This window comes from Simiduia sp. (assembly GCF_058345725.1).
In genome coordinates, this window is sequence record NZ_JBTUOC010000084.1 from 1 (window position 1) to 51,703 (window position 51,703).

Consider the following 51,703-nt stretch of genomic DNA (forward strand, 5'->3'; position numbering starts at 1 on the left):
CATGACGATCCCTTTGCATTTTTGTTTTTGTACTTGCGGTACTCATCCCACAATTTTTCGCGCAGTTTAGGGTCTGTTTCGCGCAGTGCGGCCTCGCGAATCTGACGCGCTACCACATCGTCGTCGTCGCCCGATGGTATGTCAGGTGGTGGCGCGGCTGCGGCTACGGTGGTGTATTCGCCCTGGCGGGCCTGACCGCCAACAGGTTGGCTGCCGTTGCCGTTACCCTGGCCTTCGACGCCCTGTGGGCCCTGACCCGCGCCAGCACCCTGAGGGTCGTTGCCGTCGGCTAGGTCGCCCTCGTCAAAGATGGGCCCCTGGACTTGCGCCACTTTGTCTTCGCTGCCCTGCTGATTGCGGCGGTTGGCAATGTAGTCGCGTTCGCGCAGAATCATGCCATCGTAGCTGGCAATGGTGGATTCAAACTTGTCGTTGAGTTCTCCCGCGTTGGCACCGCCCGCCGGCTGCGCACCTTGGCCGGCTACCTGGCCCGCCGGTGGCAGACCCGGGCCCGAGGCTTGACCCCGGGCGCCGGCGGAGCCCTGGCTAGCCGCAGAGCCGGCGGTACCCGCACTCTGCGCTGCCGAACCACTCGGCGCTTGGCTGCCTCCGGTCTGCCCGCCGCTGGCTGATTGCGATCCACTGGCACTACTGCTCGATTGAGCGGCGTATTGTGCGCTGGCAGCGCTGCTTGCGGTGCTGGCAGAGGCACTGCTGGCGGCCGCTTCCTCCTCTGAAAAGTCTATGTCTTTCGCTTGACCTTGATCGCCAGTGGCGCTGTCCGCACTGGCTTGGGCAGCGTCTTGGGCACCAGCGGCGGCGTTTTCAGCCTGCGCCTCTGCGCTGGCGTCACCGCTGGCCTGTGCGCCTGAATTGGGCTGGGGTTGGCTGAAGACATCACTGCTTGCCTGGCCCTGTTGACCGCTGCTGGCCGACGGCGAGCCCTGGCTTTGGCTGTTTTTGCTTTGCTGTTGGCTGGGCGACGACTGACCTTTGCTGCTGGCCGTCGACTCGCTTTGCGATTGCTGTCGACCCGAAGACTGGCTGGCGGAGCTGGAGGCCGGCTTCTGGCTGCTGGAAGGGCTGGCCGGTGAAGGTGGCTGTTGTTGCTGCTGGCTTTGCTGTTGTTCTTGTTTGCAGCCGGCAAGCGCAAGTGCCGCGATCAGGGCTGCGGCGCTCATTAAGCATCTTTTCAGTGGGCGCTGGGTCATGATTGATTGTCCGAAAAGAGGTATCTGTGAGTGACATTTTTCGTGGTGACAGCTTCGCCATTTTCAAGGCGTGGACGAAATTTTGCCTGTTTTAATGTCCGGCGTACACGCGAGCGCATGCGGTTGTCCTCGACGGGAAAGGCGTCCACTATTTCTATGCGGGTGGCGCGTCCGTAAGCGTTGACATCAAACTGCGCGAGCACAAAGTTTTCCGTATTGATATCCGACTTGTGGCCGATGTCGATCAACGGCAGATCCGGCAGTGGTACAGGTTTGTTAAACAGCTCTTCAATTAACTTGGGGTCGGCCTCGCTGGCCACCAGCTTTTGATAGCTGTTTTGATATATTTCCATGGCTGAATGCCATTTGCCAAACAGTAAATGCCAATCTCCCAGGGCAACTTGTGCGCGCACCTCAGAGGTGGGCGGAGCATCTGGGTTGTTGCTGTACACGTCCACCATCCTGTTAATCGCCGAGCGACCGCTGTTATAACTGTTGATGATGTATTGCTGCAGCTTGGCCCGATCTTCTTCACTGGCGGGCATTGAACCATTAGACACCGACATTTTGTTTTGGTTCGCCGCTTGATAGGTGGCCAGAAAGTAATTGGAAGCGGCCAGGCCTTTAAGCGGGCCAATCATACGCAGATCATTCTTGCCGTAGGCATTGCTGACGATATCTGCGGCTATTTTATAGAGGTTGTGGGCGTTAATAAGGTGGTAAAACAGGCCGCCGCTAACGTTCAGCGCATAGGCGTTTAGGTGCCAATTGCTGAGTTTATTGATTATAGGCAGCATGCGCGGGTCGTCGGTGCCGTAATTGCGGCGGTGCAGCCAATAGAGGTATTGGTAGCGGTCGTTGGCATCTTCCCACTGCCCTAGGGCAATCTGGCTTTCGATAAGGTTTTCCAGCAGCGGCGCCTGGCCCATATCGTACAGGCCCAGATTGATGCGTTGCACGTGCATGGCGCGTTTAAACAGCTCTATGGCCTCTGCGTGATCGCCGGCCTCTTGAAAATGCTTGCCCAGACTGGCCAGGTGTTGTGAAAGTTGCAGGTCGTAGGCCCCGTACTCGGCTTCAATATCTTCGATAGCCGACAGATAGGCGCGTGCAGATGACTGTGGCGGTTTATCTGCGCGTTGAATCGGCGTGAGGTTGTCTTCGCCACTTTCGTCGGGAGAGATTAAATAGTCGGTGGCGGGCTCCTGCGCTGAAAGCGCCGGGCTCCACTGGCTGAACAGGCAGACGCAGAAACAGAGGAAATACTTTTTCACAGTTACGTCACTCATGTCAGTAAACGAGTCCTAGACCCTTTGTACAACACCGAGCGCAACCGGTTATGCCCGAGCCTGTTGAGCCCGAAGAGGGCCCGACAACCAACAGCTCAATCGGGGCGGTGCGCCTCGCTTGCTGTATACGGCATTGTGCCCAGTTGGGATGCAATCACATCCGATTCTCGCCTGATAGCGGCCAGATTTGCACAGAGCGGGCGTTTGCCGCAAGTGCCTCCCGTCGACCTTCCCTGTTGCAGATGCGGCACCTGACTTCAGTATAGTCAATCTGGGGCGCCCTCTGTGCGGGCCAATTGGCAAAATGGTGATAGCGCAACGGCGCCTTGAGGGGCCTTGCACCCTTAGGTCAGGCCCGCTGGGGCTTGGCGGCTGTCGGCCCATAACGCCATGGGGCTGGTTAGAGATACTGTTTATAAGCCGCTACCGCTCTATTCAAATTCAATTGTAGAGGCTGTTAGCGGCGGTTATTTTTTTGGATCTGTCGCGGCCGCTAAAGCGCTGTCATCGGCGATCAAGCCGGCGCCAATGTTACCGCCCGGTACCAGACTCATTTCGTGTACATCGTCGCGGGCGGCATAGGGGAATCGCGCCATGCGGTACAGGCCGTACAGTGTGATCAACAGTAAACTGGCAGCACAGCCCCAGAAAAAGCCTTTCGGTCCGAGGACGTCGAGCATTGGGGCGATCAACAGGGGGCCGAGTGAGGCGCCAACGCCACCTACCAATAGAATGGTGCTGCTGGCGGCCACAATTTTTTCCGGGCGCATGAAGTCGTTAACCAGCGCGGAGAATACTGCGTACAACGGCAGTGTAAAACCGCCAAATAATCCGATTAAGCAGAGCAGCATCAGCAGTGAGTGGTCGCCGTAAAGGCCGGTAAGTATGGCAAACAGCGCCGCTGTTGCCGTTAGTGTGGTGGCCACTGTGCGGCGGTTAAACGTGTCGGCCAGCAAGCCCAGCGGCCACTGCAGAATCAGCGCGCCGGCGACAATGGCGCCCATAATCCAGGCGACGCTTTCCGTGTCAAAGCCCACCAAAGTGGCGTATACCGGTGCCATACCAAATATCATGGCGCTGCACATCTGAATAAGGAATACGCCGGTCAAGCCAAAGGGCGCCCACTGAAACAGTTTCAATGGGCTAATGGTGGGGGCGGGCGTGATGGCGGGCGTCGGGGTTGCAGTCACCAAAATGGGAATGGCTGCGGCGCTCATTAGAATAGAGATCAGGCTAAACAGTTCAAAGCTGAGTGGGTCTGCCAGGTTCAGCAGAAACTGACCACCCAGTATGCCGCCCAACAGTGTCATCATATATAGGGATAAAATTTTGCCGCGGTTGGAGTCGTCAGCTGCCTGGTTAAGCCAGGACTCCGCCACCAGGTAGATGCCGCACATGGCGAAGCCTGTGATAAAACGCGTGGCTGCCCAGGCCCACGGATTGACGTACACAGAGTGCAGCAAGACACATAAAGACGACAGGGCGGTGAGTGCGCCAAAGGCCCGTACGTGTCCCACGCGGCGTATAACTTTTTGGCCGCGATGCGCCCCCAATAAAAAACCCAGGTAATAGGCCGACATGATCAGGCCGGTAAGTGCGGTGGGAAAGCCTTCTAGCGCGGCGCGCAGGCCGATTAATGTGCCCTGCGCACCCACGCACAAGCCGATTAATAACATCCCGAAAAATAGGGGCCAAATACTGGTTAATTTTTTGCGCACACGCGACTCCTGTTTACTGAGACGGCCAGTCTAACGACATCGGCACTGCATTGACAGTCAATGGCCTTGTTGGGCAGTGTAGGGTTGTTGGCGCCTTTGCGCGAAGTTTGTCGTTGACCTAGCGATTAACAGGATTGCCATGCGCGGGCGGTTTGGCGACGTTGATTGCCAAGTGCCGCTCAGTGCTGGCTGCAGGGCTGCAGTTTTTCGCGCGCTGGCACCAAGTATTTCGGACACCGTGCAGTGCGCTCGGTGTTTTTCATCCGTATCAGGGGCTATATATGGAAACGGCTGCGCAGGTATTAACTTTTTGGTTTGACGAGATTGAACCCAAACAGTGGTGGAAAAAAGATCCCGCTTTTGATCAGCTTATCGCAGCGCGGTTTGGCACTTTGCACGCACACGCAGTGGCCGGAGGCTGTCAAGCCTGGTTATCGGCGGCGGATACGAGTCTGGCTTTGGTATTGGTGTTAGATCAGTTTTCCCGCAACATATTTCGCGATCAGCCACGCGCCTTTGCCGCCGATGCCCAGGCGCTGGCTGTGGCCAGCGCGGCTATTGACAGCGGTTTTGATAAACAGTTGAGCAACACGCACAAGCAATTTTTATACATGCCGTTTATGCACAGTGAGAGTGCAGCCGTGCACGCGCGGGCCCTGGTGCTTTTTGAATCCTTGGATGGCGACGACAGTGCCGAGTTTGAGCGTCGACACAAGGCAATTATCGACCGCTTTGGCCGCTACCCGCACCGCAACAAAATTTTGGGGCGCGCTTCAACGCCCGAAGAAATTGCCTTTTTGCAGCAACCCGGCAGTAGTTTCTGATACTGAGTTTCGCTATTGATGGCGGCTCGCGTAGTCAGTGGCAGCCTTGGCAAAGGCGTGCCACATGGCCTGGTACATCGTGTTCTGCGTGGGCTTCCACTCTGGATGCCACTGCACGGCCAGTGCAAAGGCCGGTGCGGCTTGAACACTGAAGGCTTCGATCAATCCGTCGGGGCTGGTGCCTTCAATCTGCAAGCCCGCGCCCAGGGTTTTAATGCCCTGCCCATGAATCGAATTGACGCGCTGTACCGGGCCGTCGGTAATGCTTGCCAACAGGCCGTCCGGCGCTATGTGTAAGTCGTGGACGTCGGCGTAGAGCGCATCGGCCGGGGCGTCAAAATCGACGACCTGATTGTGTAGTGCCAGATCCGCTTCCAGGTGCAATTGTTGGTACAGGCTGCCACCGTAGGCGACGTTCATTTCCTGAAACCCCCGACAAATACCAAATAGCGGTATCCCCCGTGCAATGATGTGTTTGATCAAGGGTAGCACTGTGGCGTCGCGATTGGGGTCGTGGGGGCAGCCTGGGTAACTTTGTCCGCCCTGGTAGTGATGGGGTTCGATATTGGAGACGCCGCCGGTTAGCAGTACGCCATCTACCCGGTTTAGCAGGGTCTCGGTATCCAACTTGTCGCCCAGTGGCGGCAGTATCAGGGGCAGCGCGCCCATGAGATCCACGACCGGCGCAATATACTTTGCCATCACCTGGTAGTAGGTGGTGGTGTCTGCACCTTTGTGCTTGTCGAGCGTTTCAGCGGTAATAGCGATGACCGGGCGACCCATAGGAACCTCTAATAGACAGATGGGATGGCAATGGCTGCCAGTGTAAACCGAATTGGCAAAATTGCGCATAACCCAAGCTGGTGAGGGGCGCCCTCTGCCAATTGCTCGTGTAGAATGCGGTCAGCGCGCTATTAACCGCCTGACTAACAGGTTTTGGCGCGACCTTATTGCCAAAGCAGCCATTGCTCACCTGAGTCAGAGAGGACCCCGTGACCGCCGTTAGAGAGATTATTTTAAAGTTAAGTTGTGAAGACCAGCCCGGCATAGTGGCGAATGTAGCAGCATTGTTCGCGGCGCAGGGCTTTAACATTCGGGAATCGCACCAGTTTGAAGATGTAGAGAACCGGCGCTTTTTTATGCGCACGGTGTTGGACGCCACCGAGCAGTCCTTGACGCTTGATGAAGTCAAAGCAGCCTTTGTGCCCGTGGCCAAGCGCTACGGCATGGATTGGCAGCTAGTGGATGCCGATCGCAAGCTCAAGGTGCTGGTGGCGGTAAGCCAGTGGGGTCACTGCCTGCACAATTTACTCAGCGCCTGGAAGCAGGGCACCTTGCCTGTGGAAATCGTGGGGGTGGTGTCTAACCACGAAGTGATGCGCGAGCTGGTGGAGTGGTATCAGCTGCCGTTTCATCACCTGCCCATTAGCCGCGAAACGAAAGCGGAGCAAGAGTCGCGGTTGCTGGCATTGATGGAGCAGGGGGCCGCTGATTGCCTGGTGCTTGCACGCTACATGCAAATTCTGTCCGACAACCTGTGTCAGCAACTGGCCGGCCGGGCCATTAATATTCACCACTCTTTTCTGCCCGGCTTTAAAGGTGCTAGGCCCTACTACCAAGCCTTTGATCGCGGCGTAAAGTTGATTGGCGCCACGGCCCATTACGTGACTGCAGATTTGGATGAAGGCCCTATAATTGAGCAGGCTGTCGAGCGGGTTACACACGTCAATACGCCAGAAGAGCTGACGGAGATAGGCCGGGACATCGAGGCGGTAGTGCTAAACCGCGCCCTGCGCTGGCATGCTGAGCACCGGGTGCTGTTGAATGGCAATAAGACCGTCGTGTTTTCCCGCTAGCGCAGAATCTTCGCCCTGAGCCACCTGTGGCCGCAGGGTGGCTTGCGGGGGCGGGCGAGAAACATAACCTCTGCGCAGTCTGAGCGCTAAGCTGTTGTCATCTTTATATGACTCAGCGCAGGTGTTCTCAATGTCTTCTGTTCCCTCTTTGCCTATTAGCCAGGTGGCCCGTCGCTTAGACGGCGAAGCCAGCGAAGTCTGGGCCGTCCACGATCGGGCGCTGGCAATGCAAGCGCGCGGTGAAGATGTCATCTTGCTGTGTGTGGGTGATCCCGATTTCCCCACGCCAGAGCCCATTTTTTACCAGGCGCTGGCTGCCATGAAGCGCGATCGCACGCATTACTCCCCGGCCCAGGGTGAATTGGCGCTGCGCGAGGCGGTGGCCGAACTCGAAAGTAAAACCTCTCCACACCCCTGTAAACCGGAAGATATTGTCATTTTCCCCGGTGGAACCAATGCGTTGTACAGCGTGTTTAGTTGTATCTGTAACCCGGGCGATGAGGTGGTGGTGCCCGACCCCATGTACGTGGGTTACTGCGGCGTATTTGACGCTGTCGGTGTTAAAACCGTGCCGGTTGCTTTGAAGTCCGAGGCCAATTTTGCCCTGGATATGGCGGCCATGAAGGCCGCAATTACCGATAAAACCACGGCGGTGATTGTCAATACGCCGGGTAACCCCTGCGGCAATATGATCTCTCAGGAGGAGTTGGCGGAGCTGGCCGAGTACACGCGCGCACGCGGTGTGTGGCTGATCTCGGACGAGGTGTATTCCATGATCACCTTTAAACAACGCCACGTTAGCCTGCGCGCCGCCGCCGCCGAGCTGGACAATGTGATCATGGTAGATGGACTGTCCAAATCCCACGCCATGAGCGGGTGGCGAATTGGTTGGGTGGTGGCGCCGCAATCGCTGGTGCCGCATTTGACCAACCTGGCAGGTGCCAGTGTCTTTGGTTGCCCGCAATTTATTCAGGACGCGGCAGCCTTTGCTTTGCGTCACGACGATTATTATGTGGCGCAAATGCGCGACGAGTATAAAAAGCGCAGAGATTATCTGGTTGAGCGCATCAATGCCATGCCCGGCGTCAGTGCAGAGACACCAGATGCCGGCATGTTTGTCATGATGCGCACCTCCCAGGTGGCGTCTTCTGGCCAGGTCTTTGCCGAGCGGTTACTGGACGAGGCGGGTGTTTCCGTGGTGCCGGGTGCGGGTTTTGGCGAGGTCACCACAGACTATGTGCGCATTACCCTGGCACAACCCATATCCGTACTCAGCAAAGCCATGGATAATATGGCGCAGATGCTTGCCCTGGACGCCGGGCGCCGTGCCGGCTGAACACCTGTGAAGAGCCAGTGCCGCTGGCACTTACCTCGCGCTATGTTTACCATGTGGCGCTCGAACGCCCTCTGCCCTGCCACAAGTGGGGCAGCAGAATAATAACCGGAAAAGTGATCCTTTTATGTCAAGACCATTGGCGGCCTGGGAAATTGCCCTGCCTACGCTCACCCTTTTTGCACTGTTAAGCCTCTCTGTTTATTTGTTTGGCGATAGTTCCTCTCAGGGGGCTAATCAGATTGCGCTGTGCTTAAGCGCAGCCGTAGCGGGACTCATGGGCTGGCGAGCAGGTATCCCATGGCCCGCTTTGCAGGCGGCAATATTTAAGGGCATTTCAGTGGCACTGGGCGCCATATTGATCCTGCTGTTGGTGGGCATGCTGATCGGCAGTTGGATATTGGCGGGCACCGTGCCCACCATGATTTACTACGGCCTGCAATTGATGGACCCGAGTTGGTTCTACGCCGCTTCCTGTTTGGTGTGTGCCTTGGTCAGCGTGAGCATTGGCAGCTCGTGGACGACGGCGGGCACCATCGGTATTGGTCTGATCGGCACGGCCGCGGGCTTGGGCTTATCTGTGGAGATTACTGCGGGCGCGATTATTTCCGGTGCGTATTTTGGCGATAAAATGTCGCCCTTAAGCGATACCACAAATTTGGCGCCCGCCGTGGTGGGCTCAGATCTGTTCTCGCACATTCGCCACATGGTGTGGACCACCACGCCTTCAATTATCATCGCGCTTACACTGTTTTTGGTCATCGGGTTGCGCGCCGAAACCGCGGCCGCCGACGATCAAATGCAGGCGATGTTAACCCTGCTTGAAGCCAACTTTGCAATCAATCTCTGGCTACTGATTCCCCTGTTAGCTGTATTTGTGCTGGCCTATAAAAAAGTGCCGGCCATGATCAGTATATTTTTGGGTGCATTGCTGGGCGCGGTGTTTGCCGTTATCTTTCAGGCAGAGGCGGTTCTGAAGTTTGCCGACTCTGCCGATTTGCCGGTGGCATTGGGCTTATTTAAGGGCGTGTGGATGGCCTTCGCCGACGGTTATGTGGCCACCACTGGCAATGCGCAAATTGATAGCCTGCTGTCGCGCGGCGGTATGAGCTCCATGCTTACCACCATCTGGTTAATTATCAGCGCAATGGTGATGGGAGCCATCATCGAGCGGGTGGGTATTCTGGAGGCGTTAATTGCTGCAATATTACGCTTTGCCAAGTCCGTAGGCGGTCTCGTCGTGTCGACTATATTAACGTGTATTGGCACCAATATTGTGACTGCAGATCAATACATTGCAATTGTACTGCCCGGCCGAATGTTCCGTTTGGAATTTGCCAAGCGCGGCTTAAGCCCGCTCAACTTGTCGCGCACGCTAGAAGATTCCGCCACGATTACCTCGCCGCTGATTCCCTGGAACACCTGCGGGGCTTATATGGCTGGTACCTTAGGGGTGGCCACCTTGGCTTATTTGCCCTATTGCTTCTTCAATTTGGTGAACCCGCTAATATCTGCCATTTACGGTTACTCACAGTTTAAAATTATCCCTATTACCGATGCGGAACGCGCTGCGCTGGAGGAAGAAATGGCTCAGCAGGCGGGTGTCGAGGACGGTGAGCAACCACGGGAAAGTGCACGAGCTTAGCCATGAAGTTTGACAAAATAGATTTGAAAATTTTGAACGCGTTACAGCTGGATGCGCGTATTAGCAATGCGCGTCTGGCCGAAAAAGTATCGCTATCGGAATCCGCGTGCCTTTCGCGGGTGAAAAAGCTGCAGGCTCAGAAGTGGATCGCCGGCTACAGTGCCAGTTTGAATTTAACGAAATTGCGGCATGTGCACTTTTTAGTGAATGTGTCTTTGGTGTCTCAAGACCCCAAAGTGAATCGCGAATTCAAGCAAGCCATTGGCGCCATGCCACAGGTGATTCGCTGCTATAAAATTTCGGGCGAGTACGACTATATTTTGGAATTTCTATGCGTCGATGCCGCCCAGTTCAATAGGTTGAGCGAAGGCCTGTTGGAGCAGGAGTTGGGTATAGAAAAAATGCATTCGCAACTGGTTATCGAAGACAGTAAGCCCTTCGATGGTCTGCCCCTGGACGAATTGTTCGAGCTGGACGACGACTAGCGGCTGCTGTCACACCTGGCCCTACACCAACTGTGCGGCCTCCTCACAAATGGCGAGCCAACGCTGCAAGCCAGCACCTTGGTATTTTTGTTGGTGCAATACAATATAAAGATCCCGCGAAAAGTCCCGGTGGGGCGTTGCCAATGGCACCAGCGAGCCGCGTTTAAAGGCGTCCACCAGGGATATTTTTGACAGGCAGGAAATCCCCAGTCCAGCCTCAACGGAGCGCTTGATGGCCTCTGTGTGCTGTAGCTCCAATAGGATATCCAGTTGGGGCAGCAGGCCGTGCATACCCCGATCAAAGGTTTGTCGGGTGCCCGACCCGGGTTCTCGCAAGATCCAGCGCGCCGCCAACAGGTCTGCATCATTCAGCGCTTCGGCCTTTGCCAGTGGATGATCCGGTGCGCAGAAGCACACTAACTCATCGGTTTGCCAGCGCCGAGCCTGCAGGGCAGGGTGGTGCACTTCACCCTCGATCAGACCCACGTCGATGTCAAAATTCAGAAGTGCCTCGGTGATTTGCGCTGTATTGGCCACGTCCAGTTTAACCCGGTTGCCCGGCGCATCTTGCAGGTAGCGATTAATGAGCGAGACGGCCAGGTAGTTTCCAATGGTTAAGGTGGCGCCAATGCGCAGCTGGCCGGCGCCCGGTTGCTGGCTGAGCGAAAGCTCAAAGGCCTGTGCCTGCGCCAACAGTGCTTCGGCCTGGGGCCTAAGATGCTCGCCCAGTTCGTTGGGCCGCAAACGTTTACCCACGCGATCAAAGAGCTGCAGGTTGTACTGTGCCTCCAAGTCTTTGAGGGCGCTGGAGCAGGCGGATTGGGACATGGCCAGTGATTCAGCCGCCCGGCTCACATTGTGGTGGTGTGCCACGGCCAGAAACACTTGTAACTGGCGCAGCGTAAAGTGAAGACTCATGGTCTTTATATCCATAAAACCGATAACATATATCAATATATCCTGATTTACCAATTATTGGGCGGCCGCTAGGCTGTGCCCAATGACGATTGGAGGCCCTATGAGCAACTTGATTAAAGAGACCGTGTTGGAAGTGCACCACTGGAACGACACGTTGTTCAGCTTTAAAACCACCCGCGACGCCGGCTTTCGGTTTCGCAATGGGCATTTCACCATGATGGGCTTAGAGCAAGAGGGCGGACGCCCCCTGCTGCGCGCCTACAGCATCGCCAGTGCCAACTATGAAGAGCAGTTGGAATTCTTTTCTATCAAGGTGCCGGATGGCCCGTTGACCTCTCAGTTGCAGCAGGTCAAACCGGGTGATGAGATCATTATAAATCGCAAAACAACGGGTACCTTGGTGACAGATAACCTGTTGCCCGGCAAGCATTTGTGGCTGATTTCTACCGGCACTGGTTTGGCGCCCTTTATGAGCATTATTAAAGATCCCGAAGTCTATGCGCAGTACGACAAAGTCATTCTGACCCATGGCGTGCGCTACGTTTCGGAGCTTGCGTATCGCGATTTGATCGAGCGAGAGTTGCCAAACAACGAGTTTTTTGGCGAAGAGGTGCGCGAGAAACTGTTGTACTACCCTACCGTCACGCGGGAAGAGTTCCGCAACCAAGGCCGTTTGACGGACCTATTGGCCTCGGGAAAGCTCACAGCCGATTTAGACCTTCCGCGCATTAACCCAGACGACGACCGCTTCATGATTTGCGGCAGCCCAAGTATGCTAAAAGATACCTGCAAGATTCTGGATGAATTGGGTTTCGACGAGGTGCGCGGTGGCAACAGTGGGCACTATGTGATTGAGCGCGCCTTTGTTGAGCAGTAGTTCAACCCCCGTAACGTAACACACCCTACCGCCGGCGCTGCCGGCGGTGTTGGTTTGGGCGCCGCAAATAGGGGAGGGGCGCTCGCTTTTTTGATAGACTCGCGGTTTTGCAGCACCGAGAGTCATCATGTCTGTTAAACCCGGAATCTATCGTCACTACAAAGGCCAGGAATACCAGGTGTATGGCTTGGCCAATCACAGCGAAACCCGCGAATCCCTGGTGGTCTATCGTTGTTTGTACGGAGATTACAGTTGGTGGACGCGCCCGCTCGAGATGTTTAATGAGCAGGTGGAAGTAGCCGGCGAGTGGGTGCCCCGATTCGAGTTTGTACGACCTGCCGCGGGTTTAAATGAGCTGGCGGACCTGGCCCAGTGATTTCTTGGCAATGCCCTGTCTGCCTGCAGCCCTTAATCAGCACTGACACACCTTGGCGCTGTAGTGCCAATCACAGTTTTGACTGCGCCAAAGAGGGCTATACCCACTTGCTGTTGGCCAATCAAAAACGGCGCGCCGATCCAGGCGACAATCGCGCCATGATGCTCGCGCGGCAAGCGTTTTTGAACGCGGGTTTTTACGCGCCCTTGGCCGGTGCGCTAGCTTCGGGTGTGGCTCGACAAGCGCCCGCGGGCAGGTTGTTGGATATTGGCTGTGGCGAGGGCTATTACACCGCCGAGCTGGCCGCGGCGCTCCCGCAATGGCAACTGGCGGGCGTCGATATTTCGCGCGAGGCGGTTCGGCTAGCGGCAAAGCGGCGCTTAGGTCGCTGTGAATTTGCGGTGGCCTCCAGCCGTCGTTTACCGCTGGCCGGCAGCCAGTTTCAGGCCGTTACCTGTGTCTTTGCGCCCCTCGATCCCGACGAAGTGCGCCGGGTGCTGGCGCCGGGTGGGCTGTTGTGGCGGGTGACACCTGGCCCCAGACACTTAATGGCGCTAAAACAGCACATTTACGATACGCCCCTTGAACACACGGCACCAATTGCGCCGGCGGGCTTTACCCGTTTTTCACAACAGCGTGTCCAGACGACTTTAACCTTTGATTCCGTCGAGCAGTTGGAGCAATTGCTGGCTATGACGCCCTTTAGCTACCGTCTGGCGCCGGCCCAGCGCGCGCTACTGCGGTCCGAAATGCCTGCTGTAGAGGCAGACTTTTATTTGTCCGCTTATCTGGCAGGCGCGGCAGAGTCTCAGGGGCAGGGAGAAAACCATGGGTAGCGAGACGTCGCCGGCAGACCTGCAAGCGCGGGATAGATATTGGATGCAGCAAGCGCTTGCGTTAGCTGAGCGCGCTGCTGCTCTGGGCGAGGTACCTGTGGGTGCGGTGGTCGTGAAAGACAATCAATTGATCGGCGCTGGTTTTAATCAGCCCATCAGCAGTCACGACCCCTGTGCACACGCCGAGATTATCGCGCTGCGTGCCGCTGCGCAGGCCTTGGGAAATTATCGGATGCCCGGCACAACCCTGTACGTGACGTTGGAACCGTGCAGCATGTGTGCCGGTGCCATGGTGCACGGTCGCATTGGGCGCTTGGTTTATGGTGCCACCGAGCCCAAGGCTGGGGTGGCAGCGAGCCAAGAAACGTTTTTTTCGCGGACGTTTTTGAATCATCGCGTAAGTGTGACGGGAGGGGTTGAAAGTGCCGCAGCAAGTGCCTTGCTCAGTGATTTTTTCCGGCACAGGCGCCAACTGAAAAAAGCAGAAAAATATGCGGGTGCGGAAGCCACGGCGCCGTCAGAGCAAAAATCCAATACTAACGACTGACAAGTTGAGGCGAGTACATGGAGTTTATCGTAATGTTTTTTCTGCTTCTGTTGTTGGCAGCGTTGTTGTGTCTGGCGTTGGGCGTGATTGCTTTTGTGCAGGTCCGATCATTGCGCGCCGAGGTGTCTGCGTTGCGCCGGCGCTTAGGACCGGAGGTATCCGTCGCGCCGAGCGCTTCGATTGAAGAAGCGGAACCGCCGGCCGTTAAGGGCGCTGGCGACGCGCAAGCTAGCCAAGCGTTTGAACTCGCACTGGATTTGCCACCGGAACCAGAAGCAGTGACTGCGCCAGTGCATGAGACTCCGCGAGCGGTGCAGCTAGAGCGTCAATCTGGTCCCGATTTCTGGATGCTGGCCCAACAGCAGTGGATGGTGTGGCTGGGCGGTGCCTGCGTGGCATTGGCCGGTATTTTTCTCGCCAAATATTCCATTGAGCAAGGCTTGCTCGGACCTACCGCGCGGGTTGCCGCCGGTGTATTGACGGGGCTTGGACTACACGCGGCTGCGTTTTGGCTGCGGGCACGCCTGGGCAATCACCCAGCTTTTGCGGCCTTGGCGGGGGGCGGCAGTATCACCGTGTTTGCCGCTCTGTTAGCGGCGTTGCACTTCTACCAGATGTTTACGCCGTTGACGGTGTTTGTGTGCTTGGCACTGGTTGCAATGGCGACCTTGTGGTTGGCCCTGTTGCACGGCCCGGTGTTAGCTGCAATTGGCATGATAGGGGCTTATAGCGTGCCGCTGCTGGTGTCTACTGGCAGTGGCAATGTCTTGCTGGCGATGTTGTATGCATTGATTATTTCCGCGTCGGTGTTGGGATTGCTTCGCTACGTCTATCGGCCCTGGCTGTGGTGGGGCATGGTGGCGGGTGGCTTATTGTGGTGGATGATATCCCTGACCAGTAATCAACCGGATGGCTGGCGTTGTGCTTATCTGCTGGTGTTTGCTTATGGTCTGCTGGCCATGCCAGGCCGTGACTGGCTTCTGCTCGCGCCCCACACAGCGCCCTGGTGGCCATTGCAGGAACTGTGGCGCGATGACAAGGCGCCGCCAGTGTTTGCCAGCCTTGCGCTATTGGTTGCTGCCACTGGGGTTACCGTGTGGCAGTCAGGCTGGCAGGGCGGCGGTTTCGCATGGTTGTTGATGCCCCTGATGCTCTTTCATTTGGCCCGCGCACAACCGCGCTTTACATCGCTTGCCTGGCTTGCATACTTGCTACCCAACCTTGCGCTTCTGTTGGCGCAACTTCAGCGCCAGCACGGTTCTGACCAGTGGTTTATCGCAGCGTTAGCGCCAGTGGAACAAGGCGGTTACTTACTGTATCTGGGTGTAGTGGCCTCGGTCGCCGTGGCGATGGCGATTCGCAATTTAGCCGCCGGTACAGCGAGTAGCGCTTGGGCGGCAATGGCCGCCACAGTGCCCGTGTTACAGCTGGTACAAGGCTATTTACTGGCCGGGGGTTATACGCAGTTGTGGCAATGGTCGATCGTCGCTTTTGTGCTGGGGGCCTTTGCACTCTGGCTGGCATTTGTCAGCCGGCAAAAGGCCTGGCCGAAAGAGCTGGTGGCCTGGCTGCTGTTGGCAGGGCATTTTGCCTATACCTTACTCGCTGTTTGGCTGCTTGAGGAGGCGGGCCTGACTTTGGCGATAGCCGTACAGCTGGTCTCCTTAGCTTGGGTGATGCGCGAGTTTGAGATGCCCTCCATCGGTTGGTTGTTCAAATTAGTGGCCGTGCTGGTAGTGGTGCGCTTGACGCTAAACCCCTGGCTTGCGGGTTACAGCGACATTGGTCATTGGACTCTGTGGACTTACGGAGGCGCGACCCTGTGTTGCGCATTGGCGACCCGCTGGCTGACAGCCATGCCTCAGCTCGCGCGCTGGTCGGAGGCGGCAGCATTGCATTTGTTTGTGCTAACGGTGTGGACAGAGACGCGTTACTGGTTACACGACGCCAAACCTTACAGCAGCGACTTCACCTTTGTGGAGGCCATTCTAAACCAGATGTTGTTCAGCGCGCTGGCTGTGGTCTACCACCTGAAATCTTTGCGCGCAGCGCGATTGGCTAAGGCATATCGCTACTATGGACGGCTGCTACTGGGTTTTGCAGTGTTCAATTACGTCGTGCTAGTCGCTGCTGTCTGTACCAATGCGGCCTGGGCTTGGGCCAGTGTCGGCGAGCGCCCCCTGTTTAATCTAGTGCTGCTCGCCTATGGTTTGCCTGTGGCGTTGGCCTGGGCGGTAGCGCGTTATTACGAGGCGGGTTTCAGATCTTACGCCAAGATGTTTGCGGCATTGGCGGCCTGGATATTTATCAGTCTCGAAATCCGTCACCTTTGGCAGGGCACCATTGCGCTGGCGGGCGGGGTGAAAGACGGTGAAATGTACAGCTATTCAGCAGCCTGGCTGGTGTGTGCGGTGGCGGCTTTGCTTGGTGGTAGCTGGCGCTTTGGTCGGCGTTGCTATCAAGCTGGTATGGCGTTGTTGGCGGTTGTCATAGTAAAAATATTTTTGGTGGATATGGCCGGTTTAGAGGGACTTTGGCGCGTTGCGTCTTTTATGGGGTTGGGCTTGGCGCTTTTGGGTGTTGCCTTTTTGCATCAAAAAATTCAGCAGCAGAGCGATAGCGCGGCAGGGTGATACGAGGATTCCGCTACATAGCAGGCGGAATTGGGGGCATTTGGTACTATCGTACATTGCGCGTGTAACTTTTTTAGCTCTGCCTTCTGAAAAAACGTGTCAGAGTCAGCCGGACGCAATAATCACAAGTAGAGCTGTGAGCCCATTCGGTACCTGCCCAGCTAAGCGTTGGTACCGCCTGTAGGTGCGCGCCATAGGCGCGCCAGCATCCCAATAAAAGGGTGTCAGAGTGAACCAAAAAAATCGTGCCAGAGTGAATTTAATGTCTGCTCGAAAGGGGTTATCAAGTGCGCAAGGCTTTGTTTTAATGGCCACCAATTGCTGAGAAGCAAGAGAAGCAGTTGCTTTACTCCACAAAGGACTGCTGGAATTTTAGTTACATTTATCCATTCATCGACCTACGAGAAAGAGGAATTCAATCATGGCGATTTACATGAACTTCAACGGTAACTCACCTGCTGGTAACGTAACTGCAGATGGCTACGCAAACTGGATTGAAGTGGATAACTTCCACTTTGGTGTTGGCCGCGCAATTACCATGGAAGCCGGTGCAATGGCCAACCGTGAAGCATCACGTCCAAGCATCAGCGAAGTTACCGTAACTAAGCCAATGGACTCTGCTTCAGGCGGCCTGTTCAAAGCGTCTGTTACTGGCGACGCCGGTGTTAAAGTGGAAATTCACGTTGTGCAGACTGGTGCAAACAAAGTAGAAAAATACGCTACTTACACTCTGGAAGAAGTTATCATCTCTTCTTACAGCGTTAGTGCTTCTGCTGGCGGTGCGCCACAAGAGTCTTTGTCTCTGAGCTTTGCGAAGGTAGAAGCTGACCTGACTCACGCTGACAAGACTAACAAGAACACCAAAAACATGCGTGTTGGTTACGACCTCACCACTGCTACACCTCTGTAAGCGAAACTGCTTGCACGGTCGGACGCCTCTGGTTACCAGGGGCCCCGGCCTTTTGGCGTTTATAATCAGGGAGATTATAATTCCCTGGCGTTTGATCGAAGACACTTTACAAGGATCAGTATTCCGTCATGCCTAATGTCAATCAAAACCACCGCCTGCTCCATATCCAGACACCGTTGGGGAAAGATGCCCTAATTGCCACTCGCTTGGTGGGCGATGAAAGTGTTTCTGGGTTGTATCGCTATGAGCTGGATCTGATGTCAGATAACCATGACATTAAGCAGCAAGATCTGGTGGGCAAGGCTGTTACGGTTACCATAAACCGTGAAGGCGAAGAGCAGCAGCGCTATGTGCACGGTTATGTCGTGCAGCTCGGAATGCTGGATGTTAACGCGGAAGGTATGCGCAACTATCGCGCGATAGTTATGCCTGGTTTGTGGTTTACCCAGTTGGGCAGCCAGAATCGGGTGTTTCACAGTAAAAATGCCAAACAGATTCTTGAAGAAGTACTCGGCGAATACTCTAAGGTTGTAAAGCTGTCGCTGAAGCTGACAGCCACCTATAAAACGCGGGAGTACTGTGTCCAGTTTGAAGAGACAGATTTTGCCTTTGTCAGCCGTCTAATGGCTGAAGAGGGTATGGCCTACTATTTCGTGCATGGCGACGGTAAGTCTGAGTTGGTGATTACCGATGATGCGCAGGGATTTTTTGATTGCGCCAAAGACGCTATTGAATACGACGGCGCGGGCAGCCAACCCACTAAAAGTACAATCAGTGCGTGGGAGCGAAACTATTGCTACCACACAGGTGGCTTTGAGTTTAAAGATTACTCTGAATTTGCCGCCGATAAAGACAATAAGTACGATATTAAAACCAAATCTACGCTAAATGAAGTTAGCGGCTATAAAATCCGTAAGTTTGGCGAGTATTTATTTGAGCCGGACAAGCCGCACACACATAAAATTACCGAAGCTGGCAACAAAGATATTGCCAAGCGAGCGATGGAAGCCATCGAGTCGGGCTTTGATTTGGTGAATGCGGCAGGTGACTGTGCCTGTATCACTGCCGGTGGTCGATTCTCCTTAGAACACACGCTTGCCTCTGAAAAGGGCAAATACCTGGTAACCAGTGTTCACATCATGGCTACCGATGGCAATGGCATGACCACGCAGTTTTCTAATCAACTGACAGCGGTGCCTGCCGCCGTTATGCCTCGGCCAGACCCTGCCGGCTTTAGCCGCAAGGTGACCTCGCCACAGGTGGCAACAGTGCTTGAAGTTAAAGCGACGGGTGCCGATGGCTCTGAAGATTTGTACACACAATTGAAAGTCAAATTCCCCTGGAATTCTGCACAAAACTCCTGCTGGGTTCGCGTATTGCAGTCGTTTGCCGGCAAAAATTGGGGTGCAAATTTTGTCCCGCGTGTGGGTCAGGAAGTGGTAATTAACTACCTCAATGGTGATCCGGATCGCCCGGTGGTAACAGGCGCTGTATATAACGGCACTAACACTGGCCCCAACTACACAGCTACACAGTCGGGCTGGAAAACCGAGTTTGAGGGTAGCAAGTTTAATGAATTGCGCTTTGAGGACAAAAAGGGCAAAGAAGAGATTTACATGGAAGCCGGTAAGGATCACCGTTATGTGATCCACAATGACCAGACAGGTAAAGTAGAAAACGACCAAACTCTTGAGGTGACTAAAAATCGTACTATCACGGTGGCGGAAGGTAACGAGAAAATAACCGTTTCTAAAGGCAACCAAGAGCTTTCTATCAGTTCGGGCAATCATAAAATTAAGGTGGCCAAAGGTACCCAAACCATTGATGTGCAGGGTGCTATCAAAATTACATCTAAAGCCTCTATTGAGCTTAAAGTGGGCGGTTCGAGTATCAAGTTGACCCCTACGGGTATCGTCATTAAAGGGACAACCTTATCCTGTAAGGGCGACGCCACAGCCGAAGTAAAGGCCGGCGCAAGTTTGACATTAAAAGGCGGCATTACGCTGATTAACTAGATACCACTATGACAGACTGGATAAAAATTAAAGCGCTCACAGCGGCAGAGCTGTTAAAAGAATTTGAGTTGAGTGAGGAAGGTGCGCAAGAGTGCTGCGTGCCTGGCACAGCGCCAAGAGTTAGTATTGAAAACTTAGCCAATGCAGGTCACTACCTGGATGCGGTGAAGTTGTTGGCCCATGGGTTGCCTAAACGTGAGGCCGTATGGTGGGCGTGCTTGGCAAGCAGAAAGGTTCAAACGCCAGATACCGATCAACTGAATATTGATGCCTTAATTGCCGCTGAAGCTTGGGCAAAACAACCCACGGAAGAAAATCGCCTGCGTGCGCGGATGCTTGGCAATAAAACGGGTCACAAAACCCCCGCGAGTTGGGCCGCAACGGCAGCCGCTTGGTCTACCGGTAGTCTAGCTGAGCCGGGTGAGCCAGAAATTGCAACGCCAGAGTATATGTACGCTCATGCAGTCGCCGGTAGTGTAGCTTTGGCTGCAGTACTCGCAGACCCAGATAACCCCAATGAGAACTATCAGCTATTTTTACGCCAAGGTATTAATCTCGCCTGTGGTGGCAATGGCATTCTGACCGCTGAGGGACAGTAATATGGGTAAACCCGCTTCCCGAATAACCGATATGCATGTCTGCCCGATGGTAACGGGCACTGTTCCGCATGTGGGAGGACCGGTTTTAACTCCCGGTGGTCCTACCGTAATTATCGGCGGCTTGCCATCGGCTACCGTAGGTAGTAGTTGTGTGTGCGTAGGGCCACCCGATACCATTGCCACGGGCAGCGGTACTGTCATGATCAGTAAAAAGCCTGCTGCAAGATTGGGTGATTCAACTATGCATGGTGGCAAGATTGTCGTTGGCTGCCCCACGGTAATCATTGGCGGTTAAGCAGCTGTGGGTTCGCCCACTACTCGAATCAATGCTTTGTGATCTGGCGCACATACCGCAACATGTGCCTAGGGCAAGCTAGCTGTTTAGATTCTGTACGTTTTTAAAGGGAATGTAAAAACGGATGACTCAATCAAATAATGCTTATCAGCTCGTGTTTCTTGGGAAGCCGCGTACCCAATTAGGCGCAACCTTGGTAAAAAAGGGGTTGCTCAAAATGTGTGCTGGCAATAAGCAGCAAGCGCAATCGTTGTATCAAAAAAGCCCAACCATTATTTTCCGTTCCGATTCCAAAGCTAACATTCAGCGCATGTTAAGTCATGTGTGGCGCTGTGGCTGGCATGCCCATATTCTGCGCGATGGAAAATGCGTATATTCCACCGAAAAATCAGATGACCTAGCGCGCCTCGACAAGGCTGGCTCGCGTGCAACAGCCCTTTCAAAGCGTGTAAATAATCAGACTAGCCCTACTACTGAGCCCAAAAAGTATCGACTAACCAATGCTGAGTCTGATGTTAGTTTGGAAGTGCCACAGGATTGGGAGGCATACGAAGATCTGAACGCAGGCGCGACGTTACAGGCGGGATGTGCACAGCGGCAAATATTTCTTATTGTAATTAAGCAATATAAGCATTCCTTCGGTGCGGTTTTTCCCTTAAAGGACTACGCTAATGCCACCTGCCAGGCGGCGTTAGGCTGGGTAAGTGATGCAAAAATGACACGCAAACCCACGTGCTTGTCAGCAGGGAAGTATTATCTTGCGGAGATGGAAGGCAAGGTAGGTGATGCAGAGGTTAAGTACCAGATTACAATTCACGAAGCGGCAAAGGTGTTTTACGCGCTATACGTGTGGACGGCACTGGACAATTTTGACCGTGTGAACCGTGAGTTAAAACAGATTGCCGCTAGCGTTAAAGCGGTAACACCCGCACCAAGAACGAAAGCCTCGCCGGCATAAAGCTAGGCAAGGCAATTACTACTTAAATCTGTTTCAAATTTTTGGTGCCCGCTAAATCCTAAAATGGCATTCAGCGGGCATTGCGTTAACTGCTCAGTCTACCTGATAGCTAAACTCGCCTTCTTCAGTAACGCCTACAAACACCTTGTTTATGGCAACGCCATCAGCCATTTTATCCAGGCATTCCGCGGCTAAAGACGGCAGCAGTGTCCTGTTGAGTATGTTCTCAATATTCCGGGCGCCTGTGTCGGATTCTTGGCAGCGCGCGACAATATGAAGCAATACGTCTTCTTCGTAACTGAAGCTCGCACCATAGTGCTCTGCGATACGTTTCTCAATTTTACGCAAATTGATTGCGGCGATCTTCATCAGGTTATCGTCATCCAAGGGATAAAATGCGATGACATTGGCACGTCCCATGAAAGCCGGTTTAAAGTGTTGTAATAGATAGGGGCGGATGTTGTCGAGCAATACATCGGGCTCCGGCTTCTCTTCAACCTGTGAAAAAATCGCTCGTATCGCATCTTCACCGGCATTGGACGTCATAATGATGACGGTATTTTTAAAATCGATATCGCGGCCTTCGCCGTCTTTTATGGTGCCCTTATCAAAAAGACTGTAAAAAATGTCTTGCACCCCAGGATGAGCCTTTTCCATTTCGTCAAGCAAGATCACCGAGTAGGGTTTTCTACGGGCGGCTTCTGTTAGAACGCCACCTTCACCAAAGCCAACATAGCCGGGTGGTGACCCCAACAACATGGAAACCTTATGCTCTTCCTTAAATTCCGACATGTTTATGGTCGTGATATTCTGCTCTCCGCCAAACAGCTGATCCGCCAGGGCCAGAGCAGTTTCCGTTTTACCGACTCCGCTAGTTCCGCAAAACAGGAAAACACCTACGGGTTTGCGCGGGTCTGTGAGGCCGGCACGCGATGTGCGGATAGCTTGCGCAACTGCATCTAGGGCATGAGGCTGTCCAATAACGCGTTCGCTTAAGCGCTCAGCCAGTGTTTGTACGCTGCGAATTTCATCGCTAACCATTTTCCCAACAGGGATGCCAGTCCAATTGGCAATCACTTCGGCGATGGCTTGTTCATCAACAGCGGCCTGAATCATTGGTGATTCGCCCTGAATCTCTGCCAGTTTTTTAGAAAGTTCTACGAGGTTTGCTTGCAGCGACGCGATTTCCTCAGCTGGGAGCTTTTTGTCTGTATCCGCTTCCAAGTAGTCTTTGTCTATGGTGTCATGAATTGCGCGGATTTCATCGACAACCTCTTGTTCCTCTGCTAGTTGTTCCTCTAGAGTTGCTAATCGGCTTGTTGCGCTTTGTAACGATGCATCCCATTGGGCGATATCTTCCTGCTGGTTGTTACTGGCGGCATGTTCTTTTCTGAGTCGCTCTAATGTGGCTTCGGCACGTTGAACCTGGCGTTTGGCGTCTTCTATGGCGGAGGGCGTAGCAGATTGGCTTAGTGCGACGCGGGCGCAGGCGGTATCCAAAAGGCTGACTGACTTGTCGGGCAGCTGGCGACCTGGAATGTAGCGGTGCGATAGTGTTACAGATGCAATGATCGCTTCGTCTAGAATTCGCACTCTGTGGTGATTCTGTAAGGTTTCAGCAATGCCGCGCATCATGTCGATGGCTTTCTCTTCCGACGGCTCTTCGACTTTAACAACTTGGAATCGGCGGGTTAGGGCAGGGTCGCGTTCAAAATATTTTTTGTATTCGGCCCAGGTGGTTGCAGCTATGGTGCGCAGTTCGCCGCGAGCTAGCGCAGGTTTGAGAAGGTTGGCGGCATCACCCTGGCCTTCCTTGCCGCCTGCACCAATCATGGTATGTGCTTCATCAATGAACAAAATGATGGGAGATAAACTTGCGCGAACTTCTTCTATTACCGATTTTAGTCGGTTCTCAAACTCACCTTTGACGCTAGCACCGGCTTGCAGCAGACCTAAATCAAGCGTGCGTACAGTGACGTTTCTTAGCGGTTCGGGCACATCACCTTCGGCTATTCGAAGCGCAAAGCCCTCTACCACAGCTGTTTTTCCCACCCCCGCTTCGCCAGTAAGAATGGGGTTGTTTTGTCTTCTGCGCGTTAAAATATCAATGCATTGTCGAATTTCTTCATCGCGCCCCAGTACCGGGTCAATTGCGCCATCGAGCGCCCGCTGGGTAAGATTGACGGTGTACTTGTCAAGCGACGGCGTTTTAGAAGCAACGACATTGGGTTGGCCGTCGACACTACTGACAGGCTCTGATCTTGGCAGCTCTGTGCCTGAGGCGATCATGGCGCGAGCAGCTTCGCGGAGAGATTCAGGTGCAATAGAGCGTAGCGATTTGCAGCTTGTAAGAAGCTGATCACGCAATCGGTCATCGAGTAGGCAAGCTGTAATTAAGTGCCCAGATGTCAGAAATTTGTGCTCATACTCTACAGAAGCCAGCATCCAGGCATATTTAGCTGCATCTACCAGCGTGGTAGATAGCGCTGCAGGTCGACTATTACCATTTTTAAACTTAGCGATGGCGTCGGCCAGCTCGCGTGCAAACTGTGGTACGTTTACATCAAATTTTTCCAGCAGCAGCTGAAGGTCTGAATCGCGGGTGTCGAGCATTTTGATTAGCCAATGCTCAACTTCAACATTGTACTGATTGTGTGCCATGCATAAACCGGCGGCCCCTTCGAGTGCGTCGCGCATGGCCGGAGCCATTTTATCCACGAGTGATTTTAAATTTATATTGATCATCTGGATGTCCTTTTCGTTAGATATAGAGTGGAATGCCTTCTTCAGGCGTATGCATGTCGTGTGACAAATTAATGTTCATCGGCTCTATGCTGAGCACACTTTCAGAATGTAGATGGCTGTTCCAACCGAGCGAGGGCTGGTAATCTGGTTCGTCAACTAATCGAGTTGGCGGTACTTGACTGTGTGATGTGGTAACGGATATGTCAAACTCCAGCTCCATGCCCACGCTCATTCGAATTAAAGATTTTAGCGACTCCAGCTTTTTAGTTCCGGGTGCCAGCTCCATGAACCGTTTGTAGGGGAGGGGTGCAACAACCACGCTGAATTTGCTTTGCGCGTGATAACACTCAGTGCCGATAATCGAGTTAACTCCCAGCTGGTTATTTACACCCAGCGAATTTTCAGGTCCCGGCAATTGACAGGCGACCTCTTGATCCAAGGGCTGCCATTGACCTTTAAATTGCTGAACATCAATGTCTAGTCCAAACATTTGGTAGACCAGACTCTTTAGTTGATCTGCTGTCCGTTGCGTGCGGTTCAGCGAGCCGGCAAATCCTGCCAGCAATTCATCTGGAAAAGGTAGTCGGTATTGTAGTTCTGATGTGCCTATGCCTGCGAGGCTCAACAACGCCTGCGTGAACTTATCGTGGTTACTGTTGTTTTGATTTTTGCTGCGCTCAAAGTTCACCGGTAAGCGGTATTTATGCCATGCCTGATAATAAAGCGAAATACTTCGATGATTAAATAGATCTATAAAATCGCTCAAGCTTTCGTTTTTATTCTTAAGCTCTTGCAAGATTAGTTCAGTATACCGAATGGGCAGCACACCTTGGGCGCCACCCTGACCAAAAAAGCTGACATTCATTAGCCAGCGTAATTGGGCCTCCTTATCGGGACTCTCAAGTCCATTTACTTCAGTGTTGAGTGACAGTACGTCTGCGCCGGCGTAGGATAATTTGTTAGACGCCGTGAAGCGCACGAGTTCCTTGGCAGGGGGCGCATGTTGGGCTACTGGTGCCTTTGCGTATTGATCGCTGGCATCTTGTTGAGTGGCTATTTCCAGAAGTCTTACAGCTTGGAAAAACTCAAAGCTATATGGTTCTGTGCGTAGCTTGTCTATTAGAGCAAGGCTTTTACGCCGGCGCGCGGAGGCCATTTTTTAAATTCCTTGTCTTGTCCAGTAAAACTGACCTTCAATCGAGTAAAAGAGTTGATTGAGCAGTAAAGTCCAAAAAAGTGTTCTAGCACACTGGCAAAAATTAGGCTGCTGACGCCCCGCAGCATGAGCGGGTCAAGCTCCAGTTGGATTGCGGTTCCTCGGCAAAGTGACACCATATCTTCCACTTGGATTGGAGCTGTCATAGGCTGTGTTCTTAAGCGGCTGATCGATTCTATGATTTTGCGTGTTGAGGGGGAGTTCTTAAAATCGTACAGGCGTAGAATTTCTTTTAGTGCTTCGGGCGATCCACCATTAGTTGTTAAAGATAAATGGTTTAAGTTCAGGTGCGAGATTAATCGCCAATATGCTCCTTCTCGCTGCTGCGGGCGAATGGCAGCAGAGGGCGTTACTAAGCAGCTAATGCGCTTTAGGGGGGCGCCGCCTTCGGCTAATGTCATATAGGGCTTGCCTCCGCCCACCGGAAGCTTTTTGGGAAGATTTCTATTGCTGCATACCAGGTCAACTTCCAATACTTGGTCGTGCGTTGCATAGGGTGAAAAATTGAGATTCACCAATGAAAGCTCAATTTCACTGGCTTCTTCGTTTAGATGCTCACCTTCCACAACGGTTTTTCGCCGACTGAACCAAAATGCATTGTTAGTGTCAGATGCTGCGTGGTTTATGCCATAAAATGGCTTAAATTGTGTAACAGAGCCATTGCTATCTGTAGCGCGTACTTGTTCTATAGCGTAGGTTTCTAGCGCTTCAACGCGCCGAGCATCTGGTACTAAGTGGTAGGCGTACTCAGTGTGGTCTAGAGGGATTGGGTCTGCACTTTGTTTAAACAGGTTGATAGCGGGCGTGCAGCCAAGGGCAAACATTTCGGCGTTCAACTGGTGTTCCAGCTCTGAATCTGACTCAGACAGGTATAGGTAAAGGTTGAGCTCTGACTTATATTCAGCCAGCGCATCATCAGGTAGGCCTGCAAAGTCTATAAATTGGAACTTTTCAGGAAAGCAAAAATATTCTGTGAGTAGTCGATAGCCATTAAATCCTTGCTTCGTATTTTGCAGAAGTGCATCTTTCTCTGCAAAACCAACTGGCTGTAAATGGTGTGGGTCCAAGTAGATTGGGGTTGAGTCCATTTCACTTTTTGACACCACTATCTTAATGCACTTGGTGAGCAACATATCGTAGAGTGGATGTACGTGTTGCGGAAGACCTTTTAGAAAAAAACGCAGCTTGTCTATCTCTAGTTCCGAAAATTTAATTTCCGGATCAAAGGTGGCTAGTGATATTTTTAATACAGCGCCAGCACCGGCTATTTCATTGGAACCTGGCGCGATAAAGGGTCTGGGCATCAGGGACGAGGATGTTACCTTGATGGGGGCGATATCTACATCGTAAGCTGTGGTAAATTTGCAGGTTTCACCCTGGTAACTTTCGGTCTCTATGACAGTGCCAGATGGGAGCTTGCTCAGTTTGTCCAGTTCTGGCGCCGCTTCCATTTGAACAATACAGCAAGATGGAAAGGGTCGTAAGTAGTGTGGGTAGAGTGTGTCGAGCAGCGCGTCGGTGAGTTCTGGAAAGTCATCATTGAGCTTTTGTTGTACGCGCGCATTTAGGTAGGCAAAGCCCGAAAGCAGTTTACCTACTAGTGGATCTTCAACGGTGTCGCCAGTAAGTTGAAGGCGAGAAGCGGTGGCGGGGTGCTTTTTGGCAAACTCGCTAGCGCTCTGGTTTATAAAAGCCAGTTCTCTTTCATATTGATAGAGTAGGTCGTCGCTCATTATTGAATCTCTGATACGTCTACAGACTGAGTAATTAAGTCGAGTGCTGAGTCGAATATAATCAGTTCTGGCGCGGGATTAGTGTGGAGTACTGCCTCGACTCTAAATTTAATGCACGGGTTTTCAGCGTCAAACTTTTGATCTGAAGTGACTTTTACTGTTTTGACTCGTGGTTCAAATCGCAGTATCGCGGCTTCGATATCCCGACAAAATCGTTTGCGGTGATCCACTGAAGAGAGATTAATCGTGGAAAGATCTGCGAGGCCAAAATTGATCACTGAGGCCTCCAGATTACTACAATCCTTGGGTGGTGAAATGCAGCGATAGCGGGTGTTAAATAAAATCTCCAGGTCGCGTCTCACGCTTTCACGTAGCTGGCGTAGCATCTGGTGTGGCTGCAAATTACCTTTGCCTTGGCTGCCATCAAGTAATCTGTCTAATACGGGCGAGAGCAGCTTTTTGTCTTGATTGGATATCATCATCTAACCTATGGAGCCAAAGCTTGCAGGATTAAGTGCGGTAGTGAGTTTAAGTTCAGATACCAAGTGATCCACTGTGTAATGGGTTTTCAGGTGAATTATGCTTTGATATACGCCAGGTTTGCCTGGTTCTTCATTGACTTCAACCCGCGCCTCTCTTAACGGGTATCGGGCGAGCATCTCCCAGGACAAGTCGTCTCGACCCGTCGTATACTGATCCAGCCAGCGTTGGATCATGCGCTCGCACTCTTTGTCTCTGATATAGGAGCCCACCTTATCGCGAATCATCACTTTGACGTATTGCGCAAAGCGCGAAGCGCAGAGTACCTGTTGTAACATAGCGCTAATCCGCGCATTCGCATTGGCAGATTTAAGCGAATAGCTCTTTGCGTCTTGCAGGGATGGCGTGCTGTTAAAGCAGGCGTATGGTGTATCAAAGCTTTGACATAAACTGATAAAGCCCAGATCGCTTAGCTCCCGCTCTTGAAAATCGCTGATTAGAACCTGGGTGACCATGCGCGTGCGGCCGGGCTTGCTGTCTGTTGTATAGGGCAGCGATGGCAATCGGGTGACGAGACCGCCGCCGAGATAATCTCGTGGCGCGCCTCGAATGTGGGAAAACCAGCCCACCTCCGCAAACTCTCTGATGAGTACAGTGCCGAAGGCAAAGCAGCAATTGCCCCACAGGTGTCTTTCATTATTTTTGTAGGAGGCATGCTCCTTAAATTGCATGCCGTTAAATGCCGTTCGTCGGGTGGTATGCGGGCCGCGAAGCAGTACGCGTGGCAGGGTGATAGCTACAAAGCGGCTGTCCTCCTGTTTGCGTAACGCTCGCCAGCGAATGTATTCCTTTTGGCTGAAGACATTTTCAAGATTAACCGGGAGCCCGAGTGTGTCAAAGTTATCCAGGCCAAACAGCTCGGGTGCGGCTCCGCAAATGAAAGGTGCAAAGGCAGCTGCGGCTACACGGCTTATGCCTTGCAGCGTATGAATATCGTCGTAGGGCTTGCCCGCGGTAGGGCGGTGACAAATTTCGTAATCCCCTAGGAGAACACCGAAAGGTTCGCCGCCTGGGGTTCCGAATTCAAGGTTGTAGACCAGGTGAAACAGTGCTGTCTGGTCAATGTCGGGTGCGCGATCAATGTCGCGTACCAAGTCTTTCCAGGACATATCCAGCAGCTTTATTTTTACATTGTCCGCTAGGCTTGCGCAGTCAACCAGTTCCCATAGCCCTAGCCAGCGGGCTTCCATTGCTTGAAAGTCTGGATGGTGCAGGATTTCATTAAGTTGGTCGTTGATAAGGACATCAATTTCTGCAATTGCACGACACAAAAAGGGTTTAGCGCGAAATACAATATCGTTTTCGCCCAAGACTTCAGTGAGCCAAATTGAGAAGGCAGTTGCATCATCTCGCTCGGCGAGAAAGCGATGTAAAGCTACATTTAATTGGATGTTTTGAGGGTCATCGTTGCGCTGATTTTTTTGCTGCAGACGCTCCGTTGTCGCAATAGTATCGACAAGCACAAAAAATTCCTCAGGGTTGTAGCGGTTGCGGAGGGCAACAGGCACCACCTGGCTAGGTGGTGCCTGCTAGCATCAGCTAGGTGTTGGAATGTTTGCGACCATACGCATAGACGTGGTTAGTTCTTCCATTTGCAACCAGGGCTTCAGATAAGCAATGGCGCTATAGGAGCCTGGCTGACCAGGAATTTCTTTAACTTCTACACGGGCTTCAGCCAGTGGATACTTGGCCTTCATTTCGGCGCTGGCTTCTGGGTTGGAGTTGGTGTATTGCGCGATCCACTTGTTCAGCCAGCGCTCGCAATCTGAAGCTTCCATGAAGGAACCAACTTTATCGCGCGCCATCACCTTGAGGTAATGGGCTATACGAGAGGTAGCCATCAAATAGGGAAGGCGCGCTGAAATTGAGGCGTTTGCAGTGGCATCCGGATCGTCGTATGTCTTGGGGTTTTGCGCTGTTTGTGCGCCAAAAAACACGGAGTAGTCGGTGTTTTTGTAGTGACACAGAGGCAAAAAGCCCTGCGCTGACAATTCTGCTTCACGGCGATCTGTAATGCCAATTTCAGTTGGGCATTTGAGGTCGGTATCACCATCGTCGCTCTTAAACAGGTGGGTAGGTAAACCTTCTACCTTGCCGCCGCCTTCCGCGCCGCGAATAGCGGTACACCAAGAGTTTTCGGCGAAAGCTTTAGTCAGCGTGGCGCCCATTACATAGGCTGCGTTCATCCAGCAATACTGGTCGTGCTCTGCGGCCTTCGACATGCCAGAGCTGTCCAATTCAAACTCTTCAAAGTTAAAGGATTCGACCGGCTTGGTGCTGGCGCCATAAGGAAGGCGTGAGAGCACCCGAGGCATAACCAAAGTGACAAAGCGGGAATCTTCACTGTCGCGGAAGCTACGCCACTTGATGTACTCGGCTGATTCGAAAATGGCACCCAAGTCGCGGGGTTTAGACAGTTCTGTAAAGCTATCGAAGCCCATCATTTCTGACCCAGCGGCAGAAATGAAAGGGCAGAAACCGGCAGCGGCCACATTGGACATTTTGGTCAGAAGTTCGATGTCTTCGGGGTGATTGCTAAATTCGAAATCGCCGATCATGGCGCCGTAGGGTTCACCACCTGCTGTGCCGAATTCTTCTTCGTACATTTTTTTGAAGATTTGGCTTTGGTCGAACTCGACTGCCTTGTCCAGATCGCGGAACAGCTCTTTCTTGGACAGGTTTAGTACGCGAATTTTAAGAGTTTTACCTGTTTCGCTGTTCATAACCAGATGGTGCAGGCCGCGCCAGGAACCTTCCAGCTTCTGGAACTTTTCCTGATGCAAAATTGCGCTCAGCTGCTTAGACATCGCCTCGTCAATTGCTCTTACAGCGGCGTTAATGGTCTGAGTAAGATTTCGATCCCAGGAAACCGTGCCCTGCAGAACTTGCTTGGTGAGGTTAGTCAGCAGGTCTTGCGCTTCTTCTCGGCTCGTTTGTTTGGTGTAACCAATGGCCTGTTCCAGTAAGCTGGTGGATTGTTCCTCAGCTTCTGCAGCTTGGTTTTCTACGGCGGTTTCGTTACTCATCAATTACTCTCCCTGATCTTCTTCACCAACACCCAACTCTTTAGATATGTTGGTGACGTTGTCGGCGTTTTTCAGAATGTCTTCTAATACTTTTTCCAGTTCTTCAGAGCGGTCGGCTTTGCTCAGTAGATCGCGAAGCTTATTGCGTGCTTCCAGCAATTGTTTTAACGGTTCTACTTGATCGACTATGGCCTCTGGGCTGAAAGAGTCCATATTTTTGAAGTTGAGGTCTACACCCATTTTTGAGCCGTCGCCAGCCAGAGTGTTTTCAACCTGCAATTCCAGCTTGGGATTCACTTTAGCCATTGCGTCGTTGAAATTGTCGCGGTCGATTTGTACGAACTTGCGCTCTTTCAGTGCCTTCCGGCTTGCGGCGTTGTCGCCAGAGTAGTCGCCCATTACGCCCACTACAAATGGCAGCTCTTTCTTCACTTCGGCGCCATTGGTTTCCACATCATAGGTGATGTGAACGCGGGGCTTTCTGACTCTTTTTAATTTATTGTGAATACTCTCTGACATAACATGGATCTCCTATCCGCTTTCGCGTAAGCGTTAAATTGATTTACCACCCCAGGTTTTGAGGCTCTGTTTCTGCTTGCTGAGGTTGCTCGTTTTTTGTCGCAGCGGTGGGCGCTGGGGTAGCGCTCGCTTTGGGCTTGGGTGGTGCTACGTAAGTGCTGTCATCACTGCCGTCCATTTTAACACCTGTCAGCTGAGAAAAGATGCTGCGTGCTGAATCTTCGGGCAATAGCTCCATCATGAGGTCGGCGACGGTCATTCTGCCCCAGGTCACCAAACGCTCCAAGCTGGGGCCTATCGGTGTGTGAGGCTCGTAGCGCCTGAAGTAGGCCGCCACTTCTTCTAATCGCTTTAGGGCGTCTTCGCGGTCGGCAATCGGCCCGACCCCGGCGCCCATTGCAACGGATTGCACCTGCTCGCCAGTGGTATTTGCCGCATTTTCCTCTTGGGCATCCTCGGCGGCAACTGCTTCCTGAGCTTGGTTGGCCTCAAGCTTTTCTTTATAAATAAAGCGTGCTGTGCGAAGCAATTCTTCTAAAAGATTTGAAATATTGCTACTGGGCGGGGCCTCGTTGTCACAGGTCTTACGCAGATGCGCATTAGTGGACTTGAAGTAATCCAGGCATTCCTCCAGCGTGTCTACTACTGCCACGCTGTCCTGGATGCTGGTGGCCAGCACAGTATCGGTAATGGATTTCAGTGAGTAACCCATGGCATCGATGCGTTCTGCCCGGTTATCTTCATCGGTAATTCGATCGGCATCGCGGGCTTGCTGGTATTGCCAGAAGGAGTACTCGCCGCCTGCATCTTCCAGTGTGATGGGCATATTGCGCAGGGGCGCAAGGAGCGTGCCTTCGCCGCCGTCGCCGTTTAGGCCGGTTAATGGCGCAACCTTAGTCTCAATCCCGTCTTCGTCAGGCTCAGGGTATAAGCCATCCCAAAAGTCTTCTACCAAGACCCGTATGAGTGCTAAGCCGTCGCGCAGCCCTGCAAGGCCGTGTAAGCGGATGAGTGCCTCCGTGTACCAGCAAGCAACTTCCAAGTCTTTGCTGACGTCTTGCAATATGGAGGGTGCAAGTTGCGCGACTTGGCGCCAAGGCGCCAGTAAATCGACATCTTCGTCGAACATGGAGGCGCGCTCTGCCGCTCGCGCCGCATTGCGCGCATCTTTGATGGCGTAATAGGTAGAGGTGGGCGAGCGATCGGCACGTAGATCTTTTCCCTGAGGGCTATCCGCAGAGATAGGTTGTTTCAGACTGTCTAAGTCTATGACATGGTCTAATGACATTTACACGTTTCCTTCGATCCGAGCGATCTTCCCTGGTTATGTCAGCGTTAACTGAACATTAGAAGGGCTCAAGATTACACGGCTTAGGTTTTCTTTAGAAGTATTTTGTCTACACCCAGCTCAAAACCATAGCATCGCTATTACTAATTGGTACTCTCGTTCATGCGCTGTTTTGCGCTGTGGCGCCGTTCACATTTTGGCGTCTCAATCCTCTTGCGCAGTCCAGTCATTGCTGAGCATCGCCCAGTAAAACTCTGGCGCCGGCAAGCCTGCCACCGTAAAAGTTGTGGCCGGCATGGATTCGGTGGCAGCACAGTGCCACAGGCTGCTACTGGCATGGTTAAGTCGGCTATGACTGTAGCTCATATTCACCAGCGCTTCATCCAGCCCACCCTCGTTTTGCTGGGAGATATTCGCATTGAACTGGTCGATAAATCGCGTGGTAAAAGGGCTTGCGAGGTGAGCTTTCTGGGTGCTCGCCTGCAATAGTTGCCATAGACTGTCGACTGGCTGACCTTGCTGCATGGCGTCGATAACATGGCCTGCGAGGGCTTCAAACAGCGGCATATTGCGAGCCAGGCAGGCAAAGACATCGTCCTGCAGTCCAAGCCTGATCGCGAGGGTAAAGGGGAAATAGCGACCCACTGAATCGACGCTCGGAACGATAGCGCCTACCCAGGGATGGGTCTCTACGGTGCCATGGCCCAAACCAAAGTACCAAACCGGCGAGGTTAAATAGTAATCCAGCCAACTGTCACCCGCGATATCTCGACTGCTGGCGATACTGCGTTGCAACCATTCATCCCAGTGAGCCAGGAAAGATTTCGGCAGGTTGCGCTCGACAAAGTCACCGTGTGCGGGCAACTTGCCGAAAACGCCGAGATTGTGCTCGGCGCCGATTGCTTGGGGAGATTGGGCTATGGAACTCATAAGTACTGAGGGCAGTTGTAGTTGCGCAGCACGCTGTTGTCGAAGGGGTTTATACCCGAGTTTGCAATCAGCTTGAATTCTGCTTTGCGGCCATTTTCCTCGAAAGTAATATTTCTCACATTGCTGCTATTGCCCGATTCAATTTTGGAGGCGTCTAACAGCCTGAACCAAGCCCAGTCACCTTCGTAATGTTTGCGGTGCACGGTTTCATTCAGATCTTCAAAAATAATGCGTACTCGCATGGCCTTGCCGCCTTCCCAAAGCATTGGCTTCAGGGTGCGGGGGCCGTGCGAGTAGTTGATTTTCTCATCGCCCATTTCTAGCGAGAAAAGTCGCACACCTGAGTCGAGCTTGGACGGTTCTATTTTGAAGCTAAAGCTAGCGTTGGCAGAGCTTGCAAAAAATACATTGCGGATGGCGTCTGCCTGCTTGAATTGCCTGAGGCCGGCTTGTGATAGACCGATACTTTTGCCGTCGATGCTTTTAATTTTCCAACGTTGTACATCCACAAAGGGAGCTAAGTAGGTGTTTACGAACTTTTGCTGCGTACCGCCTGGCTTGAAAAAGCGATTGAACTCATTGACGGGCGCTTCAAAGGACACCTGCGCGGTCATTGGGTAGCGGTTGCTCAGATTGTTTTTGTAACTTGCATAAACCTGTTCCTGCCAAGCTGTGTTGATGTGGGCTTTGGCCTTTGACAGTATCAGTCCCCAGGTGTTATCGGCAATATCCGTTAACCACTGATCCATTGGCGCAGGGGCGTCCATGGCTTTGATGCGCAGCTGTTTGATTTTCCCGGAACCACCGGAGGCAAATACGGCCTTGGCCATTTCAAAGGCCGATTCGTTGGGGTTTGCCGCGCTGTCGATCTCTATCAGCATTTCCTTGATGGCTTCAATGCTGGACAGATAGTCCTGAATGGCGGGCGGTTGGTTATTGGCGCTGAGTGCCAGTTTGTGAATGTCTTGGAACTGGTCGTCAACGTAGGTTGAGGGGAGGCGGTTGCCCATAGCATCTAAACCGCGATTGGCGAATCTAAGGCCGCGGCTAGCCGTGCCTGACAGTAGGCTAGAGGGTACCTCTACATTGCTGGGCAAGTCTGGAATGGGAGCCAGCGACGTATTTTCTACAGTGAGCTCAATGAGTCGCAGCAATGGCGATGTGATTGGGTCGGATAATTCATCCAACTGATCGATAGCCGCGCGGGTGTTGCTGGGCTTGTCGATGGACACCGACCGGAGCGCATCGCGCCACGTATCGACATAGCGCGACATATAAAGGCGCTTTACATTGCTGGCTATCTCTTTTTTATCCTTAGCCGAGAGTTCCAGCGCTTCTTCGCCGCCATAGAGCCACTGGTCTTGCTCTACTTGTTGTAGCAGCTCCGAGTCCTCACTGAAGTCGAGTTCTTCGTAACCTGCTTTAGTAAACAGCATGGGTATGTGCAGGCGCGTATCCGAATCTGTCATGCCTAAATCTGCCGGCCGCGAAATGCCAATGGCTTCTACTAAATTCGCCGTTTGCAGGCCTATCTGGCTGCGCTCTATTTTTTTGTACAGCCGCTGTGAGACAGGCACCCGATTAAGTTCGCGCTGGCTGCGCGCAACCAACCGCTCATTTTTGGTCAGTGTGGCAAACTGGCCAGCAGTCAGTGCGTTGTCCAGGTGGTTAGTTAGCGCTGATTGAATGCCGGCCTTGCCCTGCAGTTCATCTTGCCACTGAGATTGCATATAGCTGCGCAATACCTGTGCATCCATGCGCTCTGGTTCGAATAGCATGGCGTAGGCGCGTAGCGATTCAAGCAATTGATCGGGGTCGTTCTGCTGTTGGCGTAACTGTTTTTCGATATGTTTGGCCACGACCGGCATGAAAACAGTTTGCAGTTCGGAGGCATAGAGGCCGTCGGCCGCCTCGTCTACCGATGCATCGTAAAGTCCCAGATTACTAAGCCATGGATGCTCTTCACGGTTGTAGACCAAGCGCGCCTGAGACAAGGCGCTAAAGGCCGCAGCCAAACCCTCCTGATCGGCGCTGTTGCTGCTTAATTTGGGTTTGAGGGCCATGTATTCGGCAACGTGGTTTTCTACCTCGGCCATGTAAATCTTATTTTGTGCAATGCTTCCCAGCCAAAGCGTGATGGCACCGGCGGTGGCCAACACAGAGGCGGCAATGGCAATCCTGCGACCCCAAACTAGGCTGGTTTCAAGTTTTTTATTGGTGCCGACCAGCTCGGATTCAGGAAAGACGATGTCTTTAAGCAAGCGCTGCAAGAAATAGCTCTTGCCGCTGTTGGTTTGCTGTTTGCCCATGTCGCGATCCAGGCCAAAATTGGCACTGACCGATGCCATCATGCGATCGATGGGGCTGCCTTCCTGGGTTGCGCTAGTGAAATAGACGCCTCGCAATATGGGGTCCGTGTCATAGCGATTGGGGTTGAAAGTCTGCTTGATGAAGTCTGTCACAACATCGCCCAGTGCCTCAATGCGCGCGGGAAAGCCGTGTAGGGCGCTGCGTTTATCAATATTGCGCTCTTGGTGGATGCGCCACAGCAGGCGTTGATTGAGGCGCGACACCAGCTGCTCAAATTCCGACTCAAAACTTGCCAAATGGCTTTTTAGACCACCATCCTGTTTGTCGTAGGGAAAGCTAACCCCCCACACCTGTTCGCGTTCAGCTTGCGATAAATTGGAGAAAAATTCCGAAAAGCCTGCAACCAGGTCACATTTTGTGAAGGTGAGGTAGATCGGAAATTGCAGGCCGAACTCTTGGTGTAACTCATTGATACGGGTGCGAATAGTTTTGGCTTGGTGTGCGCGCTGATCTGCAGTTTGCACCATGAGATCTTGTAAGCTGACGGCAACTATGGCGCCATTAATTGGGCGCCGGCGGCGGTATTTTCTGAGCAGCTCTATGAATGCCTGCCAAGACGAACTATCGATGCTGCGGTGGCTATCTTGCGTGGTGTAACGCCCGGCAGTATCGATAAGCACGGCTTCATTGGTAAACCACCAATCACAATTGCGCGTACCGCCGATGCCACCTAATGGTTGGTAGTTATCTTGCTTGGCCAATGGGAATTCCAGTCCCGAATTAATGAGAGCTGTGGTTTTGCCTGCTCCAGGCGGACCAATGATAATGTACCAGGGCAGTTGATAGAGGGTTCGGCTTCTGCCTGCTTTGGTGAAGCGCGCTTTTTTAAGTACATTCAGGGCGTCTTTAAAGCGCTCGGCAATGGCCTTGAGCTCTTCCTGGCTGCGCTCCTCATCGGGTGAAACTGGATCACTTTCCGCTTCTTGCAGTGAGTCGATCAGCGCAGCGTTTTGTTTGCGTTCTACCAGCCAGGCGCTGAGATTCCAAAGCAATACGAGCAGCCAAATGGCACCAATGATGAATAGGCGCGTGGAATGTTCGAGGGTGAGGTTATCTTCGCCGAATTTGATGTAGTCGGCGCCGAACCAAATAACAACTGAAAGTGCAAGTAACCCCAGAATGGTCAATGTCCATTTGTGGGTAAAGAAGTTGGCCAAACGGTTCATGCCTATCTCCGTGGTGCGCTCACTCTGCGCAGATACATTCTGTGTTTGATGACTTAGTGGGTTGGCGCTATCAGGCTGGATATACTTGAGGCCACCGGTTGAGTCGTGTCGTGTAGCCACCAGCGCATTCCGGCATAGGTGCTAACGAGCAGTGCGAGAAAACAGGCCACTACGACCCAGGTAGGGAAAAAGTCTAAGCGGCTTTTGGCTTTTACCGCGTCACTCTGCCAGTGAGGGGATAAATCCTGCTCTGGCGAAGGGCGATGGTTTTCTATGGTTTGATACAAGTTTTCGCGTACGCTTTCAAGCTGTTCATGACCCCTGGGAGCAAGGCGGTACTTGCCCTCGAAGCCTAAGCTGAAGCACAAGTAGTAGAGCTCCAATAGGTCGAGGTTTTTGCCGGGGCTTTCGAGTAATCGCTGCAGTAATACGAAGCACTTTTCGCCGCCAAATGTTTCGTGGTGAAACAGGCTCAACAATGAATGCTGACTCCAGCCCGAAGATGCGCCCCAAGGTGTGTTCAATACGATTTCATCGACCACGGTGCACAATAGATAGCGAGCTGGCAGGATAGCGTCCTCGCTGACGCCTGCTCGCTTGGCGTTTTGTTCAAAGGCTTTGATTTCTTCGGTGAGCTTTTTGTGAAGCTCTGGTGCATTGTTGTGCTGCAATGTGGAGCGCAACTTAATGGCAACTGTCAGTAAGGTAGTGGCGCAATTCACCAGTGGGTTGAGGCCATATTTCAGCGAAATTTTATCGTTAGGTGCGGCCGCATAGCTGCGCTGCGGTGTGGGATTGGCGCTTGGGCGGCGCCCTCCTGGGGTGGGCACCATGATCGTTCTGTCTGTCATGTTATCGTTGTCCATTTCAGCTATTCCTAATTGCCCAGAGCTCCATCGACAAGCCTGGGAAGTTTGCCCCTAGGTGTACAGCGAAGCCGCCTGAACGCTGGAAGCTGCGCCACAAATCCCCGCTTTTTTCCAACTCAAAGTAGATAAAACCCGAGTGGTAGGGGATTTGGCGAGGCGCTACGGGCAAGGCGCGGATCTTGATGCCAGGCAACTGCGTGGTTATGAGTTCGCGAATGGTTTCCACCGGTGCAATTTTGGCCTGGGTGGGAAACCGCGAGCGTAACAGCTCGGTTTGCACATCGGCTTTCACCGCCAGCACAAAGCTGCAGCTGTCCACCATCGAATGGTCCGATATAGGGGCAACATGAATACCGTATTTGCGCTCCACTAGCGAAAGTGGCACTGCAGTTTGTTCCAGTACGGTGCTGAGCGCTTGGCGCAGGCTGCCAAACAAGTCGGCATAGGTCGCCTGTAAGTTGGTGTGCTGATAGGGCGCAAAGCTGGGCGCGCGTTTGCTGGGAGCGGTAAAGGTCGCCAGTTCGCCGGATAGCTGAATAAGTTCTAGGTATAAAGCAAAGGGGTGGATATGCTCTTGATTCTTGTACTGATCCAGTAACGGCTGCACTCGATTCAATACTTGCAGTAGCAAGTAGTCGGCAATTTCTGCCGACCCAGCGCGACCGCTGTCGGCCAATCTGTGACCCAGTGCATCACCGCGCTGCTTTAAGAGTCCCCGTACTTCGTCTAAATAGGCCGTGAGATTGGGCGATACGTCGCAGCGCAAGGCGGGGGGGATGAATTCGCGATCTAACTTTACGGGTTTATCTGGCTGGCGCTCAATAATGCGCGCGATACCAATGCTGGCATAACCACTTAAATCATCGGATCCCAGTTTCAAGCACACTCGCAATTTGCCAATCTGAATGCGAGCCGGCTCACTAGATTGCGCGGTGCTGTTGCGCACGTCGTAGTTAAATGCCTGGTAGCGCGCCTGCGGCAAATCTTCTTCTGATCGAATGGAATCCTGGCTGCCGGGGCGACGTAGGGGGACGCACAGGTACACAATCTGGTCCTGTACATTTTCGGGTACTTCTAACACATCGGGTGTTAGCTCGATATCTGGTGCAAAATAGGGCGTGCCATCGGGAAAGATGGCCTTAATCTGGGTGATCGACACCTTGCCCATATTCAGGGGCTCGGCGTCGATCGCCAAGGACTCAACGCCCCAATTGAAGTTGTGGTTGGCGCTCAGCTTCCCTTCAATATAGCGCTCCCAATAGCGGTCCTGCTGCTGAAAATGCTGCGGCCTGAGAAACATACCCTCAGACCAAATAACTTTATTCATTGCTGACATGGACTTTCCTTAGGTCAGAAATATTGAGAAAAATTAGCGGCGTTTGTGCGAACCTTTTGCTGGAGCGCCCTGCGACAGCTTGATGCCTTTAATTTGCAAATCTATGTCGTTTTCTTTGTGGGCTTGCACGGGAATAATGGTGATGGCGTCGGCATTTTGGTAGTTAATAAATTCGGCTAACAGGCCGATATATTTGACATCTGGGGTGAGCTCAAACTGCTCTTTGCGCAATTCGCCAGGTGCAATTTCCTTAAGAATAATGGTATCGATTAAGTCTTTTCCTAGCCGATTTTCTGCATCTTCATACAGATTTAGGAAGTCTTCGCGACCAAATTGGCGGGCATCAGCAAGCTTGAATACGCGTATTACCAAGGGCGAGGCCCGGTTGTCCTGGTCGGGGTTTATCGATTCGCCAGCATAAAAATTGAGGTTGGCTGTGGTGTCGAAGTTTAATGTTTCGCGTGTAGCCTGGCAGCCGGTAATAGCGACCAACACTGCTGCCAAAGTCAATAAGCGGCAAAAAGAAAGTGATTTCATAGTGTCCTCGGTGTTCGGAATGGTCAGTTTATTTTTTATTTCTACGCGACAGGGCGCGTGCATTTTTCAGATCCGTCAGCTGTTTTTCATAGGCGGCGGCGAACTCTTCGCCAAATAGGTCTTCGTAGGTGGTTTCGCGATCGCGACACAAGGATTGATAGTAGTCGCAATAAGAGGCCCAGTTTTTAGCCTGTTTGCTGGCCAGAAGGCTTCCGGAATGGTTAAAGCGTGCCTCCAGTGTTTTGGGGGAGAAGTGTTTAAACATGGCGTTGTAGGCCGCACGCATACCGGCTAGCACCGCCACCTGATGGTCAGAAAGATCATCAAAGCTGTCCTGTACCGACTCTAGCGGTGTCATAAATGCATCGCTATTGCCTGCAAACATGCTGTTGAGTGCGTCGGCGGCAGTGGCAGAGAACTTCAGCGGATTGTTGTCGGCAGACTGAATCATAGTGCGCTGCACGCGCAATTCGTTCTTAATGCTGTTACGTGCGCGCAGTAGGTCTATCAGACGCGTCGTTGTTTCCTTAATGATGGCACTGACTGTTTCCAGCAGGTTGGGCAATTGGGCTGGATTGAGGTGTCCCAACCCTAAAGCGGCTTGTAGGCTGTGTTGTTGTGGCCCGCTGGGTGCGCTGGCCTGGGGCTGCTGTGGGGCCGCCGCCACCTGGGCGGTTGCCATCGGTGTTGCCAGGCTGGCTGCGCTCTGCAGCTGCGGTGCAACAGGCGCCGGTTGCGGAGTTACCTGCGCGGGCGGCACCGGCGCTGGCGACGGTGTCATAGGGGCGCCGGCGCTGGGTTGCACTAGAGCCGCAGAGGCTGCAAAGGGGTTGGGCTCGACTGGCGGCATAGGCGCGGGAGCCACTTGTGGCGCAGGTGCGATCGGCGGCACGGCAGGTTGCGGGGCTGGTGCAGGTTGTGCAGACGGGGGCTGTATATTGTGCGCCAATGGGTCTGCGTGGTCTGCGGTGCTGCCATCCTTCCACCAGTCGTCGTCCCAGCCTTGTTCAGCTGAGGGGGCCGGCGCGCCAAATTGGCTGACAACTTCAGAGGATGGTTTGTCAAAAATACTTAAGGGGTCGGTAGCGCCGCCAGTATCCAGGCCGGGTTTAGCATCCAGCTCGCTGGCAAAACCCCAGTCGTCCGGCTGCTGCGTTGGCGGGTTGGGCTTGGCCTCAAGGAAGTCGTCGAATTGCTGGGCCTGAGCCTTGGCCTCTAACTGCGGAGCCATGCTCGCGCTAAATGTGGTTTTGTCCGATTCATCTAGAAAGTCTACGGCGCCCAGGCCTTGGGGTAACTTGCTGTCGGGTTTTGCAGGGGCTCTCAGGCTGACTCGCAATTTGTACTCACCCAGGCCGATGGTATCGCCATCAGTCAGGGTATGTGAGTTGCCGTTGCCTAGCGGTGTGCTGCCATCATTGACGAACACGCCATTGGTGCTGGTGTCGGTGAGCACATAATTTGGTGCTTTGAAGTCTAATTTGCAGTGCTGAGAGGAAATAATTCGGTCTGGGTCTGGTAGCACCCAATCATTTTTGTCCGAGCGCCCCAGCGTGCCACCGGCGTTGGCAAACGCTTTGGTGTGGTTGATCATATTGGTGCCGTTGGGGTCGGCAATTACCGTAAGAATTAAGTCCATTTGTCTACCGCGTCACACTTTCCGATGTTTGGTGTCAATCAGGCTGAAGATTCTAACGCAGCACTATGCGCATTAGTAGTTGGCAAGATCGCAGAATGGGTAATAAGTACTAGTTGAATGTCGAAAAAGATCTCAACTGGTACAGTCGTATATATTAAGTCGAAGGTCTTAAGTAGTTTTTGGTGTCGACCTTGGATTTCGCGTAATATGGCACGCCTGAATTTGTAGCCTCTTAAAGCATGTACGTTCGTACCATGTTTGATTCGTATGTCATCGTACGCATAGGTTTCAAGAAGTATGGCCCGGAAGGCTAACGCATTGAGCGCATTGATTATATGGACATTGAAGATAAAACCCGCGTAGTTCCCTCAGTTAAAGATGCCCGCGCATCGAAAGCCGGTACTACCCGTGCGCCCCAAGGCCCGGCTGCCCCCGACGAGGTGGACGCCACGGTTTTCGTGGGCGCAAAACCTTCGCCAGTCGTCAGGCCTGTCGCAGCTGTTCAGCCCGCATCTGTCACGTCGGTAGATAAAACGGTCATGGCCGGCGTGGCGGTGCAGCCCCTGCCCTCGAGTAATCCTACGGGCAATAGCAAGACATTGATCAAAGACCGCTTTGAGTTGGTGAATTTGCTGGGTACTGGCGGCATGGGGTCGGTGTATCGCGCGCTGGATCGCCGTAAAGTTGAGGCGAATGACAGTGACCCCTATTTAGCGGTGAAACTGCTAAACGATGATTTTCGCCAGCACCCAGATGCCTTTATCTCGCTGCAGCGAGAGTCGCGCAAATCGCAGAATTTAGCGCACCCAAACATCGTAACGGTTTTTGACTTTGACCGGGATGCTGACTTGGTTTTCATGACCATGGAGTACCTGGATGGTACTCCGCTCGACAAGCTTATTCGGCAGCATGCAGGGCATGGTTTAGAGAAAGAGCGGGCCGACGCCATCTTGCGCGACGTTACCTCCGCACTTATGCACGCGCACTCGCAGCGAATCGTGCACTCGGATTTTAAGCCGGGCAACATCTTTGTTACCAAGACCAAGGGTGCCAAGGTATTTGATTTTGGTATTGCGCGCGCTGTGTCCGGTGGCTTGGCCGAAGCGACCGGCGAAAAGACGCTTTTTGATGCCGGCAGCCTTGGGGCGCTGACGCCGGCCTACGCCAGCTTGGAAATGATTAAGGGCCAGGAGCCTTGTCAGAGCGACGATGTTTATGCCCTTGGGTGTGTGGCCTACGAACTGTATGCGGGGCGCCACCCCTTTAATAAGCTGCCGGCCGATAAGGCGCAGGCCCAAAAGCTCAAGCCAAAGCGTCTGCGTGTACTGACGCGGCGACAGTGGCGGGCATTGGAGTCGGCGCTGGCATTTTCGCGGGAGGACCGAGTACAGGATGCCGCGGAGTTTATGCGGTTGTTTTTTGGGCGCAATCGGGCGTTCTGGGTGGCTTTAAGCGTGGTGCTCTTTTCTGCGACGGCCATGGGTGGTGCGTTCTATGTGCAATACCAAGACCAAAAGCAGGTGGATCTGGCTTACAAGGCCGAGCTCGAGCAAAAGTTGCAGCAAGAGCTGTTGGTATCGCGCATAGCGGACAAAAAAGAGGCCATCAGTCGGTTGTTACAGATGGGCAGCCTGACTGTGGACTGGGAGCGCGACCTGCGCAAAGAGCTAAAAGAACTCGCTGAACTGAGTCCGGGTGATGTGTTTATAGACGATGCGCAGGCGCAGGTAGCGAAGCAGTTTTTAACCGCCGCAGGCGAGTATATTGCCGCCGGCGAGTTAGAGAACGGCGAGCGGGTTCTCGCTCGTGCAGATGGCTGGGATGTGGCAGAAAGTGCCGAGTTTGCGTCGCTCAAGCAGGCGCTATTTTCAGAGAAATTGAAGCTCGAGGCGCGTTTGGCGGCAGAACGGCAAGCGGAATTGGATCGCATAGCGGCGGAGCAGCGAGCCATAGAGCGCGCGGAAAGGCAGCGCCAAGCCAAAATTCACGCCGCCAAGATAGATGCGCTGGTGGCAAAGCTTGAGCGCCAGCTGCGCTGTGGCTTCAGCTTGGATGTCGAGGGCGCAATTGCCACCTCACTGCAGGAAATGCAGCAGCTAGACGCGCCTAAGCACGCGAAATTACGACCTATTGTCGCCCAAGAATTGGCTTCGTGTATGGGCAAGCTGGCGAAGGAAAATCCAAAGCGAACCCAACCAATTCTGGCGGCCTCGCTCGCGCTCCTGCCCGAGCAGGCGGTATTGGCAAATTTCACCATTGATTATTGCGGTCACTTAGCGCCTGGCAGCGGTGGGCGTGGGTCGCGCTACACATGCAATGACCCGCTCGCCAGCGGCGGCGTGGGACCTACTTTGGTGAAGGTGACGGGCGAGGCTAGGCAAGCCATAGCAATAGGTAAGTTCGAGGTGACCTGGGCCGAGTTGAGCCGTTGGTGTGAAGCCTCTGGTCAGTGCGGCAGCTTGCGATTGGGTGAGGCGCGCCTGCCCGCAACAGGGTTGTCGCCGGCCGTTATCCAGGGCTACTTAGATTGGCTTAGCCGGGAGTCAGGCTACAGCTACAGGCTGCCTAGCTACCGCGAATGGTTTAGCGCGGCAAGTGCAGACGGCGAGAGAGAACAGCCAGACCGCAATTGCTACCTGAAATATGGTGGGATTGAAAAAGGCGGCGAGTTGTTGGCAGCAAATGCCGGTGATCAAAACGGCTTTGGGTTGGTAAATCATGTGGGTAATGCCGGCGAGTTGGTTGTTGCTGGCACAGAAGAATTTCTAGTTGCTGGTGGCAGCTATCACGACAGTATGAGTAGTTGCCTGGCCACAACCAAAAAACGATTCGACAGTGTAGATACAGACAGCGTGGGTTTCCGTGTTGTTAGAGAAGTTGCACGCGGTCATTAAATTAACAGGGATGTTGTAGGAGAAGGGTAGATGCAAGTAAAAGAGTTTTCTATGCGCAATGCATTGACGTTGGCAGTGAGTACCGCTATCGCCTGTATGGCAACACAGGGCGCTGTGGCGCAAGTCACCGAGGGAGAGTCTAGTTTTCGCAGTTCCGTGCGGTCAGCGTTTGAAACGGATGTTACGCCTGACGCCGATCAAGATATCACCAAAGAATTTTTATTGCGCACCCTGGATACTGCCGCCCCTAAGTTAGACGCCGAAATTCCGCTGCAGCAACTACGCGACGATGGCCCACGCATTGCAGTTAAGAAATTTGATTTTGTGCGGCTGGAGGAGTTCCCGGATTCTGGCATTACCCGAGCAAAAATAGAGGCTATGGCTGAGTCTCTGCGGGTGAAGTATATGAAAGAAGATCAGGTGATGGCGCACGGCTTCACCAAAGAAAATCTGGAAGAAATTGCAGGTTACTTGGCTGAAATCAGCGCGATGGATATGCCCGATCGGGTTACCCCAAAGCACTTGCAGCGCCTGATAAATATCGTCAAGTTGCAAAACGCAGAGCGCGGTATGAGCTATGGCGATCTGGAGGAAATTGCCGCGGAGCTTACCGGTTACTATCGCCAGCAAGGTCTGTTTTTAGCGCAAGTTCAAATACCCGCTCAGGACGTGGTTGACGGCGTGGTCAGCCTGTCGGTACAGGAAGGCCGCTTGGGCAAGGTGGTAGCGCACGACAATGTCGATTATAGCGAGGCGCAATTGCAAAAACCCTTCGAAGCGCATTTGGGGGAACTGGTCAATCACGCCGACGTCGAGGAGGGGATGTATTTACTGAACGATTTGCCTGGGTTGAATGTGACGGGCTATTTCAGTCCTGGCGATAATCCCGGTGAGACGGCGCTAAACTTAAAAGTTCGCGAAGAAAAACGCTGGAAAATGGCAGTTAGGGCGGATAACCACGGCTCAACTTTTACCGGTGATAAACGCGTATATGCACTGTTTGATGTTATGAATCCTCTGGGTATTGGCGATGCACTGACACTGGGTGTTTTGAAGTCTTATACCCCTGGTAATTCGGATTTAGGGCAATTTCGCTATAGCTTGCCGTTGTTTAGCCCGCGCACGCGCTTTGAGATCTCTGCAGATTACAACAAATTTGAGCTGTCGGGCGAAGATGGCGACATCATCAATCGCCTTGAATTAGAGGGTATAAATAGAACCTATGCGGCCAGTATCGATCATAAATGGAAACGCTCGCGCGATTTGAATGTGTCTACTGGATTCAGTCTTACCGACAAAGCCACTGACATGGATTCGGTGGTTGAGACCTATCGCGGTGGCGATCATGTACGTGGCGCCGAGCTGGGTTTGTATGCCGATGCTTTGGGAACCCGTGTGCGTATGTTGAATATCGCCAACATGAAAGTGCAATACGGTCAGCATCAGAATCCAGTTGTCGAAGGGCGCGGAGACGATTTTTATAAATTTGCATTGGATACCAATAGTCTTTTCTTTGTGCCGTTGCCATTGACCGATGTGCAGTCGCGATTGGTGGTTAAATCGCGTTGGCAGTATGCCGATAAATTGCTCCCTTCCTTTGAACAGCTTTCTTTGGGCGGCGCCAACGGTGTTCGCGCATTTAGTGTGCGCGATTTTTCTGCTGATGCTGCGGGAGTCTTGAGCGCTGAATGGTATTTTGATCTGCCGGAGTCTCTGAATGCGAGTCTGCCAGGTGGTATGCGATTGAATGACGTATTTCAATGGGGGCTGCTGGCCGATGCTGGCTACGGAAGCTCCGTGAATTTTGAAGAAGATGGCGCGGATTCCTGGGCGCGTTTAGCGGGCGCAGGCCTTATTTTTAAATTGAGTTGGGATGAGTTCTTTGCAGCGCAATTTTCGGTCGCGCAACCCGTTGAGCTTGAATCCTCTAACGAACAGCTGGGGCAGGAAGATGAAACCCAGGTGTTTGTCGATTTTACTTTCTTCTTTAAATGATTGTACCAGTTGAGTTTTGAGCCATGTTGCCTGTCAATGTCAAAGGAATCGATAACGTGAAAACGACCATAGCGCGGAATGTATTAGCTAAAGCAATTGGTTTTCATAGTCTGGTAGTTGGTGGAGTCATCTCCACGGTGATGGGGTATTCATCGCTGGCACTGGCAGGCCCGACAGGTGGCACCGTGGTTGGTGGCGAGGGCACCATTTCCGATGAGGATAAAACCACTCGCGTGACGCAAACGTCCGATTTGATGGCGATCAACTGGACAACATTTGATCTCGCAGCCGATGAGCGCGTGCTTTATGTACAACCTTCTGCCTCCTCTTTTGTACTGAATCGTATTCTGGATGACAACGCTTCTGTTATTCACGGGTCCATTGAAGCGAATGGCCACGTGTTATTGGTTAATCCTCAGGGCGTGCTGTTTACGGAAACCGCCACCGTCAACGTCAATGGTATTGCAGTATCAGGTCTCGATATCAACCCGAGTGACTTTCTCAATGGCGACTACAAGTTCAGCGGTAGCGATGGCGCTGCCGGTAGTGTCATCAATTACGGCGTAATCAATGCTTCTAGCGCAGCGTTGTTTGGCAAGCAAGTTGCAAACCACGGCCTTATAAAGGCCGACGTGGTATCCCTGTCTGGGGCAGACGAGGCCGTTCTAAGCTTTGATTCCGACGGCATGATCGGGGTGCAGATTACCAAAGCTGTTTTGGAAAAAGAGGCCGGCGTGGATAGCGCTGTGCTGAACGCCGGGGATATTGAAGGCAGGCAAGTATTGCTGGATGCCTCTGTGGCAAAAGATTTATTTGATTCTGCCGTGAATAATACGGGTACCGTAAAGGCCAGTGGTATCGATACGACAGGCGGTGTTATTCGCTTGACGGGTTCTGGCTCGAAAGTTGTGGCTGCAGGGTCGCTCGATGCCAGTGGCACTGGCGGCCTAGTCCACATTGAGGGCGACGCCGCCGAGGTGCAGGGAGAAGTTTTGGCCAATAACGCCGCAGGCCAGGGCGGCCAGGTGGATGTGCTTGGTGATGAAGTGCGTATTCTGGCAGGTGCTACCGTTTCGGCAGATGGCATCTCCGGAGGTGGCACCGTGCGCATCGGTGGCGATTTGCGCGGCGCAGGGACTGTGCGATTGGCCGAAGCTACCGAATTGCAAGCGGGGGCGGGTGTCAGTGCCTCGGCAACCGTTACCGGTAACGGCGGTACCGTAATCGTGTGGGCGGAAGACACTGCCCTGGTAGCGGGGAGCGTTTCTGCCAATGCAAGTGGCGTTGCTGGCGACGGTGGCTTTGTGGAAACCTCCGGCAAACAGGTTGTCAGTCTGACAGGCAACGTGGAAGCGAAGGCGACAGGTGGCGAAGCGGGTACCTGGTTAATCGATCCGGGTTTTTTGGAAATCGGTTCCGGCGCATCGGGCGATAACTACCTGAATGCCGATGATCTTGCTCTGAGCTTAGGCTCAAATAACGTCGAAATTATCAGTAATGTCAGTGATGCATCTGGCATTCTTGTGTCTGCCGATGTCAATGTGCGCAATACCGATATAGGTGTTAGCGCCAGTAAGCTAACGCTGCGCGCTGAGGGTGTTGTCGATCCACTTGGCATTGAAATCAATGCCAATATAACGGCTGAAGACCACGAGCTGTCATTGGACTTAATGTCCAACGGCGATATTAATATAGCGGCCGATAAGCTCATAGCGCTTAATAATGGCGATCTGACCGCGAATAGCCAGGGTAGCTTCTCTAATCTTGGCAGTGTAACAGCCGCTGACGTAGCCATTACTGTAGGCCTGTCTGGGGCGGATACAATTAACACACTCGGCAATGTTACCTTTGAAAACTTAAGCCTGACCGGTGGTGCCGGCACCGATACCTTTGACGTTACTTCGTTGGATGGCCTGACGTTCGACATCGCCAGTGCGGGTGTAACTCTGTCGCAAGACTTAGGGTCTGGCCCGCAAACCTTGGGGTTTGACGCCATCGAAAGCGCGACCACAAACGGTGCGCTACTGAATGTAGATGCGGATTTGGTGAACCCATCGATTGATCTCGTGCTGGTGAAAGTTGCAGACACCGTCACGGGTATTTCATCGGTGGTGAAAAGTGATGCTGTTCAGCTGTTGGAATTGGTTGGGCTGTCACAGGTGAATGGTACTGACCTGACAGTGAGCGATCTTAGCGTTGCACTTGATGATGCCGAGCTCTCCATTGCCAATAGTGACGGCAGTAAGCTCGGTGCAAACGAATTGGTATTCCGGGTGGGCGGCCCGCTGCCATTCAACCTTTCTTTAACAGGCGTGAAGGCTATCGCTACCGGTCGGCGCTTTACGCTGTCCAATGCGGCGGACACGCTAAGCCAGGGTTCAACGGATGACTCCTATGCTACCGAGTCGGGTATTGAATTCGGTGCCTTGGTTTTTGAAGAAATTGACATGGGCGGCGTGCTAGCCAGCGGTGCAGATACTGTCGACGGGCAGACCATGTCACTCGCTTTGACCGGCGGTTCAAACAATATTGCGATTGGCGGGGTAAGATTCAGCCAAGTAGACCAAGTAACTACCGAGGTAACCACCTTTGCCGGTAGTGATGGCGCCGATGTGGTATCCATGGTCGATCGCAAAAACTTTACTGCCAACGACATTGTGATTACCGGTGCAAATAATTTTACAGCAATAGATTTGATTGATGTAGCCGATACCGGTGTCGTCGATGTGGTGTATGGTGAGTCTAATAGAGGCTGGACGCTGCTTACCGCCGGGGGTGTTAGGTCTCGAAATATTAATTTTAGTGGCGTGGAGCAGGTGGTTACCGATACGTCGGATATCACGGTTCAAACTGGGTTGGGCGAAGTGTCGGTAGAGGCGGGCAGTTTTGCAGATGCCGATGCGAGTGGGCGGGCGTTATCTCTTAACGGTACATCATTTCAACGGCGCTCGGGTGCGACCATTGTCGACTTCGATAGTGTCAATGTTCAGGGCGATACAACTCTAGCAGTCGACGGCGAGTCTTTTACGGACGGCGTGCACCTACTTAGCGGCAGTAATAACGTTAAAGTCTTCGAAACAGATTTAGAAAATGTCGCCCGTGTTACGGGCGGCGAGTTGACCACCGCCAGCAACACAAGTTTTGATTTTGAACTAACCGCCGACAACACCTTCGACGTGGCGGGCATTACCTTTACGGGCGTGAGCAGCGTCACCGCCAACGGCAGCAACGACAGCGCCACGGGCGGCACCGATTGGACCTTGCTGGGCGGCGACAAGGCGGCCAGCAGCCGGGGAGTCAACTTCGCCGGTCTGGAAAATGCCAGCGGCAGCAGCAATGTGTTAACCGGCTCGGCCGATGCCGATAGTTTTGTGTTAGGTGGCAGTGCTCTGGCGGCGAACAACATCCTGTTTAGCGGTATTACCACCGTCAATGCCGGCGGTGAAACCGACACAGTGCAAAGCGACAGCAGTACAGTGTGGACCTCCGCGGGCAACAACGCCGCCACCGATGGCACCATTACCTTTAACCAAATTGAAGCTGTCACAAGCGTTGCCAATGGCGCCACACTGTTTGGCCAAGACTCGGCCGGCGATCTGGTGAGCGGCCTCACCGACGACAGCATTACGTTAAACGGCGTTGCCTTCACCAGCAGTGGCAGTTTTGGTGGACTTGATCTGCGCGGCGGCGCCGATAGTCTGAGTCTGGCCGACACCGATAGCAGCACCATCACGGCGAACCAAACCGTCGCGGTCAACAGCCTGGCCTACGACATTGCCGGCGTGGATGCCCTGTCGGGCGGTCGCGTCACCACCCAGGCGGGCAGCCCGGTGACTCTGGTATTGACCGGCGACGGCGCCTTTGATCTCAGCGGCATCGCCTTCACCAACGTTGTACACGTCACCGCACAGGACGGCGGTTCGCTGTCCGGTGGCGATGGCTGGTCCTTTGTGACCGACAGCACCACCGATATCCAAACCTTTACCGACATGGGCTTCACGGGCTTTAGCAGTGTTACCAGCAGTGCCAATGGCCTGTCGGGTTCCAACTTGGCCGATGCCATTGCCGTGACCGACGCCAATAACCTGGTGATCAATGGCATCGCCTTCAACACCACCCACGCCAGCGGCTATACCGACGTGGACCTGCTGACCGGTAATGACACCTTGGCTGCCGGTGGTAGCACGGTCACCCTAACTGGCGCCAGCGGTGCGGCGCGCGTGGCGGGCGTTACCCTGAGCGGTTTGTATGAAGTAAACGATGGGTTGCTGGTGGGCAGCGCCAACGCCGATACCTTTGAAGTGACCGGTACCGAGGCACTCAATGCCAACGCCATCCGCTTCACCGGCATCACCTCGGTTGGCGCCGACAACACCGGCGACCTGGGCGATGATGATATTGTCATCGCGCGCGACGGTGCCAGCTGGACCTTGCTCGACGCATCAGCGCAACAAATCAGCACCGACGGTATTACCTTTACCGGTATCGAGCGCGCCGAAGGCGCGGTAACCAGCCTGACCGTGAGCGATAGCGGTGTCGGCCTGACTTACACCGACAGCAAAACCCTGACAGCCAGCGCCAACCTGGTGTTTGCCTCAACGGCCGACTTCACCAGCCTGAGCGGCGCCAGCAGCAACAGCTTGACCGGCGGTGCCGGGACCAACTGGACCCTCACCGACACAGGCGTGACGGCAAACAGTACCCTGGCGGTCACCGGTTTTGGCACCTTTAACAACGGTAATCTGTCGGGCCGCGCCGGCGAGAGCGACAGCTTTAGCTACAGCGCGGCCACGGGCAATGTGGTGGCCAATAGTCTGACCTTTACCGGCCTGACGACTGTCTCGGGCAATGGCGGCGCCGACAGCGTTGTCAGCGATGCCGACTGGACCGTGGTCAGCGCCGCAAGCGCTAGCACCAACGGCCTCACCTTCAGCGACATCGACACCGTTGAAAGCACGGGCAAACTCACCGGCAGCAGCGGCAATGACGTGTTTACCGTCGCCGGCAGCAGCGTCACCGTGGGCAGCATCAACTACCAGTTGGTGACTGAAGTCGATGGCGGTGGGGGCGACAGTGATCGCGCCACAAGCGCAGAAAGCAACAGCTGGACCGTGGGCACCAGCCTCAGCAGCGGCGTGGGCGCCACCTTCAATGGCATCGCGTTCACCGGTATAGCGCAGGCCGACTCCGGCGCCAGCACCCTGCTAGGCTCCAGCGGTGCGGACAGCTACAGCAACGCCAGTGGCAACAGCGTGTCGGTCAACGGCATTGCCTTCAGTGGTCTGAGCAGCGTGACCACACTCGGTGGCGATGACACCTTGGTGGCGGGCGGCAACAGCGTGTTACTCAGCGACGCGGGCGCCGTGTCCCAGGGCGGCATCACCTTTAACGGCCTGGGCACAGTGGCCGGTGGCTCACTGGCCACCGCCGGCGGCACCAACTACACCTTCGCCCTGACCGCCGACAACACCTTCGACGTGGCGGGCATTACCTTTACGGGCGTGAGCAGCGTCACCGCCAACGGCAGCAACGACAGCGCCACGGGCGGCACCGATTGGACCTTGCTGGGCGGCGA

General features: G+C 53.4%; 37 protein-coding genes. 18 read left to right on the forward strand and 19 right to left on the reverse strand.

Annotated features, from left to right (window positions below):
* From ACW8F6_RS16670 to ACW8F6_RS16680, 3 genes are all read right to left on the reverse strand, one after another.
* Window positions 1–1,181 (reverse strand): hypothetical protein (locus ACW8F6_RS16670; protein ID WP_491577014.1); only part of this gene is annotated, 1,181 nt, incomplete at its 3' end.
* Between the two features lie 26 nt (window positions 1,182–1,207).
* The gene (locus ACW8F6_RS16675; protein ID WP_491577015.1) at window positions 1,208–2,500 is read right to left on the reverse strand and encodes a hypothetical protein; all 1,293 of its coding nucleotides are present in this window, start codon (window positions 2,498–2,500) and stop codon (window positions 1,208–1,210) included.
* Between the two features lie 467 nt (window positions 2,501–2,967).
* The gene (locus ACW8F6_RS16680) at window positions 2,968–4,218 is read right to left on the reverse strand and encodes an MFS transporter (RefSeq protein ID WP_491577016.1); all 1,251 of its coding nucleotides are present in this window, start codon (window positions 4,216–4,218) and stop codon (window positions 2,968–2,970) included.
* A 281-nt stretch (window positions 4,219–4,499) separates the two neighbouring features.
* Between ACW8F6_RS16680 and ACW8F6_RS16685 the strand changes: the two genes are divergently transcribed.
* Entirely contained in the window at window positions 4,500–5,042 is a 543-nt protein-coding gene (locus ACW8F6_RS16685) for a DUF924 family protein (protein ID WP_491577017.1), read from the forward strand.
* 12 nt (window positions 5,043–5,054) lie between these two features.
* Here ACW8F6_RS16685 and ACW8F6_RS16690 read toward each other — a convergent pair whose 3' ends face one another.
* A complete protein-coding gene (locus ACW8F6_RS16690; protein ID WP_491577018.1) occupies window positions 5,055–5,825 on the reverse strand; it encodes a gamma-glutamyl-gamma-aminobutyrate hydrolase family protein in 771 nt (256 codons plus the stop codon).
* 209 nt (window positions 5,826–6,034) lie between these two features.
* On the opposite strand from ACW8F6_RS16690, the gene purU reads away from it, so the two are divergent.
* The 4 genes from purU (at window position 6,035) to ACW8F6_RS16710 (ending at window position 10,361) form a co-directional block, all read left to right on the forward strand.
* On the forward strand, window positions 6,035–6,898 hold the full coding sequence (gene purU / locus ACW8F6_RS16695) for a formyltetrahydrofolate deformylase (RefSeq protein ID WP_491577019.1): 864 nt from the start codon (window positions 6,035–6,037) through the stop codon (window positions 6,896–6,898).
* A gap of 130 nt (window positions 6,899–7,028) precedes the next feature.
* Window positions 7,029–8,234 (forward strand): pyridoxal phosphate-dependent aminotransferase, encoded by a 1,206-nt coding sequence (locus tag ACW8F6_RS16700; RefSeq protein ID WP_491577020.1) that lies wholly within the window; start codon window positions 7,029–7,031, stop codon window positions 8,232–8,234.
* Window positions 8,235–8,358: 124 nt separating this feature from the next.
* Window positions 8,359–9,876 carry a Na+/H+ antiporter NhaC gene (nhaC, locus tag ACW8F6_RS16705; protein WP_491577021.1) on the forward strand — a complete coding sequence of 506 codons (1,518 nt, stop codon included), beginning with the start codon at window positions 8,359–8,361 and terminating at the stop codon, window positions 9,874–9,876.
* Window positions 9,877–9,878: 2 nt separating this feature from the next.
* Window positions 9,879–10,361 carry an Lrp/AsnC family transcriptional regulator gene (locus ACW8F6_RS16710; protein ID WP_491577022.1) on the forward strand — a complete coding sequence of 161 codons (483 nt, stop codon included), beginning with the start codon at window positions 9,879–9,881 and terminating at the stop codon, window positions 10,359–10,361.
* Window positions 10,362–10,382: 21 nt separating this feature from the next.
* Here ACW8F6_RS16710 and ACW8F6_RS16715 read toward each other — a convergent pair whose 3' ends face one another.
* On the reverse strand, window positions 10,383–11,279 hold the full coding sequence (locus ACW8F6_RS16715; protein WP_491577023.1) for a LysR family transcriptional regulator: 897 nt from the start codon (window positions 11,277–11,279) through the stop codon (window positions 10,383–10,385).
* Between the two features lie 100 nt (window positions 11,280–11,379).
* Here ACW8F6_RS16715 and ACW8F6_RS16720 point away from each other — a divergent pair, with 100 nt between their 5' ends.
* From ACW8F6_RS16720 to ACW8F6_RS16765, 10 genes are all read left to right on the forward strand, one after another.
* Window positions 11,380–12,156: a ferredoxin--NADP reductase gene (locus ACW8F6_RS16720; protein WP_491577024.1), complete on the forward strand. Its 777-nt coding sequence runs from the start codon at window positions 11,380–11,382 to the stop codon at window positions 12,154–12,156.
* Window positions 12,157–12,283: 127 nt separating this feature from the next.
* Window positions 12,284–12,532, forward strand: coding sequence for a DUF1653 domain-containing protein (locus ACW8F6_RS16725; RefSeq protein WP_491577025.1), 249 nt, complete (start codon window positions 12,284–12,286; stop codon window positions 12,530–12,532).
* Complete coding sequence (locus tag ACW8F6_RS16730) at window positions 12,529–13,368, forward strand: putative RNA methyltransferase (protein ID WP_491577026.1); 840 nt, start codon at window positions 12,529–12,531, stop codon at window positions 13,366–13,368. Before ACW8F6_RS16725 ends, ACW8F6_RS16730 begins: the two co-directional genes overlap by 4 nt.
* On the forward strand, window positions 13,361–13,915 hold the full coding sequence (tadA, locus tag ACW8F6_RS16735) for a tRNA adenosine(34) deaminase TadA (protein WP_491577027.1): 555 nt from the start codon (window positions 13,361–13,363) through the stop codon (window positions 13,913–13,915). The genes ACW8F6_RS16730 and tadA overlap by 8 nt, the downstream gene beginning before the upstream one ends.
* A 17-nt stretch (window positions 13,916–13,932) precedes the next feature.
* Entirely contained in the window at window positions 13,933–16,548 is a 2,616-nt protein-coding gene (locus tag ACW8F6_RS16740; protein WP_491577028.1) for a DUF2339 domain-containing protein, read from the forward strand.
* A 421-nt stretch (window positions 16,549–16,969) separates the two neighbouring features.
* Window positions 16,970–17,458, forward strand: coding sequence for an Hcp family type VI secretion system effector (locus tag ACW8F6_RS16745; RefSeq protein ID WP_491577029.1), 489 nt, complete (start codon window positions 16,970–16,972; stop codon window positions 17,456–17,458).
* A gap of 128 nt (window positions 17,459–17,586) precedes the next feature.
* Window positions 17,587–19,473, forward strand: a complete 1,887-nt coding sequence (locus ACW8F6_RS16750; protein WP_491577030.1) for a type VI secretion system Vgr family protein — start codon at window positions 17,587–17,589, stop codon at window positions 19,471–19,473.
* Window positions 19,474–19,481: 8 nt separating this feature from the next.
* Window positions 19,482–20,072: a DUF6931 family protein gene (locus ACW8F6_RS16755; protein ID WP_491577031.1), complete on the forward strand. Its 591-nt coding sequence runs from the start codon at window positions 19,482–19,484 to the stop codon at window positions 20,070–20,072.
* A 46-nt stretch (window positions 20,073–20,118) separates the two neighbouring features.
* The gene (locus ACW8F6_RS16760; RefSeq protein WP_491577050.1) at window positions 20,119–20,367 is read left to right on the forward strand and encodes a PAAR domain-containing protein; all 249 of its coding nucleotides are present in this window, start codon (window positions 20,119–20,121) and stop codon (window positions 20,365–20,367) included.
* Between the two features lie 124 nt (window positions 20,368–20,491).
* The gene (locus ACW8F6_RS16765) at window positions 20,492–21,325 is read left to right on the forward strand and encodes a hypothetical protein (RefSeq protein WP_491577032.1); all 834 of its coding nucleotides are present in this window, start codon (window positions 20,492–20,494) and stop codon (window positions 21,323–21,325) included.
* Window positions 21,326–21,418: 93 nt separating this feature from the next.
* Here the strand turns inward: ACW8F6_RS16765 and tssH are convergent, their stop codons facing one another.
* From tssH to tagH, 14 genes are all read right to left on the reverse strand, one after another.
* Complete coding sequence (gene tssH / locus ACW8F6_RS16770; RefSeq protein ID WP_491577033.1) at window positions 21,419–24,070, reverse strand: type VI secretion system ATPase TssH; 2,652 nt, start codon at window positions 24,068–24,070, stop codon at window positions 21,419–21,421.
* A 16-nt stretch (window positions 24,071–24,086) separates the two neighbouring features.
* The gene (gene tssG, locus ACW8F6_RS16775) at window positions 24,087–25,226 is read right to left on the reverse strand and encodes a type VI secretion system baseplate subunit TssG (RefSeq protein ID WP_491577034.1); all 1,140 of its coding nucleotides are present in this window, start codon (window positions 25,224–25,226) and stop codon (window positions 24,087–24,089) included.
* On the reverse strand, window positions 25,190–27,019 hold the full coding sequence (gene tssF / locus ACW8F6_RS16780; protein WP_491577035.1) for a type VI secretion system baseplate subunit TssF: 1,830 nt from the start codon (window positions 27,017–27,019) through the stop codon (window positions 25,190–25,192). The genes tssG and tssF overlap by 37 nt, the downstream gene beginning before the upstream one ends.
* Window positions 27,019–27,498, reverse strand: a complete 480-nt coding sequence (gene tssE, locus ACW8F6_RS16785; RefSeq protein ID WP_491577036.1) for a type VI secretion system baseplate subunit TssE — start codon at window positions 27,496–27,498, stop codon at window positions 27,019–27,021. The genes tssF and tssE overlap by 1 nt, the downstream gene beginning before the upstream one ends.
* Window positions 27,499–27,501: 3 nt before the next feature.
* Entirely contained in the window at window positions 27,502–29,022 is a 1,521-nt protein-coding gene (gene tssC, locus ACW8F6_RS16790; protein ID WP_491577037.1) for a type VI secretion system contractile sheath large subunit, read from the reverse strand.
* 72 nt (window positions 29,023–29,094) lie between these two features.
* Window positions 29,095–30,588, reverse strand: a complete 1,494-nt coding sequence (gene tssC, locus ACW8F6_RS16795) for a type VI secretion system contractile sheath large subunit (RefSeq protein WP_491577038.1) — start codon at window positions 30,586–30,588, stop codon at window positions 29,095–29,097.
* Complete coding sequence (gene tssB / locus ACW8F6_RS16800) at window positions 30,589–31,104, reverse strand: type VI secretion system contractile sheath small subunit (protein ID WP_491577039.1); 516 nt, start codon at window positions 31,102–31,104, stop codon at window positions 30,589–30,591.
* Between the two features lie 43 nt (window positions 31,105–31,147).
* Window positions 31,148–32,392 carry a type VI secretion system protein TssA gene (gene tssA / locus ACW8F6_RS16805; RefSeq protein ID WP_491577040.1) on the reverse strand — a complete coding sequence of 415 codons (1,245 nt, stop codon included), beginning with the start codon at window positions 32,390–32,392 and terminating at the stop codon, window positions 31,148–31,150.
* A 204-nt stretch (window positions 32,393–32,596) separates the two neighbouring features.
* Window positions 32,597–33,322, reverse strand: a complete 726-nt coding sequence (gene tagF / locus ACW8F6_RS16810; protein WP_491577041.1) for a type VI secretion system-associated protein TagF — start codon at window positions 33,320–33,322, stop codon at window positions 32,597–32,599.
* Window positions 33,319–36,858, reverse strand: a complete 3,540-nt coding sequence (gene tssM / locus ACW8F6_RS16815) for a type VI secretion system membrane subunit TssM (RefSeq protein ID WP_491577042.1) — start codon at window positions 36,856–36,858, stop codon at window positions 33,319–33,321. The genes tagF and tssM overlap by 4 nt, the downstream gene beginning before the upstream one ends.
* A 53-nt stretch (window positions 36,859–36,911) precedes the next feature.
* Entirely contained in the window at window positions 36,912–37,724 is an 813-nt protein-coding gene (gene icmH / locus ACW8F6_RS16820; protein WP_491577043.1) for a type IVB secretion system protein IcmH/DotU, read from the reverse strand.
* 1 nt (window position 37,725) lies between these two features.
* Window positions 37,726–39,063 (reverse strand): type VI secretion system baseplate subunit TssK, encoded by a 1,338-nt coding sequence (gene tssK / locus ACW8F6_RS16825; protein ID WP_491577044.1) that lies wholly within the window; start codon window positions 39,061–39,063, stop codon window positions 37,726–37,728.
* A gap of 33 nt (window positions 39,064–39,096) precedes the next feature.
* Window positions 39,097–39,600, reverse strand: coding sequence for a type VI secretion system lipoprotein TssJ (gene tssJ, locus ACW8F6_RS16830; RefSeq protein WP_491577045.1), 504 nt, complete (start codon window positions 39,598–39,600; stop codon window positions 39,097–39,099).
* 28 nt (window positions 39,601–39,628) lie between these two features.
* Window positions 39,629–41,239, reverse strand: coding sequence for a type VI secretion system-associated FHA domain protein TagH (gene tagH, locus ACW8F6_RS16835; RefSeq protein WP_491577046.1), 1,611 nt, complete (start codon window positions 41,237–41,239; stop codon window positions 39,629–39,631).
* Window positions 41,240–41,574: 335 nt separating this feature from the next.
* Between tagH and ACW8F6_RS16840 the strand changes: the two genes are divergently transcribed.
* From ACW8F6_RS16840 to ACW8F6_RS16850, 3 genes are all read left to right on the forward strand, one after another.
* Window positions 41,575–44,133, forward strand: coding sequence for a bifunctional serine/threonine-protein kinase/formylglycine-generating enzyme family protein (locus ACW8F6_RS16840; RefSeq protein ID WP_491577047.1), 2,559 nt, complete (start codon window positions 41,575–41,577; stop codon window positions 44,131–44,133).
* 30 nt (window positions 44,134–44,163) lie between these two features.
* Window positions 44,164–46,128 (forward strand): ShlB/FhaC/HecB family hemolysin secretion/activation protein, encoded by a 1,965-nt coding sequence (locus tag ACW8F6_RS16845; RefSeq protein ID WP_491577048.1) that lies wholly within the window; start codon window positions 44,164–44,166, stop codon window positions 46,126–46,128.
* 56 nt (window positions 46,129–46,184) lie between these two features.
* Window positions 46,185–51,703 (forward strand): two-partner secretion domain-containing protein (locus tag ACW8F6_RS16850; protein ID WP_491577049.1); only part of this gene is annotated, 5,519 nt, incomplete at its 3' end.

What these genes read in the sequence shown, in the direction of transcription:
- ACW8F6_RS16675 (WP_491577015.1), bottom strand. Translation starts at nt 2,500, where the DNA reads ATGAGTGACGTAACTGTGAAAAAGTATTTCCTCTGTTTCTGCGTCTGC.
- ACW8F6_RS16685 (WP_491577017.1), top strand. Translation starts at nt 4,500, where the DNA reads ATGGAAACGGCTGCGCAGGTATTAACTTTTTGGTTTGACGAGATTGAA.
- ACW8F6_RS16690 (WP_491577018.1), bottom strand. Translation starts at nt 5,825, where the DNA reads ATGGGTCGCCCGGTCATCGCTATTACCGCTGAAACGCTCGACAAGCAC.
- ACW8F6_RS16700 (WP_491577020.1), top strand. Translation starts at nt 7,029, where the DNA reads ATGTCTTCTGTTCCCTCTTTGCCTATTAGCCAGGTGGCCCGTCGCTTA.
- nhaC (WP_491577021.1), top strand. Translation starts at nt 8,359, where the DNA reads ATGTCAAGACCATTGGCGGCCTGGGAAATTGCCCTGCCTACGCTCACC.
- ACW8F6_RS16710 (WP_491577022.1), top strand. Translation starts at nt 9,879, where the DNA reads ATGAAGTTTGACAAAATAGATTTGAAAATTTTGAACGCGTTACAGCTG.
- ACW8F6_RS16715 (WP_491577023.1), bottom strand. Translation starts at nt 11,279, where the DNA reads ATGAGTCTTCACTTTACGCTGCGCCAGTTACAAGTGTTTCTGGCCGTG.
- ACW8F6_RS16720 (WP_491577024.1), top strand. Translation starts at nt 11,380, where the DNA reads ATGAGCAACTTGATTAAAGAGACCGTGTTGGAAGTGCACCACTGGAAC.
- ACW8F6_RS16725 (WP_491577025.1), top strand. Translation starts at nt 12,284, where the DNA reads ATGTCTGTTAAACCCGGAATCTATCGTCACTACAAAGGCCAGGAATAC.
- tadA (WP_491577027.1), top strand. Translation starts at nt 13,361, where the DNA reads ATGGGTAGCGAGACGTCGCCGGCAGACCTGCAAGCGCGGGATAGATAT.
- ACW8F6_RS16740 (WP_491577028.1), top strand. Translation starts at nt 13,933, where the DNA reads ATGGAGTTTATCGTAATGTTTTTTCTGCTTCTGTTGTTGGCAGCGTTG.
- ACW8F6_RS16745 (WP_491577029.1), top strand. Translation starts at nt 16,970, where the DNA reads ATGGCGATTTACATGAACTTCAACGGTAACTCACCTGCTGGTAACGTA.
- ACW8F6_RS16750 (WP_491577030.1), top strand. Translation starts at nt 17,587, where the DNA reads ATGCCTAATGTCAATCAAAACCACCGCCTGCTCCATATCCAGACACCG.
- ACW8F6_RS16755 (WP_491577031.1), top strand. Translation starts at nt 19,482, where the DNA reads ATGACAGACTGGATAAAAATTAAAGCGCTCACAGCGGCAGAGCTGTTA.
- ACW8F6_RS16760 (WP_491577050.1), top strand. Translation starts at nt 20,119, where the DNA reads ATGGTAACGGGCACTGTTCCGCATGTGGGAGGACCGGTTTTAACTCCC.
- ACW8F6_RS16765 (WP_491577032.1), top strand. Translation starts at nt 20,492, where the DNA reads ATGACTCAATCAAATAATGCTTATCAGCTCGTGTTTCTTGGGAAGCCG.
- tssH (WP_491577033.1), bottom strand. Translation starts at nt 24,070, where the DNA reads ATGATCAATATAAATTTAAAATCACTCGTGGATAAAATGGCTCCGGCC.
- tssG (WP_491577034.1), bottom strand. Translation starts at nt 25,226, where the DNA reads ATGGCCTCCGCGCGCCGGCGTAAAAGCCTTGCTCTAATAGACAAGCTA.
- tssF (WP_491577035.1), bottom strand. Translation starts at nt 27,019, where the DNA reads ATGAGCGACGACCTACTCTATCAATATGAAAGAGAACTGGCTTTTATA.
- tssE (WP_491577036.1), bottom strand. Translation starts at nt 27,498, where the DNA reads ATGATATCCAATCAAGACAAAAAGCTGCTCTCGCCCGTATTAGACAGA.
- tssB (WP_491577039.1), bottom strand. Translation starts at nt 31,104, where the DNA reads ATGTCAGAGAGTATTCACAATAAATTAAAAAGAGTCAGAAAGCCCCGC.
- tssA (WP_491577040.1), bottom strand. Translation starts at nt 32,392, where the DNA reads ATGTCATTAGACCATGTCATAGACTTAGACAGTCTGAAACAACCTATC.
- tagF (WP_491577041.1), bottom strand. Translation starts at nt 33,322, where the DNA reads ATGAGTTCCATAGCCCAATCTCCCCAAGCAATCGGCGCCGAGCACAAT.
- tssM (WP_491577042.1), bottom strand. Translation starts at nt 36,858, where the DNA reads ATGAACCGTTTGGCCAACTTCTTTACCCACAAATGGACATTGACCATT.
- icmH (WP_491577043.1), bottom strand. Translation starts at nt 37,724, where the DNA reads ATGGACAACGATAACATGACAGACAGAACGATCATGGTGCCCACCCCA.
- tssK (WP_491577044.1), bottom strand. Translation starts at nt 39,063, where the DNA reads ATGTCAGCAATGAATAAAGTTATTTGGTCTGAGGGTATGTTTCTCAGG.
- tssJ (WP_491577045.1), bottom strand. Translation starts at nt 39,600, where the DNA reads ATGAAATCACTTTCTTTTTGCCGCTTATTGACTTTGGCAGCAGTGTTG.
- tagH (WP_491577046.1), bottom strand. Translation starts at nt 41,239, where the DNA reads ATGGACTTAATTCTTACGGTAATTGCCGACCCCAACGGCACCAATATG.
- ACW8F6_RS16840 (WP_491577047.1), top strand. Translation starts at nt 41,575, where the DNA reads ATGGACATTGAAGATAAAACCCGCGTAGTTCCCTCAGTTAAAGATGCC.
- ACW8F6_RS16845 (WP_491577048.1), top strand. Translation starts at nt 44,164, where the DNA reads ATGCAAGTAAAAGAGTTTTCTATGCGCAATGCATTGACGTTGGCAGTG.